Origin of the sequence: Bdellovibrio sp. GT3 (genome assembly GCF_037996765.1) — a bacterium.
GTDB lineage: Bacteria > Bdellovibrionota > Bdellovibrionia > Bdellovibrionales > Bdellovibrionaceae > Bdellovibrio.
Genome location: NZ_JBBNAD010000004.1, coordinates 1,023,651 through 1,079,910 on the forward strand (window position 1 = coordinate 1,023,651; position 56,260 = coordinate 1,079,910).

The window sequence follows — 56,260 nt, forward strand, 5'->3', positions numbered from 1 at the left end:
TTTTACGATCACATTGAATGGTGTTAATTGGTCCTCAGACACTTCAGCGCCGATTCCAGTTACTGACAATTCAGTGGGAGCCAACTCAGTTTGAGAAACCAGGATGTTTTGATTCAGCTCTTTGGTCATGCCTTTAAGTGCTGCTGCGTTCTTAGCTTGGCCGCCATTGGTAATAGTCACTGTGAATTTCACAGGGATTTTTACCAAAGTGCCTTCTTGCACCAGGCTTGGTGTCCAAGTCAGGTTATAAATGTCTTTGGCATTTGAAGGGTTTAAAGTAGCGCCTTCAGGAAGGTTTGAAGCGGTCAAAGTAACTGCCGCACCAGGAACCGGCAGGGAAGCGCGGATTTTTACTGTCTTCGCTTTGCCAGCTTCCCACATAAGGTCGTCTTCGATGTTTAACATGATCATTGATTGAGTAACGTCAGTTTCTTTGATGTAGACAGGTACTTTCTCAATGACAACGGTTTCAGTATTGATGGTAGTCGGTTTGTCCGGACCCATCTGAGTGATTACTTTCGCTTGCGCGCGCATTTCCTCTAAGTCCGAAGACGGACTTTTTTGCCAGCCATCACATGCGGTGAGGGCCATAGCTGCCGGAATTACGATCATCAAACTTTTTACCGTCTTCATATAAACCTCTTTAACACCGTAGTTCAAATTAACGAGCGGATACGCGCATCAATTCGAATGGGTAATTAACATCAACGTTTACTTTTCCTACCGGCTTAGGGAACTGCCAGTTTTTCATTTTAGCAATCATGCAATCTTCAACCAGGCGTGAGTTCAAAGATGTCTGAGAAACACGCGCTGTCGAGATACGACCATTTGGCCCGATCACGAAGTCAACTGCAACACGGCCACCGATGGCTGGCTGAGCTTGCAAGCCTTTCTCGTAGCAATAAAGAATTTGACCTTTGTTACGGTTGATCACCGCAATGATCTGATCAAGATCCAAACCACCTTCAACAGTTGCTTCTGCATCAAGTGGCAAGCTGGAAGCAGACGTTCCGCCCACCATATTCATTTTGCCATAACCTGCACGACCGCCGCCGACACCACGTGTGCCGTAGCCACCAGCAGATTGCGCACGACCACCTTCACCCGCAGAACCGGCGATCAAGCCGTTGCCAGGAAGGAAGCCTTTTACACCACCACGACCTGCAGAACCGACACCGCCACCACCATTGCCGATACCCGCAGAGCGGATGGCTTTCATGGAGTTGTTATCAAGACCCTCGTAACCACGAGTGCCTTTTGGAGTTCCGCCCAATGCAGCCAAGGCACCAACGCGTTGTACGTTGCGGGCTTTCGCTGTGTTGGTTGTGTATTTCTTAACTTTCAGAGGTTGTTTTTTAACCACTGGTTTATAGACCTTGTTGGAAGGTTTGATTTTCTTTTCAGAAACCTTCACGTGGGGTGCTTTTTGTTGAACGACTTTCTGAGTTTCTTGTTTAGGCAATACGATCGTCACCAAAGGAGCTTCGTCCTTTTTAGTGAAGTAAGTCGCCATAACCCAAGCGCCCATCATGATAAGACCCACTAAAACCAAGTGACCGACAGTTGTGCGAGTCAGGATGGTCTTAAGTTGTTCTTCGTCGTTTTCTTCCTGCAAAGTATGAACAGGGCTGTTGATGTCTTCAAAAGTTGCCAGTCTTACGCGACCCAATCCTTGCAGAATTTCACCTTGTTCATTCATTTTGCCAAGGTTGATTTTCTTAATAAGGCTGTATTCGATATCGTTGTTTTTAAGAACACTTAAATCAGCAAGTGCTTCCACGCGGCGAGTGTCCTTCAAATACACGATATTCAAGGACTCTGAATCCACGGCAAATGTGCGGACCTTTTGGCCTGCGATATTTTCCAGAATGATGAGTTTTGCTGCGTTCATGTTTACGTCCTAGTTTCTTTTTTGATCGTCTTGGATCCGGTCATTAAATTCTTTTCTGCCGGTCAGGAGATCATCTAACAATTTATCGTTTTCAACCGTGGCTTTCGTATTCAGAGAGCTTTGGTATTTCCCGCGCAGTGTGCTTCCGTTAAGTTTAAAGGAGGTACCCAGTTGCGGTTTCATGCCTTCAGCTTTCTTTGCCTTGTTTGCAGCGAAGGAGCTTTGGGCACCCAGCATACAAAGCAAGAAAGGGGCCAATAGAATTAGCTTTTTCATAGGCTTTTTCCTCTCTGTAATTGATTTAAACGGCCTTCCAGATACGAAGCCATTAGCGGATGGCCCATTTTTGTCTCCAGAGTTTTAAGTTTTACAATCTCACTGGCGTTGTTAGGCTCAGCTGCCACTGATTTGCGAGCGGAGGCCAAATCAGAAGCACTTGCCGGTGACGAATTTAGCGCACTGGCGATTTCGGACTTCATTTTGCCGCCTTCCTCAAGCTGAGTGATGAGGGTCATCTCGCGTTTAAGGATGTTTTGAACCTCAGGGCGGGCATTGCGGTAGTCAGCAGCCATTTGCGCCAGGGCTGGGGAGCTGTTTAAGAGCTCTGTCTCACGTTGTTCCGCAAAACGGGCCTTCATCAAATAAGGCTTGGATTGAGATTTAAGGATCCCAATGTACTGAGCCTGCTCTTGGGCAGTCAGACCCTTCGGCATAGGAAGATTCGACAAATCGCGAACCATTCTATCGTTTTCACGAGCCACGATCTCAAGGGACATCAATTGAGCTGTGATATCACGAGTGCGGTTGGCTTCTGCCAACAGGCTATCAGCACGGCTCAGAAGCTTAATACGCTCTTTGATGCCGGCTTGCATGCTACGGTCGTTTTTCGCATTGATGCCGTGGGAAGAGATCTGTTTATTGAAGCTGAGCGCCTTGTTGTAGAAAGGCTGTTTTTCAATAAATTGCGCCGCTGAACGGTTGCGAATCTCTTTCATCGCCAAAACGGACTTCAAGTTTCCAGTCATACCCTGGCGTGCGTAAACCAAAAGGGCTGTCTCATTCAACAAAGCTGGTTTACGGCGAAGTTCGCCGGCCTGAGCTTTTAGCTCAGCTGCGGGATTGGAGGCCAATAGCACTAGGCGAGTGCGCACCACAAGGGAGCGGTCACCTTTAAGACCCAATTTAAGGGCTGCACGGTAGTGACGTTGTGGATTGGTGTTAGCCAGGTCCGCCAAAGTACCCAAGCGGAACTCTCTGTCTCGTTCTGAGACTTTTGGCATTTTCAAGCGAACAGCCGTTTTATAAGCGCTGACGAAATCCAATTTGGTCTCGTAGTAGCCAGTCAGTTGTTCAAGCAAGGATTCTTTGCGCGGAGCCGGGATGTCAGATGCGATCAGCTTTTGTAATGCAGCCACATAGATAGCATCTTCACCCAGTTTTTGCGCCAGGATGCTTTCGTTGGTGTAAAACAAAACTTTTTCCTCTGCGGATGCTGTCGCCAGATTCGCAGATGTGATGCGCTTCAAAACAGTGCGCATGTCAGATTTGCTGGAATTTGGATTGTTTGCCAAAGCCGCTGCCTGATTCATCAAAGCTTTGCGTGCCGTCAAATCATATTCAGCTTTGTGAGCAGGGAAGAGGCTCGCGTAGTTTGCTGCCAGATCCTGAATCTGCTCGTCGTTCTTTAGTTGCGCCAAGCTGTCCAGCGCCAGGTCCGCGGATTTTTTGCGAAGCTCTGTTTTGCCGGATTTATCTTCGGCCAGGTCGTTAAACGCAACCGCGGATTCTTTCAATTGTTTTTGCTGGTAGCTCAAGTACGCCAATTGGTAGCGAACTTCAAAAGTCTTGCCTTCGTCTTTTCCTTTCTTAAGGAAGTTCACGTAAGCCGCTTTTTGAATTTCAATGTCATTGGATTTTTCACCAGCCGCAACTTCGTTAAGAAGAGCATTTTGGCGGTCTTTTTCGGAAAGATCAGAGTTGTCACTGATCGCACGGTACAACTGGGCAGCAATAGCGGGTTTACCCATATCCATTGCCACTTGCGCACCACGAGTGGTCATCTCTGTATCTTGCGGGAAAGTATTGGAATAGATCACATACGCGTTCAAAAGATCCTGGTCAGGTTTCAATTTTTTTGAACGGTGAAGCTCCGTCACATAGCGCTTCATGGTTTTTTTAAGCTCTTCGCATTTGGAAGCTTCTTTGCAATCTGTGCTTTTGAAAGCTTTAGCCGCTTTGGCGAAGTCCTGAGTGGATTTTCCTGCCTGACCACGGTCGTAATTGATTTGTGCCATACGCACAAAGGCTTCCAATGTTTCAGTTTCAGTCAGACCTTCCTGATCCATGTAGCGGCTTAGGATGTCATGAGCGGCTTGTTTTTGACCGACACGGTCTGCTTCTTTGGCAAAATCCAAAAGAAGTTCTTTGCGTTTTTCTTTAGGGGAAAGCACTTCAAAACGCGCGATCTCTTTAGTTGAAATATTACGGCGCGCATAGAAAGTGCCCAGGTCGCGTACGATATCTGCGTGGAACACAGGATCGTATGAAGTTCCTTTTTCCGTATCACGAGTGATTTGTTCTGGTTTGGAAAGAAGAGATTCCAAAGTTTTGATGGCAGAAGCCAGTTTCTCTTCGTTGAAATCACTCCATGCCATATTGTAAGTGATCAACGCACGGTTTTGCAGGTTCTTATCCTGGAGTGCGATCACGTAGTGGTTTTTCGCCTCTTTGAATTTGGCTTTTTGGAATAAAAGATCGCCCAGTTCCGCATGAGAACGGGAGACGATGTCTTTGGCGATATTTTTCTTTTTAGCGTCTTTAACTATGCTTTGGAAAAGATCGATAGCCTTGTCGATTTGACCGGCCATTTGATAAAGATGTCCCAATTGGAACAGGATGGGACCGTGTTCGTTCAATTGAACCTGGGAAAGCAGGTTCTCATAGATCTCAACCGCTTTTTGGCGGTCCGCTTTGGATCCTTTGCAACCATCACAATTGGACTCCATCTCCTGCATAAAGCGCGTGCGCGCTCTTTCAGCCAGAGTGTCAGCCAGACGTTGCTGAGTCGGGACCCACGATGGATCTTTTTTATCCATCGCCGATAAAACGCGCTCCATCTTGCCGACGACAAGATCCTGCGTGTCGGAGTTCATCTTTTCCGCGCGGGCGATCTGAGTGAACAGGGTACCCGCAAGAATTGGACTGATAATGAGGAGGCGTTTTAAGTTTTTCATTGTTTTGGTACCACCGCGAATTTAAGTTTTTCGATACCTGCCAGTGATCCAGCTTTGATGATTGGATCCAGGTCCGCGTATTTCATTTCGGTGTCAGCTTGGATCATAAGCTCGATCTCTTGTTTGGCGTCTTTCTTCAAAGATTCCAATTTGGATCCCAACTGGCTGTCTGCAACCCGTACGTCATTGATAAAGTAGTTGCCCTTTTCAATTCTTAAAATCGGCATCTCTTTTTCAACACTGGTCGCCTGATCTGCCAAAGGCAGATTGATGTTGCCGGATTTCACTTCGATACCGGTCGACTGAGTACCGATCAAAAGGTAAATCACGATAATTGAAAAAGCGTCGATCAAAGATGTCAAAGGCAGAGCCAATGCAAGATTACCTTTGCCACCAGATTTCTTGCGCGAGCCTGGTTTCAGGCTTTGCGCTTCTGCCAGCAAGGAGCGTTTTTGATTGGTGTTTAAGAATGAAGTTCTCATAATATTACCCTAGTGGGGACAAGCCCACGCCTTCGAATGAGTTTTGCTTCAATTTATCCATCACACGGATCACATCACCGTAATTGGTTTGTGCTCCAGGACGAACAACACTTGTTTTTAGCTCAGGCCATTTTGCTTTGTAAGCCTGCAATCGTGACTCGAGAGTCGCCAAATCCAAACCTTTTGATGACTTCGCAATACGCTCTTCCAAAGTTTTAGCCTTGGGGATATCGCGCAAAGAAAGTTGCACGCTGCCGTCCGCTTCCATTGTTACCCAAAGGGACGGTGGATTTGTCGCGCCAGCTGTGGAGTTGTCTCCGATGGCCTGTTTTGTATCAATTGTACCGACCTGCAACCACACTGCAGTCAAAAGCAAAAAGCAGATGAGTACAGAAAGGATATCCAGGATCGGCAGGATATTGAGCTCGAAATTTAATTTGTCGTTACCGTTACCTGATGCGCTCATAAAGCCCTCTCAGTTATGCGTTTTTATTACTACTTAAGTGCTTTTTCTTTTTTGTCAGAAACTGGAGCGTAGTGGTAACCAAGCTGGATGAACAAATTCAAAGCGCCTTTGTTCAGGTCTTCTGTCAAACGAGTCGCTCTGTTTTGAAGAACCGCATACATGATCAAAGCTGGAACCGCTACGATCAAACCGTAAGCTGTCGTATTCATCGCCAAAGAGATACCTTGTGACAAGATCGCCGCTTTTTCTGCAGGGTTTGCGTTAGAGATACCGGCAAATGAGTGGATCAAACCTGTGATCGTACCCAAAAGACCCAGCAATGTAGCTACGTTGGCAAACATCGCTAAGAAACCAATGCGTTTTTCCACGCGAGTTGATTCTTCAAGAAGAACTTCGTCCATTTTAAGTTGGATTTCCTCTTTACCACCCATATCGATAGCCGCTTGGATACCGGCAGAAGCCACAACACCCAATGGTTGAGTCATACCCAATTGCATTGAACGGCGTAGAGCCTTATCCAGGTTTCCAGCCTTGATATCTTCAGCTAGAGTTTTAGAGATATCCTTTTGATTTACTTTGCGATTCATGAAAAGCGCAACAGAGCGCTCAGCAATAATAGCCACAGAAACGATCTGAGCAGCTAGAATAGTCCACATCCAGATAGCATCTCCTGAAGTAAAACCGCGACCAAGTGACATTAAAAATTCCATGTAATTCCTCCGGGTTAAAAGTTTTCCCGCAAGACTACGAGCAAGGCCTGAGCCACATAAAAAGCGACTGTGTTGGCTTTGACAGGATTTTAGCGACTAATTTTGGCACAGGTGACGTTTTGTGGCGGCCCTTAGGGAACGCTAGACATATTCATTTTGTCGGAATGGAGTCGTTGAAAATATAAAAAAAAGGCCAGCTTAAAGCCGGCCTTTGCAATAACAATGGAATTCAGACTATTCCAAGTGAGTTCTTTGCATGATGCTGCGATCGCATTTGCCAGTGAAGGCATGATCTTTAGCGCGCTCTTTTGGAGCATTCTCAAAGAAGCGGCGAAGGCCTGGAACATTCACGGAAACCATTTGGGCCATTTGTGCTTCAGACGGGTTGTGAGTGGTGCCCATTTCAAACAACAAAGACCAGATGCCATGCTTCCAGTAAGCATAGTCTTCAAATGCACCATCAGCTGCATAAAGCATGTCTTTGGAGTTCCCAACATCATAACCGCTTTCCACAACCGCATCTTTGGAAAGTTGAATGAATGTGGCGTCATCTTTGGTCATCACGTCACGAGTTGAAAAGCCCCAAGGATACAATACTGCGGGCCAGTGAGTGTGCAAAGTTGCAGAGCTGATGATGTTTTTGGCATCGATAAAGTCCGCCAATGCCTTAGTGGCTTTGGATTTAAAAGGTTTTCCTGTGATACAAGGTCCTGGATAGTCGCGGTTTTGGTCCACTGAATTGTAACCAACGCGCTCATAGCGGGAGCGACTGTTGAAGCCTGGGATATTCAAAACCGGAATGATGTAAACGGTGTGACCTTGGATTGGGTTTTTTGCAAATGCATCTGCAGCACCCATTGCCACAGCTGTCGAACCGTATTCGTTGCCGTGATGAGTACCCACGATCAGGTTGGCTCTTTCGCCATTGCCGATTTTAATGGCGATGATGTTTTGACCGGAATCAGAAGGGCCCAGATCAATAAGTTCAGTGGTTGAAGGGTTGGCTTGTTGAATCTGCTGCAAAGTCTGAACAACGGTTGCATAGTTGGTAACAGGCGCATTGGATGGTGATACTAATAGAGAGAATAAAAGTTCTAGCATGAATATTACGATGCGGACTCGCTCCTGGCCTTGTCAAAAGACTAAGGCGGTCCCAAAGTAGAACTGGACTAAAAGCTTGCGGGTAGTTTGTGAGGCGAAACTACGAAATCGTCGCAAACTTTCTGACGTATTCAATGACTGAAGATTTAAATTCTTCCGGTAAGCCCACAAAGCGCAGACCCGCATAACCATCATTACCTATATAGACAACTTCGCAAGTGGTGGTGATCGTCTGATACAGATTCGGACTGGAGAGTGTGGCAAAGAATTTCTGACCTATTTGCAGGCCATCGGCATCGTTGATACCCAAACCACCTTCGCTGATGGAGATCACGCGGCATTTGATGGAAGCGGAAGTTTCAGAAGGTTCAAATTCCAACGTGCCCACAATCGGTACGCGAGGGTGGGATCTGCGGCTGATGCCAAGATCGTCAACGACCTGTTGAAGTGCGTATACTTCCTTCCAGGTTCTGCCGCCATCGGTGGAGATATCCACCTGCGAGAGATCGGTCATTTTTTTAAGTTGTGCGATCATGTCTGAATACACCACAGGTGTCTTGGAAGGTTTGCCTTCGATGCGTGTCAGCCAGGTTTTGCTTTGATCGCTGGCAGCAGTTACGGGTGGCAGGCTTTTGATTTTGGCGCGCCATTTGGACGGGGTTTCCCATTCACCTTGACCGCGTCCCCAAATAGAAACTTCTTTCATGGATGCGATTTGTGATTCAATTTCCTCTGGTTCAAACGGCCCTGTCACTTGTCCTTCATTGAGGATAAACCAAATTTTCGACATTCCCAAGTCACCCTTCTGAAATCTGTATTGCCTTTATTACAGCGAAAGGTATATCACTTTGTCTAGGAGATTTACGAATGAAATACATTATCGCAGGCACCGATCGCCCGGACTCTAAAACGCTGAAGTTGGCCCATTATGTTCAAGGGATTTATGAAGCTCAGGGTGAGCATGTCGAGATTATTGATCTGGTGGAGGTTAAGGAACACCTTCATACCGGACCTCATTATGGAAAAACCCATTCTGGATTGCAGCCTTATTTGGATAAATTGGTGGCTTCCGAAGGATTGATCGTTATTTGTCCTGAGTACAACGGTTCCATGCCAGGAGCTTTGAAGTACTTCATCGATCACATGAAGTTTCCTGAAACGTTTGAGTATCGCCCGGTGTGTTTCATTGGCTTGGGTTGGATGTTTGGTGGACTTCGTCCGATTGAACATCTGCAACAGGTCTTTGGCTACCGCAATGCCTTCATTTACCCAGAACGTATCTTCATCATGAATGCTCCCAAGGTTTTGAATGACGAAGGTGAGCCACAAGATGAAACCATCAAGCAGTTGTTGGTGAAGCAGGCGACAGGATTCAGAAACTTTGTTTCTGCCTTGTCAGCTTTCAAAATCGACGCAAATTCTATTATTGCGTCAAAGAAGTCGTAGTAGCTGATGCTGGGTGGCTGTTGTCAGCCAGCGTCTTATCAGTCAGACGACCTTCAAAATAGATCAGCCCGATTAAAATCAATGCTGCCAGAGCCCACTTGGAGTGGGCGATGGTCCGCAGAACCAGGTTTTTATGATCAGATCGAAACATAAGTTTACTCCCTGAACCTCTATTTTCCCTCAACGCACAAAAATAAGGCAACTGAAGAAGGCGTAATGTGAAGTGCTGCGTTACAAACATATGTCCAGCTACTGACAAGAGCTTCGTGATTCCCTACACTTAACTTTTAAAACTTAAGGGAGTTGCGCTATCGAACACCAAGACCATGGTCATAAAAACGCCAATCTCGCGATGCTTTCACTCGCGGCTTTGGGAATTGTATTCGGTGATATCGGAACCAGCCCGTTGTACGCCTTGCGCGAATGTTTCGGTGGTGAGTACGGTTTGAATGTCACTCCCGAGAACATCATCGGAATTCTCTCGTTGATTTTCTGGACACTGATTACTGTTATCTGCGTGAAGTACATGGCGTTCGTTATGCGTGCCGATAATAAAGGTGAAGGTGGAATTCTTTCCTTAATGGCTTTGGCGGTGCGCAGTCAGCACACGAAAGACATCACTCATCGTCGCTGGATTATGACCATCCTCGGTCTTTTTGGTGCGGCACTTCTTTATGGAGACGGTGTTATTACTCCGGCCATCTCTGTTTTGTCTGCGATGGAAGGTTTGAAAGTCGTCACTGATAAGTTCGATCCCTACATTATTCCAACCACGATTTTCATCATCAATGCCTTGTTTCTGATGCAAAGATACGGGACCGGAAAAATCGGTGTGATCTTTGGGCCCATCTTGATGTTGTGGTTTACGACACTGGGAACCTTGGGCACCATCGGCTTGTTTAACAACCCGCAAATCCTTGAAGCCTTGTGGCCTCATCATGCGATTGAATTTTTCTTCCGAAATGGTGTTCATGCCTTTTTGGTATTGGGCTCTGTCGTCCTGGTTGTGACTGGTGGAGAGGCACTCTATGCCGACATGGGGCACTTCGGTAAAACGCCGATTCGCATGGCGTGGTTCTTTGTGGCGTTGCCGGCTTTGGTATTGAATTATTTCGGGCAAGGTGCACTTTTACTTTCAGATCCTACAGCAATTGAAAATCCATTTTACTTGCTGGCTCCCAAGTGGGCGATCATTCCCATGGTTTGTCTAAGTACTTCCGCCGCGGTAATTGCCTCCCAGGCATTGATTTCCGGCGTGTTCTCAATTACTCGTCAGGCGATCCAGCTGGGGTTCTGTCCGCGTATTAATATCGTGCACACTTCCTCCCAGGAGATCGGTCAGATTTATATTCCGGCCATCAACTGGTCTTTGTTCATCGGCGTAGTCTGGTTGGTATTGACGTTTAAAACCTCCAGTAATCTGGCTGCGGCCTACGGTATTGCGGTGACGGGGACGATGGTTATCACCACTATCCTAGCCTATGAAGTTGCCCGCCAAAAATGGAACTGGAGCTTCTTTAAGGCATTCAGTATTTTTGGTGTGTTCTTTATTATCGATGCTGCTTTCTTTGCGGCAAATATCCATAAAATCCCGCATGGCGGTTGGGTGCCATTGGTGATTGGTGCGTTGATTTATCTTTTGATGACAACATGGCAGAAGGGCCGCCAGGTTCTTTTCCGTCGATTGAAAGAGCGCTCCATGCCGACAGAAGATTTCATGCTGAAGCTTCTGCGTGAGCCGCCGATTCGTGTTCCAGGTACGGCCATCTATATGTCGGGAGATCCATGGGGTGTGCCAGCGCCGTTGTTACATAATTTAAAACACAACAAAGTTCTGCATCAGCGAGTGGCGATTTTGACCATTCAAACGCGCGAGGTTCCGTTCGTTTCCAAAAAAGACAATATTTCCATTCAGGAGATTGTTCCGAACTTTTACCGCATTCTTGCGTATTACGGATTCATGGAAACTCCGAAGATGAAACACATCCTTGAGGCTTGCCGCAACAAGGACATCAACTTCAACGTCAACGAGACCACTTTTGTTTTGGGCCGTGAGACTATTATCGCCACCAAGGGCGGCCCACCACGACCGGATGAGCCTCATATGTCGCACTGGCGTGAGCGTCTGTTCGCAGTGATGTCCAAGAATGCGCAAAGACCCACGGCCTTCTTCCGAATTCCACCGAATCAGGTGATCGAAGTGGGGATTCAGGTCGAGATTTAAACTCGGCCTATAAGGCGGGAGCTGCTGAGGATTCAATATGTCTATTGGTGCCCAGCAGCTTTTCAATTTTATCCTGCTCAGTCATGCCATCCTGATATCCGATCTCCAGTAAAGTTTGAATGTACTGCTTTTCAAACAGAAGAAAGCTCGCCAGCTCAGCGGATTCCTCCAGACTGCCCAAGCCCTTCAGAAGATAGCGAATCATTCGGGGAAGTTCGTGCGCATGCTCTGCCGCGATTTTCGAAAAGTCCTGTGAAGGTGATACCCAGACGACGTCCACTGGTTTCACTGTCAGGTTTTTACGCGCGCTCGAGGCAATCTTGCTTAAAGCCAGATTGATGCGCTCAATTCTTTCAATATCAAACTCAAGTCCATCGCTCATGATGGCATGAAGTAAGACACTCGCGACACGTGCCACACTGGGCTCCTGAGCAGGTGCTGTTTCGTGTGTAGTATAACAGACCTCCTGCTGGCGCCGGACTCCGATCGCCAGTATGCGATCCGCACCCATGTAGATGGCGGGAGCGCAGGGGCTGAAGTTCCGAATCGACCCATCCCCGAAGTACCTGGAACCCACTGCAGTCGGTGGGAATAAAACCGGAATGGCCGATGAAGCCATCACGTGATCGACGGTGAGCAGGGATCTTACGGCCTGTCTTCGTACTCTTTCCCATAATTCTATCTCCTGGGCCCCTTGAATAAAGGTGACCGTTGATGAGGTGTGGAAATCCAAAGCGGAAATTCCCACGCCATGAATTTTTCCTGATTCGATTTTCTTTTGAATGTTTTCAAACTTGCAGTTTTTCTGAATGAGCTCCCGCAGAGGTGCCGTGCTTAGCAAGGACTTTCCCGGGGTGCGCTTCATGCCTCCGCTGGATAAGTCCATCAACCAATGAAGAGCACCGCGAGTCAGGGAGATTGGATCAGAGATAAAAACATCGTGGCTTTGTAAACTCCCCCAGACATTTTCCAGAGCCGCGCAAGCTTCCTGAAAATTCCCCGGATGTGATATGAGCCCACAAGTGTTGATCGCACCTGCACTCACTCCCGTATAGACTTTAAAAGGATTGTCGATTGAAAGTTTTTTGCAAATTTCCGCCACCGCCAATAGCACGCCGACCTGATAAGCTCCTCGTGCGCCGCCACCTGAAAGTACCAGGCCTAGGTTTGACATAGATACGGACTCCTTTTGGACTTGCGAGCGGGGGAGGATAGAGAGAAACTATGTACAAGACGAGGTTGTGATAGTGACTTCAAATTTGCTATCCCACTCTATTTGAAAGAGCGTTGACCTCGCTAAGGGAGCCTACGGCTCCCTTCTTTTTTTACTGCATGTTTCTTGAGCTTTTAAATGCCTCGCGCTCGGCTCTTCTTTCTGCCTCTAATATTTCAGACAAGTTCGTGCGCCGCTCTTTAACGGTGCGATCAATTTTATTCAGATAGGACGCCAGATGATGAAACAGCTTTTCTGTTTCTGAGTCTGTTTCCAGGCGACCTTCTTCACCTTTAATTTCCTCAATCAATCGATCGATAATAAAAAGTGCGGCATTCAGGTTGGTGCCCACTTCATGCAGAAACTCGGTCTCTTTATATAGTTCGCGATCCACCATGATTCCCCCTGAAGGAATTATGCGAACTCGTTCCCGGGCTCACAACATGTAGCATTACAGTCCCTTATGACGCCTTGCGTGGAAAATTTATAAACCAATCCTGGAGCCAAAATGAGCTTCCCTTGGGTCATTTAACTCAAATCAAATCTGCTTAGTTTTTAAGCTGAAACGCGTCTTCTTAGCGGAAATATTAGGTTATTGTTAAGAAATGGTATTGAAATGGGACCAAAGTGCTGGCACTTTCATTGCTTATATTCAAGTTGGCTCCATTTTGGGACCAGTTGATTGCTCCAGATGAAATCGTAGTGAATGTGAAACGACAACTATCTGAAAAGCAGCAGCGTTGAATAAATGAAGTTAGAAATTTAACGGTTAACAACGATTAACAAAAGAAAACGAAAAGGGGATCAACAGGTGAAAAAACAAATTCTTTCATCACTGATTTTGGCGGGAACTTTGGTAGTAGCAACTGCTCAAGCTGAAGAAAACCAAAATGCAAACACAAGCACAGTTAAAGTAACTGACGTTCAAAAAAAGGACGAGCAAAACAAAGGTGATCTGGATCAAGAGATCACAAATGCAAAAATGCGTGCGGAGTCTGGTTCTAAATCCAAACTTTCTATCGCAATGGATTTGACGTACAACGGTGGTAACTTGGAAGAACCATTTGGACCAGTTCGTCCAAACTACGCTGGTGTATCTGGCGCGGATTCCAATACTTCTCTTTCTGCTGATATCGCGGTTGCATACCGTTTGTCTGCACGTGATTCACTTCGTTTTGGTGCTGGTGCAAACATCGATACTCCACTTCAAAACAACACTTCTGAATCTACAAACCAAGATGGCTACAGAAAAGCTTCTGTTTCCACTCCGTACGTTTCATGGGGTCGTTCATTCCGTGCGATGAACTTGCAACAATCCGTATCTGTTGGTGGTTACTACTACACAACTCCGTACATGACTGAAATTTACAAAGCGAACTCTTCATTGTCTGCAAGCTGGACTGTATTGGGTGAAATCCCGAACACAAACTGGCAACCAGGTTTGAGCTTGTCTCTAAGCTATGTATTCTTTGATGACAGCGCGAATGCTGGTGACACTGCTTCCAGTGGTGGTGCGGGTCGTTCTGATTACTCTATCGGTTTGTTCCCATTCATCGAATACGCTTTCAACGACATGTTCTCTTTCAGAACTGTATTCCGTCCATCAAGCTTCGATCACTACCGTAACGATGATGCAACGACTTTTGACCACAACATGTGGACTCAATCTGTTGGTTTGGGTATCGCAATGACTCGTGACGTATACTTGTATCCGAACCTTCAGTTCGCTCCAGAATACGCTCAAGCAGACACTACAAACGTAGGTATCTCTGCAACTATCAACATGTTCTAATCATTTAGAAAATGAAGATGCAAAAAAGGCAGCCAGTAAAGAGGCTGCCTTTTTTTATTCGTGAATAAAGAAAGCCGGGGAATTCAAAGCCCGGTCGATCGCAAAAGCACAGTTGATCAATCCGACGTGACTGTATGTCTGCGGGAAGTTTCCCCACTGACTGTTCATCTCGACATCGTAGTCCTCGCTCATAAGTCCCACGTGATTCTGTGTCGTGATCACACGCTTGAGCAGCTTCTCGGCCTCACTCGCGTGCCCTAAGTTTGCCAAGGCTTCGATATACCAAAAACTGCAAACCAAAAACGCTGACTTTTGCACGCCGAAATCATCCGCGTGCTTGTAGCGCAGGAAGAAGCCTGGAGACAGCTCCAGTTCCTTGCGAATCGCTTCCAGGTGATCCATGGCCGCTTCGGGTGATTTGTTCTTAAAGTAGCCCAGCGTGATCAATTGAAGCATGCAGGCGTCCATCTCGTCAGTGCCCAGCGCCTGCGCATATGCTTTTTTGGCAGGGGAGTAAGATTTTTCAATCAATTGGGCAGCATGCTGAACAGCTTTTTCCGCACGGACTAACATATCCTGATCTTCGATGGATTTTGCGATCGACTTTGCAGCCAGCGCCCCTGCCCAATGAAACATCAGTGTATAAGTATGAACTGATTGTTTGCCGCGGAATTCCCATACTCCGTTATCGGGTGCCTCCATGTAACGTTCAATGTGTTTCAGGATCGATTTGATAATTTGCGGTGAGGATTTTTTAACATTCAGTCGTTCATCAGTGTAAAGTTTAAAGAAAGTCAGCAGGACCTGGCCATAAACATCGTGCTGAATCTGACTGCCAGCCTGATTTCCCACGCGAACTGGCTTATTACCCATATATCCATTGAGATCCTCAACGATCTCGGTCATCTCTTTGGTGCCATCAATGCGATAGCACGGTTGCAGATTTTCAAGATTGTCGATATCCAGATTTTCGATGAAGGAAGTATATTTCTTCATCTCTTCAAACTGACCCAAAGAGTTCAATGCCGATAAAGTATAATAAGTATCTCGCACCCAGCAAAAGCGATAGTCCCAGTTGCGACCTTCTTGATCAATCTCAGGCAGGCTGGTGGTTGTGGCCGCAGTAATGGCTCCAGTGTCTTCATACTGATGAAGCTTTAATGCCAGTGCAGAGCGAATCACTTCTTTTTGAAACACACTTGGTAAATGACAGTGTTCCACCCAGGTGTTCCAGTATTTTTCTGTGCGTTTTAAGAAATCTTCAAATGTTGTTTCAAGTGGAGCTTCGAAGGGAACACCCCAGCTTAAAACAAAATAGAGATCATCATTCACCACAAATGATTTTTCCTCATTGATATAGCTGATTGATGCATTTGTTGTAAGGCGAACAGGTTGTTCTAGTCCTTCGTAGCGAATGTGATTGCTGCCCATGAGACGTTGCGGAATTTTTTTTCCGTAATCTCCAACTGGGTGGCATTTCACGTTTATGCGCGGTTGTCCCGAGAGCTTTTTTACTTTGCGAAACAGCATTAAGGGTTTATGATATCTTTCATAGAGATTAAATCTCGGTGCGAAATCTATCACCTCAAATGCACCATCCTTTGTCTCAAAACGAGTGCAAAGAATATTTGTGTTCTTGATATACTCCTGTGTTGATTTGAAATCCTTTGTCGCAGGCTTGATCGAAAATTCTCCGCCTTTTTCATCATCTATCAAGGACCCAAAAATAAAACTTGAATCGAATCGCGGCCAGCATAACCAGCGGATGTTGGCGTCTTGATCTACCAGGCCTGAATAAGCGCAATTGCCTATGAGGCCCAAATTATAACGGTGTGAATTTAATGGATTGGTTTTTACAGACATGTTCAATCCTTTCTTTGTTCTCTGCCATTTATCCTAAAGGAGGAATTGATGATATCAAAGTCCAAAAGAATCTTCGTCAGTAATCGTTTGCCATTCAGTATAAATAGCAAAGGTGATTTGAAAAGAGGAAGTGGGGGACTGGTATCAGCATTGATGGGTGTTTGTCAGAATGAACCCTTTGCGTGGTTTGGATTTGAAACAGATGCTTCGCATGCCGCAAAAATTCCTGAGGCTGCTAAAAAGATTCTTCCGGATTTGGATTGCTATCCTGTGGTGCTAAGTAAAGACAAGTATGACAAGTACTACAACGGATTTGCGAATGATATTATCTGGCCACTTTTTCACTATGAAAGTCATCTCGCCAACTTCAATCGCAAAAATTGGGAGCAGTATAAAGAAGCCAATAAACTGATGGCCCAGGAGATAGCGAAAGTTGCAACTCCTGGAGTCACTGTTTGGATTCATGATTTTCATTTTATGACCTTGCCTGAGTATTTGCGCGAGCTTGTGCCCGATATTAAAATTGGATTTTTTCTACATATACCATTTCCCAGTGCCGAATTGTTCAGACAGCTTCCGGTGCGCGAGGAAATTTTGCGCGGACTTTTGAACTGTGATCTGGTGGGATTTCATGAACACTCGTATTTACGACAGTTTGTTGTAAGTCTGAAAGCCTGTCTTGGTGTGGATTCATCCTTTTTCCGCGCAGAGTACAATGGGCGCACCACTCACTTCGGTGTTTATCCCATCAGTATTGAAGGCGATGAAATTAAGGAAAAATCCTGTTCAGAAGCGGTTCTGCAGAAAGTGGAGTCTTATAAAAGCAACGGCAATGCGCCGTTTATGATTTTGGGTATTGATCGCCTTGATTACACCAAAGGATTGGAACTTAAACTCAGGGGGCTGCAAGCGGCTCTTAGAAAGTACCCGGAGTTGGTCGGTCAGGTTTCCCTTATGCAGGTGGCGATTCCTACGCGGGAAAAAGTTCCAGCCTACATGAAAATAAAAAAAGAAGTCGACCAGCTTGTGGGCAACATCAACGGAGAATTTGGTTCGCCGGACTACAATCCGGTTCACTACGTTTTTAATTCTGTTTCTGAAACCGAGCTTTTAGCGTTGTATCGCAGAGCCAGTTCCGTGCTGGTCACAAGCAAGCGTGATGGTATGAATCTGGTGGCTATGGAGTACGTGATGTCCCAGGATTTGCAGGATCCGGGTGTCTTGATATTAAGTGAGTTTGCCGGTGCGGCGTCATTGTTAAGTGATGCATTGATTGTGAATCCCTGGGATGTTGACGCAATCGCAGACGCGATTTATCAAGCCTATCAGATGGATCTGGAGGAGCGGACAAATCGCATGGAGCATCTGCAGGCGATTTTATCCCGTTACTCATCAAGCAAATGGGCCCGTGGTTTTTTAAAAGAACTGGAAAGTGTTCATCAATCTGTGGCAATCACTCCCAAGAATCTGAAACCCCAGAAAAGTGCATGGTCAGATGAATTTAATCAGAACCTGATTCAAGGCCGGTTAAAGGTTTTGATCGACTATGATGGAACTATAGTGCCGATTGCCAAAAGACCTGAACAAGTTGTGCTGATGGAGGAGACTCGGGATTTATTGCGGGAGCTTGGACAGAATGCCGATGTTTATGTGATCAGTGGTCGCACCCGGGAGTTTTTGGATGCACAGCTAAAAGGACTTGATCTGGGATTGATTGCCGAACATGGGGCTTTCTATCGTGAGCCCCATGGTCCCTGGGAAAGTCGTATCTCCACAGACGTTCAATCCTGGTATCCCCATGTGGAGAGAATCATGAACGACTACTCTGAAAGAGTCCCATTGTCGTTTGTTGAAAAAAAGAAGGCCTGTCTGGTTTGGCACTTTCGATTGTCTCCGACCGACTTTGCAGCGTTTCAGTCCAAAAAACTGGATGATGAATTGCAAGTTGGTATGGCAAATGAACCTGTTTCGATCAGCCTGGGTAATAAGATTGTTGAAGCCAAAGCGGTCGAGTGCAACAAAGGGAACTTTGTCCGTTGGTTGATGAAGGAAAAAGGAAATGCCAGCAAGATCCTATGTCTGGGGGATGATCGCACGGACGAGGATATGTTTATTGCTCTTGGTAAGGCTGGCATCTCGATCAAGGTGGGAGATGGCAAAACAGCAGCAAGATACCGCTTGAAACATCAAAACGAAGTAGCGCCCTTTTTACGGGAATTGATTCAGTTTGTAAGTGAAAACCAGGAAGCCGAAGTTAGGGCATAAAAAAGGAGGGGTGACCCTCCTTTTTGTTTTTTACAGCTGTGCTGTCGCGGTAGCTGAAGTTGTCGGTAAAAGTGGCAGTGGATCAATGGGGCCACGGTTTTTGCGAATTTCAAAGTGCAAGTGAACACCGGTTGCGCGTCCTGTGCGTCCCATCGCTCCGACGACCTCGCCTTTGCGAACCTTTTGTCCTTCGGAAACCAATATCTTGTCGAAGTGAGCATACAATGTGGCCCAGCCGTCGCCAGACTCGATCAGAACCATTTTTCCATAACCTCTGAACTCACGGCCGGCATAGATCACGGTTCCGCCCTGGGCTGCCAATATTGGCGTCCCTTTAGGGGCTGCCAAATCAATACCCAAATGAGGTCTGCGTTTGTTTGGTAAAAAGCCACGGGTCATGCGCGCGCTATCCACAGGCCAATCAAAAGAGCGTTCCTCGTTATGAATTGTCAGTGGTTGGTCTGAAGCTGTTTCGCGACCGGCAGAGTATGAACCTGTTGAGAGTTCACGTGATAATGGAGTGTGATAGGTCGAGCAAGACCCTAAAAGTCCTGTGACGAAAATGCATCCTGCAAAGTTAACTAGTTGTTTCCATCCTGGTGTCATGTCCTCAACTATAGCCCACAAGGGCTCGTATCCAAAGGATTTTTTGACTTTAAATGGTATAAAAAACGACGCAAAAGCTAGGGTGAAAAATGCCTATTTTTGAGTCATTCAGCAGGGTTGGCAAAGCTCATTCTCTGACAGGAATAGAGCTTTGCCTCGACCAAAAGACAGTATTAGTAGATCGGGAAGTGTTTGCACATCTCTTTTACTTCGCTGTGCACTTTGTTTTTTAGGTCTGCATTGTCTGCGCTGTTCAAAACCTGCGCAATCCACTTTCCAATTTGCTTCATTTCTGAAGTTCCCATTCCACGCGTTGTAAGAGCTGGCGTTCCAACTCGAATACCACTTGTGACAAACGGAGAGCGTTTTTCATTTGGCACCGTGTTTTTATTCACAGTGATACCAGCTTCATCCAAGGCGATTTCTGCAACCTTGCCCGTGATTTCACGATCGGAAAGATCAATCAACATCAAGTGATTGTCAGTTCCGCCAGTAACCAGTTTAAATCCTTGAGACAAAAGCTCCTCAGACAAAGCCTTCGCATTGTCGATGACTTTTTGGCTGTACGCTTTGAATTCAGGCTTCAAGGCTTCACCGAAGGCAACAGCTTTTCCAGCGATCACATGCTCAAGGGGGCCGCCCTGAATTCCCGGGAATATGCGTGAGTTCATGATCTTCGCTTTTTCCTCAGAGTTCGTTAGAATCATCCCGCCACGAGGACCGCGCAAAGTTTTGTGAGTCGTCGTAGTCACATAATCCGCATATTCAGCCGGAGACGGGTGGTGGCCTGTAGCCACAAGACCTGCAAAGTGAGCCATGTCGACCAAAAGGTCTGCGCCCACTTCGACGGCGATCTCTTTGAATTTAGCGAAATCCAGAACGCGCGGATACGCGGAGTAACCAGCGATGATCAATCTTGGTTTGGTTTCTTTGGCTACACTTCGAATGGTGTCGTAATTAATACGACCTGTTTCTGGATCCAGTTTGTAAGAGGCTGCTTTGAATAGCATCCCGGAGAAATTCACCGGAGAACCGTGAGTCAAATGTCCACCGTGGGACAGATCCATGCCCAAGATAGTGTCGCCAGCTTTGCAAGCGGCCAAGTAAACACCCATATTGGCCTGGGATCCAGAGTGCGGCTGAACGTTCGCGAAATTCATTCCGAAAAGTTTTTTGGCGCGTTCAATCGCCAGGGTTTCAACAGTATCCACGTTAACACAACCACCGTAGTAGCGTTTGCCTGGATAGCCTTCAGCATACTTGTTGGTCAAGATGGAGCCCTGAGCTTCCATCACGGCTTTCGACGTATAGTTTTCAGAAGCGATCATCTCAAGGCCATATTGCTGGCGCTCGGATTCCTTTTGAATCACAGCGAATACTTCAGAATCAACTTGAGATAGTGGTAAAGACGTCGAATGCATGATGAAACTCCAAATAGAAGAAAGCGCCGGTAAAATGGCCGACGCTTAAAAATTATCACTTGAATAGGGGAAATTTAAAAGCCTCAACAACCAGTGTCGGTAGCCAATTTATCCACGCGGGTCTGGTGACGTCCGCCTTGGAACTTGGTGCTTAAAAAGATCTTAATCATCTTCACGGCAAGATCTGGTGAAATAAAGCGTTCACTTAATGCAATGATGTTTGCATTATTATGTTCACGTGAAAGACGAGCAATGTCTTCATTCCAGCAAAGGGCTGCGCGAATTTGTGGAAAGCGGTTTGCTCGGATCGCCATGCCTTGTCCTGATCCGCAGATCAATACACCCATCGCAGGGCCTTCCAAGGGATCGATAGTTCCGGATTTTTGATTTAGGATTTCGACCTTTGTCAGTTCTTTGCAAACTTTGTCGGCATAGTCCGGATAATCAACAGAGTCTGCAGTTAATGTGCCCTGATCTTTCCATTCAATGTCCGGCATTGCAGACATCACTTTAAGTTTTAAATCCAACCCAGCATGGTCGCTGCCGATATAAATAATCATGATAAATTCCTTGAGGTCGTACAAAGTAAAAAGCCCCTGTTTGAAAGGGGCTTTTCGTTAGTTTTTAAATTTAGAGAAGATCATGCAAGCATTTGTTCCGCCAAAGCCGAAGCTGTTGTTCAGAACGTTGTCGATCTTCGCCTCACGTGCTTTGTGAGGAACATAGTCCAGGTCGCAGTCTTCACTTGGGTTATCCAAGTTCAAAGTTGGCGGAGCAATCTGATCGCGAATTGCCATCACACAGAAAGCGGATTCAATCGCACCAGCCGCACCCAACGCGTGCCCGGTCATGGATTTAGTACTGGAGACCATCACGTTTTTCGCGTGATCACCCAAAAGGTTTTTGATCGCCGCAGTTTCCAAACCATCGCCCACTGGAGTACTGGTTCCGTGTGCATTGATGTATTGGATATCAGTGGCTTTAAGACCGGAGTCTTTCAAAGCCATGGACATCGCCGCATAACCACCGGCACCTTCAGGCGCTGGGGAAGTCATGTGGTACGCATCCGAAGAAACGCCGTAACCTGTGATTTCGCAAAGAATCTTAGCGCCACGTTTTTCCGCATGCTCCAAAGATTCAATAACCAACATCGCAGCACCTTCGCCCAGAACAAAACCATCGCGGTCTTTATCCCAAGGTCGGCTGGCTTTTTCAGGGGCATCATTGCGAGTGGAGAGAGCTCTCATCGCAGCGAAGCCGCCAACGGCCAAACGGCAGATAGTCGCTTCTGCGCCACCAGCCAACATCACATCAGCAACACCATCACGGATGTAGCGAACTGCATCTCCGATAGAGTGAACGCCAGATGCGCAAGCGGATGTAACAGAATAATTTGGACCTTTAAGGCCCAAGGAAATTGAAACCTGACCCGCAGCCAGGTTTGTGATCACGCTTGGGATAAAGAACGGACTTACACGTCCAGGTCCTTTTTCTTTCATCTTGATGGAGGTCTCTTCAAGGTTTTGCAACCCGCCGATACCCACACCAATGATAACTCCCGTTGTCGCTTTCTCTTTTTCAGAAAGCTCCAATTTCGCCATTTCAACCGCCATTTTTGAAGCGGCGATTGAATAGTGAATGAACTCATCCATTTTCTTCTGTTCTTTTTTCTCGATGTACTGATCAGCATTAAAGCCTTTCACTTCACCGGCAAAAGTCACATCGAAGCCTGTCGTATCAAATTTGGTGATCGGGGCAATGCCAGTCACACCTTTTTTTGCATTGGACCAGCTCTCCTCAATGGTATTACCAAGGGGAGTAACGGCGCCAACACCAGTTACGACGACTCTTCTTTGTGGAATGGATGGACGTTCAAATCGGGATGTCATAAAGACTACGCTTTACCTTTTTTTTCCAGGTAAGAAGCAACGTCTTGAACAGTCTTAAGCTTTTCAGCGTCTTCGTCTGGGATTTCAAGATCGAATTCTTCTTCCATAGCCATTACTAGCTCAACGATATCCAAGCTGTCTGCACCAAGATCGTCGATGAAAGAAGCTTCAGGCTTAACTTTATCTGGATCTACGCCAAGTTGTTCTACGATGATGTCTTTTACTTTTGGATGCAATGCCATTTAATCCTCCTGGGTAACATGCAAATTTATTTTTAAACTCTAATAACTAAAATAATTTTATTAACTGGAACCCGCCTTCGCTTTTTGGCTTCGGCGTGGTCATGGGTGATTTGCCTTGGGCAAATCACTCCATGAACATCCCGCCATTCACGCTTAGTGTTTGGCCGGTGATGTACTTGGATTCATCACTTAGCAGGAATCTGACTGCTTGAGCGACGTCGGTGCCTTCTCCGATTTTGTTCAATGGCACTTTTTCCAAGATTTTATTTTTCACTTCTTCTGGCAAAACATCCGTCATTTCAGTCGCGATGTAACCAGGCGCCACGTTGTTCACGCGCACGTTTCTTGATGCCAATTCTAGTGCAACAGATTTAGCAAATGCAACTGTACCAGCTTTGGAAGCTGCATAGTTGGCTTGTCCGGCGTTGCCAGTTTGGCCAATGACAGAAGTGATGTTAACGATCGAGCCCTTGCGAGCCTTCATCATGGATTTTGTAAATGCTTTTGTTACCAGGAAAGTTCCACGAAGATTTGTGGAAACGACAGAGTCAAAATCCTCTGCTTTCATGCGCAACAACAATTGATCCTTGGTGATTCCGGCATTGTTCACAACGCCGTCAACGTCAGACCATTTTTCAAGGATGTGATCAACAGCCTCATTCACGGACTGTTCGTTTGCCACGTCCATTTTGATATAGAAGTGACCTTCGCCTTTTAGAGTGTGAGCAACTTGTTGTGCAGCTTCTTCACGAGAAGAGTATGTGAAGGCAATTTGCGCGCCTTCATCAGCAAGAAGTTTAACAATAGCGGCGCCGATACCACGGCTGCCACCGGTTACTACGATTTTCTTACCTTGAAGTGAATTTCCGCTCATTACTTTTTCCTTAAGTTCCAACGCCGACGCATCGGCGTGCCAGCTGCACGACAATAAAACTAAAGCAAAAGCTCATTGTTTTTATGCGAGTCCACTCTGGCCGAACTCCAAATAAAGCTCAAGAAATTTCAATGACTCGTAGCTTTCAAAAAATCCTCAATAGTTTTGAGGTCTTCCATGCTAGTTGTGGTCATTACTTTAAAGAAGTCGCCATCAATTTTCTTTAGCAACCCTTGGATAACTTTTCCAGCGCCACATTCGATAACTTGAGAGTGTCCAGAAGCTTTTAAAGTCTCCATGGATTGTGTCCAGCGCACCGGTGCTGAAACTTGACGGATCAAATTTTCGCGAAGGTTTGCGCCCTCAGTTTCAAATTTAGCATTGAAGTTTTGTACGATAGGGAATGCCGCTGTTTTGAATTCCATCGCGGTCAAAACCAAACGCATAGTGTCTTCTGCAGGTTTCATCATTTCACAGTGGAAAGGAGCAGACACTTGTAGGGGAATCAGCTTCGCACGCTTTGGTGCCTCGGCCCAGATAGCTTCTGGTTTAAAATTATCTTTCAACCAGTTGATTGCCTTCATAGAGCCAGAAATTACGATCTGCCCTGGGGAGTTGAAGTTTGCTGCTGACAGCGGACCAAAACCAGAATTTTTCACTGTCCATTGGCAAAGTGTTTCAACTTGATCAGGTTCAAGACCCAAAACAGCCACCATGCCACCTTGACCAACTGGTACTGCAGATTGCATCGCTTGTCCGCGAGTGCGCACCGCTTGCATCGCCTGATCAAAGCGAATCACATCGGCTGCAACCAAAGCTGCATATTCACCAATGGAGTGACCTGCTGCGGAGTGAACCTTTACGCCAAACTCAGAGCGCAAAACTTTTTGAGTCGCGGTCGAGACCAGCAACAAAGCGGGTTGAGTGTTTTCAGTCAAAGCTAGATCTGCTTCAGAACCTTCGAAGCACAGTTTTTTCATGTCTTGTTTCAGAGCTTCAGAGCCCTCTTCGAAAACATGTTGAGCGATTTTGAAGTTATCGGATAAAAAACGGCCCATGCCAGGTTGTTGGCTGCCTTGTCCGGGAAATACCAGAGTGAACATAATTTTAGTACCTCAATAGAACGGATCCAGACGTCAAGCCTGCACCAAATGCAGTAAGCAAGATCGTTTGACCACGTTTGATTTTTCCATTTTGAACGGCCCAGTCAAAGGCCAACGGGATTGAAGCTGAAGATGTATTACCTGTTTCATGAAGGTAAAGAATCACACGCTCCATTGGGAATTTAAATTGATCAGCAACAGCTTCCACGATGCGCTTGTTGGCTTGGTGAGGAACAATCCAGTCTACATCATCAGCAGACATGTTGTTCGCTTCCAACGCTTCTTTGCAGCATAGAGCCATTGTGCGAACTGCGTTCTTGAAGATCTCGCGACCTTTCATGGAAACGTAGTGCAAATTGTTGTCGAGAACGTATTGGGATTGAGGCATCAAACTGCCGCCACCTGGAAGTGTCAGAAGCTCGGCCAAATCACCATCCGCGTGAAGGTGAGAGGAGGCGATAACATTTTTATCACCCTCTTCGGCGCGTTGAAGCACCCAAGCGCCCGCACCATCACCAAACAGGATGCATGTTTCACGGTCTTTGAAATTCACAAAGCGAGAAAGAACCTCGGCCCCAAGAACCAAAACGTTTTTGTACATGCCTGTACGGATAAATTGATCAGCAATAGAAACAGAATAAAGGAAACCCGAGCAGGCCGCATTCAAATCAAAAGCCACGATATTGCGGCAACCCAGTTTACTTTGTACGTAACAGGCTGTGGAAGGCATCTGACGATCACCAGTAACAGTGCCGACGATGATCATATCAATATCTTGTGCTGTGAGATTCGCGTCTGCGATAGCTTTTTGAGCGGCACGAAGGCAAAGATCAGATGTGCCTTCACCTTCGGCTGCGATATGGCGGCGTTCGATCCCAGTGCGTTCTACGATCCATTGATTGGACGTCTCCACCATCTTCTCCAAATCGAAATTTGAAAGAATCTTTTCAGGTAGATAAGAGCCTATCCCTGCTACACGAGATCGATACATTCCTGCCATGGATGTCAACCTAACTCTAAGTTATTACTTAGCTGCGCTGATTTGTTTGCCTTTGTAGTACAAAGCGCCGTCAGCACCTTTAGTTGCGCGGTGTGGACGAACTAGTTCGCCAGTTTTTTTGTTCAAAGCTACTGCTGGAGCAGACAAACCGTCATGAGAACGGCGCATATCGCGTTTAGAACGGGATGTTTTTTTCTTAGGAGTTGGCATTTCAGACCTCTTTTAAATCTAACAATATGAATCAGAAGTACGGTAATTTATATAATGTACACTAAAAATCAAGTCTTTAATTAAGCTTTAAGTTCTTTAAAGCTGCAAAAGGACTTTCTGGCTTCTCGGCCGGCATTTCCTCGTTATAGATAAAACCCTGTTCTGGCTCAGGATTTGTGTAAATTGAGCAGTTCGGGTTATCTTGTTTAGGACATACGGGATTATACGGGGTCGCTAGCGCAATAACCTCGTGTAAATATTCCGCCATATCGAAATTTTGCCCTTCATATTCGCAGAAATCAGTCTCATCACCGGAAAGATCGCTGATGTGATTTACTTTCGAATATTTGGAATTGCGCGGCTGATCTTGCTTAGGGATCAGGATTTCACGGTATTTTTCGGTAATTGGGAACTGAATATCAGTGCCGCAGCGAGAACATTGATCTGGGATCTTCGTGCTGATTACTCCAGACATTTCAAAGTCTTTGGAGTTTAAAGGGCGAATCGTAAACTCAGCTGAATAGGTGTTTTTGCCAATTAAATCGGCTAATACAGCGTTGGCCTCGCCAGATTGTGTATCCCACAAATAGGTGCGGCCTTCTTCAGGAATTTCAGCAAGATTGATGGTTAATTTCATATAATAAACTCCGACAAGCGCTCCTTTCTAAAAGGTATGAAGCGCTTCGTCAAGTTGAGAATGGCTACCTTGGAGACCTTTTAGGGTCTGAACAGATCCTGAGCGTTCGGGGACGACTTGATCTGTTTTAGCTCTTTTAGTTGTTTTATCAGGGTTTCCCAGCGTTCAATACTCATTTTCCCCAATTCCTGGCCTTTGGCTTCGATCAGGGGCTTTTGAATCTGAGCTCCCTCATTAAAAGTCGCCAGATCCAGAGATTTGTTCAATTTTGCCATGTGCTCATTGGTCTTCGTGGGATCCTTAAGATATCCCTGCCAGCCTTGGCGTGTGGCTTCGACCACGTTTTTTACCAGCTCCGGGTTTTTCTTTAATGTCTCTTCGCGGGCGGCAAGTACAACCACATAGGGGTTGAAGCCTTCATCCGAAATCAAGAAGCTCTGAACCTTGGCGCCGCCTTTTTGTGCTGCCAACGGCTCAATAGTGATGAAACCTTGTTGTGAGAACTTCTTGTCATTCAGGAAATTTGAAACACCACCAAGATAGGGCACCACCTGCACTTTGGGTTTCCCAAATTTCTGCAGCAAATACTGATGATAGGGAAGTCCGGCCTGAACTGAAAGAGTGCCTTCACTCAGATAAACATCCCGCAAGTTTTTAAAGCCGCGCTCCGCATGGGTCATGATGATGTAGGGAGCTGTCTGGTAGACCGCGAACAAAGCGATGACTTTGTTTTTTGGATTACGGTCCTGGGAAATCACAACTTCATCAGCACTGACGATCGCGAAATCCACTTTGCCATTCGCCAGCATTTGCACTGTGGGAGTGCCAGAACCGCCCTCTTGAACTTTCGCATCGATGCCATGTTTTGCATAAATGCCGCCAATGGAAGCTTCATAAAAGCCACCGAACTCGGGCTCGGCCTTCCAGTTTAAAGCAATGGTCACAGGAGTGGGTTTGGTGTTTTTTGCTTCTACCGCAACAGCAACAGAACTTCCAAGTGTCAAAGCCAGGATCAAAAGTGATTTCATAAGTCTCCCGTAAAATAAGGACGGCGTTTTTGAATCAGGCGATGAGCCAATGTCAGGGCTCCGATTATCAAAAGACCCATCACAGAAAGTAAAATCAAGGCACCAAACACGATATCAACCCGCTGTTGTGTGCGGGCAGAGTCAATCATGGAGCCCAATCCGCCACCAGCCACAAACTCCCCGGCAATGGCGCCAATGATCGACAAACCGGCTGATATTTTCAGGCCGGAATAGATATAGGAATACGCAGCGGGGAGTTTCAGTTTCCACAAAATCTGCCAGGCATTCGCGTGATAAATCTTAAACAGGTCCAGTTGATTTGCCTGAACGCTTTCAAGACCCATCAAGGTGTTTGCGATGATCGGAAAAATCGAAACAATGAAACTTGAAGCAATCACTGTGGGCGCACCAAAGCCGAAATAGATCACCAGTAATGGAGCCACTGCAATGATAGGGACTGTTTGAAAAAACACCGCAAATGGCAAAACAGCGCGCTTTAAAAGGTCGGATAAAGAAAAGACCACAGCCAGGATCGTTCCAAACAAAATACTTAAGAACCAACCCATAAGGGTGTTCCAAAGAGTTTGCGAAAACGATGTAACATAATCAGATTTCAACTCAATCAAAGTTTTTACGACAGTTTCCGGTGCTGGAACCAAGGATTCTGCAATAATATTTTGCTTCACCAAAATCTGTAAAACACTGGTAACTAAAAGAAAAAATCCAAGGGCTGGGATGAAGCGCTTCATCGTTTTAACCCTTCTGAAAGTTCTTTGATGATGCGGTTGAATTCCGGTGATGTTCTAAGTTCTTCCTGGCGTTCTTTGGGTAAGGTCAGATTTTGATCCAAAACAATGCCTCCGCCGGATTTAGCCATCAAAACCACACGTTCAGAAATAAAGACCGCTTCTGATAATGAGTGAGTCACAAATAAAACAGTCAGACCTTCACTTTGCCACAGATCACGCATTTGTAATTGCATTTGATAGCGCGTGAATTCATCCAAGGCAGCGAATGGTTCATCCATTAGCAGCAGTTTTGGCTTTGTTACCAGGGCACGGGCAATGGAGACACGCATCTTCATGCCGCCTGAAAGTTGGTGGGGAAACAGGTCCGCGCTGTCTTGCAGGTTTACTTTATTAAGAGCGTCCAAAGCTCTGGATTTGATTTCATTTTTGGAAGTTCCTTTAAGTTCTGGACTGATTTCAAAGGGCAACAGCACATTTTCCAAAACTGTTTTCCAAGGCAGTAAATTTGCATCTTGAAATACAAAGCCGAAATGATTCTTCTGGGAGTTTTTAAGTTCTCCCGCTGTGGCGCTTTCCAATCCGGCGATCAATCTTAAAACCGTGGATTTTCCACAGCCCGAGGGCCCGACTAAAGATGTAAATGAACCTTCAGGAATCTGCAGGGAAAAATCCTTTAGAACTGTTTTTGTTCCAAAGTCTTTCTTAAGATTTTTAATCTGAATACCTGAAAGGTCCGACATTTTTAAACCCAGTCGTAGTTAAAGCTGATGCTGATACGCTCTTTATCAGAACTGTTTGCTGGGACTTCGTGACGCAGCCAGCTTTCAAACAACACAACATGGCCTTCTTGCGGTTCAATGGAGTGGTAGCGCTGATTGTGCACCTTTGCATTGTGTTTGCGTGGTGGCGAAGCCATGAATGAATCCATGCGCGGATCTTCAAATTTGATGGCCGAGCAATTCTTGGGTGTTTGCAAATAGTAAGTCCCGCTAATAACTGAAAGCGGGTGCAGATGCATGGTGTGAATCACATCGGATGGCATGATGTTCACCCAACAAGAGCTCATGCGAAGTTCTTTGGGATTGATGTCCATTTCCAGGTGCTTTACGAATTTGCGCACGTGTTTATCGATCTGTTTTTCCAAATCGTTAAAGGTGCTGGAAAACTGATGAAGTTGGGCCATGGAGCCATAGGAAGTAAAACCACCCTTATAGTTCTTCTTGGACCAAGCCTGCCCCTCCTCATCGATTTCGGCAATTTTAAGTGATTCCATTTTCAGATCCTTGTTTAGAACCTTGGTTTTTGCCGCCTCCTGAAGAGGGCTATAATAAACGAATGTTGGAAAGAGGGTTTTGATCATCAATTACCTGTCCGAACTGTGCTCTTTTGAGACGAAATTCCTGTCTAATATTGAGACTTTAGGCTGAAATAACCTTCAACGCAAGTGGCGATGTTCATTTCCTTTACAGGAGCGGAGCGTGGAAAGTCACAGCCCTGTGCCAGCTCAAATATATGCATGCCAGCCTTGGCACCACCGATGCAATAGGTAGTGGTATAACCAAGGAGTGAATTATGAAGAAGCAAGTTTTGATCGCAATGATGACTTTGATCCCAATGACCTCTTTCGCTAAAGTTGCTGATTTCGGCTCCATGATTTCTGAAAACGCAGCAGCTCAAAAAGAACTTCACCACGCAGTTCGTGAAAACCTGCACGACTCTCGCGAAGTTGCTAAAAAAGAGAAGATCGTTATCGTTGAAGCATCTGGTTCTTCTTATAGTTCACCAACTAACAAAGACTTCTTGCGCTTTGCTAAAGAAAAAACAGCAGCTCAGCCTGATAAAGATATGCAATTTGACCGTCTTGCGAACGAAATTCGCAACATGGATCAATAACATTTAAATAATTCCCCAACCCCCAAATGTGCACTCCTTAAAGACGCTGGTTTCCCCCGACCGGCGTCTTTTTTTTGTTTTTGGGGTATCTATAGAATGAGCTTGCGCAGCTCAGTTTGAGAGTAAACGTAGTCGGCATAAACCATCGTATTGGCGATATTTCTGTGCCCCAAAGCGACCTGCACTAGGCGCAAATCCTTGGTTTTTCGGTAGAGTTCAATCGCAAAAGTATGCCTTAAAGAATGGAATTTCTTAGGGACGGGGCGATACATCTCCCAGATTTGATAAAGTCGGGGATAGCTGATCGGAAAAACCAGGTTGCCTGTTTGTTCTTTGGCCTGCTGTTCTGCAAAGCGATGAAGTCGGGCAAAGATATCTGAGTGAATAGGAATTTCCCGGTCATTTGAGTTCTTTAAACCCCGGATAAAGATGCTTTCATCGTAGGGATTAAGATCCGACCTTTGAATGTTAAGGACCTCTTGGGCTCGGGCTCCAGTCTTTAAAGCCACCCAAAACATCAAACAATTGCGCGGATCTTTGAGTTCAAAATCTGTGAGGATTTTTCGCAAACGGTCAACCTCGGGTTCGAGGAGATATTTGTTCTTATTAAGCTGATACCGGGATGCCGTGGACATGATTCATCATTGAAACTTAAAAGAGGTCTGGCAATCAGTATCTCATAACGCATTGCATCCAAAGTGGTGATAGGTAAATAATTTTTGTTTATATTACCTAGACTAGACGCGTTAGCATTAAAACCCCAAAAGAACCTTCAAATTAAACCCTGTATTTACATATACATAGCACTATAGCTTATGGCTATAAGCTATAGTTAAATTTGAAAAAGGGGTCTATAGGGGTACCCAGGACGGATTCTTTTGTGGTTTCAAAGACTTAGCTTGACTCCCTGTCGGGACCTTTTAAAGTATACATGTATTTCACAACGCTTTTCAATGCGCATAACAACACTAATATTGTGAAGTACAACAGTCTGGGAGGCTTTGAATGGATATGGAGACCCAGGGTCTAGGTGTGGACCCCCATGAAAAGGACGTTTCAAACGAGGGGTATATTGAGGGTTCTTTAAGCCCTTCATCTGAAATGGAGGCAGGGGAGGGCTCAGCTGACTCTCCCCGCTCAAAGACCTCTTTAAGGATGCATTATGAGGCTCAGATCTCGGTTCTTCGTCGTCAGATGGGGGATTTGGAATCGATTCGATTGGGTCTTGGGCTTTCACAACGCAAAATGAGTCAGCTTTTGATGGTCGATCCAAGCAGTTGGACTCGATGGACAAAGCAAGGCGATGAAGCTCCTCCGCATATTTGGAGAGCCCTTCAGTGGTATTCAATTTTGAACGAGAAAATTCCCGGTTTAACTCCGCAATATTTCATGAATCAAAGCCCGCAGGTCTTGCATCAGAAGGCTTTGCAGGAATTGGAATCAGAAAAAGCCGAAAGACAGGCAGAAATGTCGGTTTTATCGCGCAAATTGGATGGTTTTTCGGCTGAAAAGCACGCTTTGAACGCAGAAGTCGCAAAGCTTAAAAAAGACCTTAAATTTCACCGAAAAATCAGTATATTCATTCTTTCTATGTCGCTCGTTTGGGCTGCCGTCTTCTTAGTTTGGAAATTTATATGATTAAACACGATTCAATCCGCCTTTTAGCCACTGAAAAAATCGCAGCCGCGATTCAAAAGATGGGTCACGACCTTTCTGCAGATGAGATCTATAAAGCCCTGGTTGAGCCACCAAATTCCGAATTGGGTGATTTGGCATACGGTTGTTTCATTTTGGCGAAATCTTTGAAAAAAGGACCTCCGCAAATTTCTGGGGAATTGGCTGCGAATATGGAACTTGATTCCAACCTGATCAAAGCTCAGGCGGCTGGACCCTATTTGAATCTGACTTTTGCTCCGCAAGCTTTCGGTGAAAAAGTTTTGAATCCTATTTTGACAGGCGAGCATTTCAAAAAAGCCCTGGTCGAAAAAGCACCGAAAACAATGATCGAATACTCTCAGCCAAATACGCATAAAGAACTTCACGTGGGTCACATGCGTAACTTGTGCTTGGGTGACTCTATCGTTCGTATGTTGAGATATGCCGGTCGCGAGATCGTATCTGCCACTTTCCCAGGCGACATGGGAACTCACGTGGCGAAATGTCTTTGGTACATGAAAAAGCACAACCAAGAACCTGTTCCTGCAACTGGAAAAGGTGAATGGCTGGGCAGCATGTATTCAAAAGCCAATCTGCTTTTGGAAGATCAAAACGGCACGCCTCAAGAAGATTTGAATCGTCAGGAGCTAACAGCGATCCTTAAGCAATTGGAAGCTGAAAGCGGTCCTTATTATGATCTTTGGAAAGAAACTCGCGAGTGGTCTATCGAGTTGATGAAGTCTGTCTATAAGTGGGCAGATGTGACTTTCGACGAGTGGTATTTTGAATCCGAAATGGATGCTCCGTCGGCTGCATGGGTTAAAGAGCTTTATGCTGAAGGCAAACTTGAAAAATCCGAAGGCGCGATCGGTATGAATCTGGAAGCCGAGAAATTGGGCTTCTGCATGCTTTTGAAATCCGATGGCACAGGACTTTACGCCACTAAAGATCTATTGTTGGCTCGCCATAAATTCCAGGACGTGCATATCGAAAAATCGGTATACATCGTTGATATGCGCCAGGCTTTGCATTTCAAACAAGTCTTCCGTGTTCTTGAAGTCCTGGGTTTTGAACAAGCTAAGAATTGCTTCCATCTTCAATACAACTATGTGGAACTTCCAGATGGTGCGATGAGCTCGCGCAAGGGCAACATCGTGCCGTTGAATGATCTGGTTCGCAACATGGAAGAGCACGTTAAAACTCAATACTTGGCTCGTTATAAAGATGAGTGGTCTCAGGAGGATGTGAACTTGATCGCTGCGCAAGTGGCGAAAGGTGCGATCTTCTATGGAATGCTTCGTATGGATACGAACAAGAAGATCGTCTTTGATATGAACGAGTGGCTGAAGCTTGATGGTGAGTCTGGTCCTTTTATTCAGTACTCTCATGCACGTATTCAAAGCTTATTGCGCAAATTCCCGCGTACGCAAAAATCTGTGAACTGGGCGTTGCTGACTCATCCAGCAGAAAAACAAATGATGCAGGCTTTGTCTGGATTTAATACTGCTGTGGCGCAAGCTGCTGAGAACTACAAACCAGCCGCGATCTGCACTTATTTGTATGAGACAGCGAAAAAATTTAATGTCTTCTATCATGAGTGCCCGATTGGAACAGAAAAAGAAGAATCTGTTCGTGAAGCTCGTCTGGCATTGAGCTCCGCTGTGGGTGCGACTTTGAAGCAAGGTATGGCAGTTCTTGGAATGCCGGCGCCGGAGAAAATGTAAGTATATTGAGAGCATTTAGCTCAGCGCATCTAGCACTGAGCATAAGTGCTAGTCTTTTTACTCAAATGGAACAATGATCCCATGGCAATTCTAATTTAAGGAGAATTTTCCATGGGAACGTTTGAGGTAATCTCTAAACATGGTGATCACGAGCAAGTTGTATTCTGTAACGATCCTGCTGTTGGTCTAAAAGCAATCATCGCAATTCATAACACAGCATTGGGTCCTGCTTTGGGCGGTACTCGTATGTGGAACTATAAAAACGAAGATGAAGCGTTGGTTGACGTTCTACGTCTTTCCAAAGGTATGACTTATAAGGCTGCAGCATCCGGTTTGAACTTGGGTGGCGGTAAAGCTGTTATCATTGGTGATGCTAAAACTCAAAAATCTGAAGGTCTTTTCCGTGCTTTCGGTCAATTCGTGAACTCTTTGAATGGTAAATACATCACGGCTGAAGACGTGGGTACTTCTGTTCAAGACATGGAACACATCTACATGGAGACTCCATGGGTGACTGGTATTCCTAAGGACTTCGGTGGTTCTGGCGATCCATCTCCATACACTGCACACGGTGTTTTGATGGGTATCAAAGCTTCTGCAAAAGAAAAATTCGGTACAGATTCTTTGAAGGGTATGCGCATTGCGGTTCAAGGTCTTGGAAACGTAGGCTCCAACCTTGTGAAGTACCTAAAAGAAGAAGGCGCTGAAACTATCGTTGCGGACATCGATATGGCACGCACGAAAAAAATCGCTGAAACTTATGGATCCAAAGCCGTTAGCTCTGACGAAATTCTTTTCGCAGAATGCGACATCTTGGCTCCATGTGCATTGGGTGCGATCGTTAACGATCAATCCATCACGAAGTTTAAAACTAAAGTTATCGCTGGTGGCGCTAATAACGTGTTGGCAGAAGCTCGTCACGGTGACCAATTGAAAGAATTGGGCATCTTGTATGCTCCAGATTACGTTATTAATGCTGGTGGCTTGATGAACGTATTTGTTGAGCTTGAGGGTTACTCCCCAGAGCGTGCGTTTGAAAAAACAAAACGCGTGTACGATAACATCCTTAAAGTTTACGAAATCGCAAAACGTGACAATATCGGTACGCACACTGCTGCAGACCGTATGGCTGAAGAGCGTATCAAAACAATTGGTCGCTTGAAACAACGTCACCCAGGTAAATCTTCTCGTTCATTCACAACTTTGAAAGAAGTTTACAATAGATAGTCGGCTGGGCCGGCAGTGCCGAAGCACCGGTCGGTGCGTAGGCTGAAGCAACTTAATTAAAGGCTCGTTACCATACGGTAACGGGCCTTTTTATTTGTTATCGACGCAGCGAACTACGGGGCGCTCGGGGTTGACTCCGCAGGGGTCCAGTTTAACAATTATTGCGTCTAAGTATTTATTAACAGCGAGGAATTATCTTGAGCACTAAGTTTACTAAAGAAGAGTTGAAAAGCCCTGACCAAGTTACAAAAACGTTGAGAGAAGGTTTTGTGTGGACCACAACTCACTCCAAAATCGTTATCACGGCGGTTTTTGCTTTCATCGTTATCGGTGGTGGTATGGCTTTGATGAACTACCTTTCTCATAAAAAGGACGCTGAGACTCAAGGTAAATACTTTGCTTTGGAAAAGGCTTACACCGAGAAAAAGCGTGGCTTTGACGAGGCTTTGCGCGCAGAAGTGACTGCGGCAGCGGCTAAAGACAAAAAGAATGCTCCCGTCGTGGATCCAAGCAAAAAGCCAACTGGCGACATTCAAAAAGATTACGGCACAGTGATCACTGGCTTTGAAGCTCTTTTGAATGAGTCTCCAAAAACAACTGCTGGTCAAATGGCGGCTTTGAATTTGAGCGACATCTATGTGTCTTATAAAATGTACGACGAAGCGATGGCTTCCTTGAACAAAGTGGAAGCGGGTTTGAACAAATCGGACCTGACTTCTGGTCTGGTATGGATGCAGATGGGCAATATCCTGGCGGATAAAGGTGACTGCAAAGGTGCAGTTTCCAAATGGGATGCAATCGTGGCTTCCAAATCTTTCTCATACGCTCATAACGAAGCAAAATTGCGCCAGGGTCTTTGTTATGAATCCATGAATGATACTGCGAAAGCTGAGCAATTGTACACTGAAGTTGCAAAAAACACGGATGCACAAAATGCAGATGCAGCGGCTACACGTGAAGCTGCCAAATACCTTCGTCTATTGAAGGCAAAACAGAATCTTTAGGATTCACAGGATCGAAACATGAAGTTTTTGTATCTGGGGGCTTTGGCTCTTTTTATGATGGGTTGTACGACACTGGATCAGTCAGTTGAGAAGACTGTTGATCAATGGCGCGCCCTTAACAGCAGCAAAAGAACCTTCGAGGTCAAAACCGCATGGGTTCGCCAAACTACTTATAAAGACAACCTGGGGTTCAGAAAAATCAACCGCATGACACCGATCATGGCGGGCGATCTGATTATCCAGGGGAACGGTATGGACTCCCTTTCAGCTTATGGTCGTGGTGACGGTCAGTTGAAATGGAAGCTGCCGATCAAAAATGGCGTTGAGCCCAGCGCCACTTTGATTCGTGATCGTCTGTTTGTGGGTGCCAGCGATGGTAACTTTTATTCCGTAGAGGCCTCTACCGGCCGCGTTCAATGGACTTTCCCAACGAAATCAGAAAACCTTTCAGAGCCATTGCTTGATGAAGGCACTGTGTATTTCCTGGCTGGTAACAATGTGCTTTACGCATTGGATGCCGCTACAGGGAAGCAGGTCTGGTTGTACTCCCGTCAGGACACTTCGGTGTTCTCGATTCGTGGAGGCAGTAAGCCGGCAATTCGCAATGGAACTTTGTACATTGGATTCTCGGACGGATCCCTGGTGGCGTTTAACGCAAAAACAGGAGCTGTTTCCTGGGAACTTCAATTGAATCGCAACAAACGCTTCCGTGATATCGATGCCAGCCCAATTTTGGATGGCGAGCAGATTTATATCGCTGGTTACGATGACAAACTTTACGCTGTTTCAGCGGCCAAAGGTGAGGTTCTGTGGAGAGTGGATCAGGGTGGGTATAGCTCTGTGACAGTTGCTGCAGATCGCATTTATTATCCAACCACCACGGGCGAAGTACTGGCTCTAAACAAAGCAACAGGTCAAACGATCTGGAGCTTTAAGGTTAAGGACGGAATCGCAACGCAAGTGAAACTATTCAAAGGCATTTTGACCTTTGGTGAGTCGCAAGGACATTTGCAATTCCTGGATGCAGGAACTGGACAACCATTGGGTTCCATGGAGCCTGGTCGCGGAATTCTGGCGGCACCTCAGGTGGATGAAAAATCAAACCGTGTGTATTTTATCTCTGGAGAAGCCAATCTTTACGCGATTGATGCACAATGGGTTCGCAGTAACTACTAGCTGATTAAAAGTCGGGGAGCATGAGATGAAAAAATTAATTACGGCACTTATTCCAGTACTAATTTTGGCTGCTTGTTCTCACGGTGATTGCCGTGGGGAGAAAAAGAAAACATCTCAAGCTGAGGCAACAGGAGCTGCAGTGGCATCCAGTAATACAACAGACCGTGTGAAAGTCTTTAAACCAGATGGTTCTTTGCAATGCGGTCAGGGGCAAAAAATCGCGATCGCTGAAATGCAAAAAGACCTGGGAACTATCCAGGTCTATTCAAGTAAAAATCAAAATGATGGGATGATGCGAATTCAGGTTTGCGGCAGCCCTACCGGCAACTGCAATGTCTACGAAATCGATCGTAAGGACCTTGCAGCTGCACAGAAAGCAGGTTTTAAGGAGTGGCTGGCTGAATAGTCAGGCGCTCTTTGATTCGCTCTTTTGGAAGCGGACCTTCTCCAGGTACGTAGCGACCTTCAATAACCATCACTTCAAATGGCTTGTCGGTATTTCTTAGAAGTGTCTCAGTCACATTACCTTTGGCGTCCAGGCGTTGGATCAACATGACAGCATCTGGATCGGTACCACCGATGCCCATAACTTCGGCCTGACGTCCGTACGTGTATGAGAATTTCGGATCGAAAGCTTTCAATCTGCCTAAATCCACATCTTTGATGGCGCGGTAAGAGGCCACATTGATACGGGATTTTAGCATCGCCTGAAGTTTTGGATCCGTGTGTTCGCCGTACTTGCCAACAACCATGGCACCCATGGCGAAGGCTTTACCGACCACTTCACGTTTGGATGTGGAGTAGCCGTAAGAGACTCCATATTTAGGACCGCTTCTGTGGTGATCAATCGCCATTTCAACCATATCACCAGTGATGGTCTCTTTGTTGAACAGTACAAAGTCATCTTTAATAGCTTCAACCAAAGGCTTTCCTGCGTGGATAGCTCTAAGAACACTGTTTGAAACCAGGTGCGATGTTGGAGTTCTGAAGTATTCCAACAGGTCTTGACGAGTCAGCTCTCGACTTCTGTTAGAAAGGCCGCGCCAAACCAACATTTCTTTGTCGTACCAGCGATCGATTTTAGCATCCCACAAGTACTTCGAGTTCGATTTGTTTTTACCAAAGGCTGCAACAAAATCAGGGTCAACCAGGCGTAAACCAATCTCGCGTTCACCATCTTTATCATGGATGTATCGGATGGTTTTTGATCTATAGTATTCCACAAACATATCTGCGATACGGGACATTGTGCGCAGGCGATCATTCAGGATTTCCTGTTTCAATTCCGGATGCGCTTGATACAAAGTTTTCAGGAAAGCATTGAACTGCTCAGCATCAACCTTGGTTTGGGCGTAGTTTTTTACTTCTTTGGTCTTGCCCTGTTGTTTCAGGGAAATATTGACCATCTCTGGCAAGCCCGGATACAGAAGCTCCGGAGAATGCTCGATCGTCATTCCATTTTCCAGGCGGTACATGATGTCCGCCTGTAGTTTTGCGTTGTTTACGACACCTTTATGAACGTATTCACGCCATTCTTTTTGTGATACCTGTACATCCAGGAATGGATCCACCAGACGAACTGGAGGCAAGCCCTCTTTAGTCAGAAGGTAATTCATGAATAAGCGGGTTGTACGACCGTTACCGTTCAGAACAGGATGGATCGCAACCAGGTCACGTTGGAAATCCGCTACGATATCAATGTATTGTTGCTCGTTAACTCCGATTTTGATGGTACCCAATGCTGCGCGCTCGGAATTGAATTTCGCAAAACGATTTTCCACCAGGGCTTTTGTGAAGGCTTGCTCTAACTCTGGAGTGCCTTGGCCGCCGTAAGATGTGCCTTTTTCTTTGCGATATTCCAGGATTTTTGCATATACCTCAGGATGTGTATCTTTGATTAGATCCACCGTCTCCTGTTTCGGCGTTGTTACAAAAGGGTAGTGAATACGACCGCTGATCAGCGTGATTGTACCACCGCCAATAGCCATGTCCTTTTGTGAGCCCCAGACTCTGATTTTCTCCCAAAGTCCGATGTTCAAGTCCTTGTTCATTGTGCCGCTTTGTTGCCAGCCAAGATAAGGATTGGATTCAACAACCGTCACTTCTTTAGGGACCATCATGAAGTCACCGGCAACGTTACCCATCCAGTGACCATTGCGCCAAACACCCAGTTGGGCAGGAGCAATACCTTCAACACCATTTTCCATGATGCGCTTGTGGATTTCAGGCAAAAGGTCGGCTGTGATTTCTGGTTTTTCTTTTCTTAAATAGTTATCGCGAGCGTTTAAGAAGCCTTTGTATGGAGCGGCCTCTGTGGATTCACCAAAACGATCGTAAATCTTGGAAAAATCCAAAACCTTATTGGTACCATCCAGGAAGTTCGGCAAAATCTCTTTGGCTGTATGCGTGTAATCAAAGAACTCGACAGCAGCTAATAGATGCTCTACCTGAGCTCTGCGTTCTGCAGGAATCTTTTTAAGTGTGGCCCAAAGTTTGGCCTTGGTTCCGGCAAACTCCAAAAGCTCGCGAGGAGTTTCAACTTGTTTGGTATCAGAGCGCAGACCGAATTCAGTGCCGCGGGCTTTGACCAAATGATCCGTAAAGACCTGTTCACACATGAGTGCGGCTTGGGCCGGGCTCATGAAGCTGATAGCAAGTACCAGTGACAGGACAAATTTAAACAGATTATGCATAGGCATACATAGACTCCTCGTTGTCTTATGGAATCTAAAAGCAAGCCCTGTGCTAGGCATTAAGCACTATAAAAGACCTGAACGGGGAGTGTGAGTCGTCTCCCCGTCTCATTATGAGAAAGAGGCAATTTACGTCTGCAGATGTGCAGTTTATATACAAGCGACAAGCCCCCAGCTTTTCTCAAATGTTCGCCTGTAATTTGGAACATATTGCGTTATGCCTAGAGCTTATGTTTGAAGTCCCATACAATCTTACTCAAGAATGAAACTCTCTTTTTGGGTCTATTTTTTTCTTTTCTCTGTAAATCAAGCTGCGTTCGGCGCAAGCCTGAGTGACTTGCGCGTGGCAATTCCAGCCGGACTAGCGCCGCCTTTATTGATGGAAAAAAATGGCAAAATGGAAGGTTTGATTGTCGATTATACCAATGCGATCGCGGAAAAACTGGGCCGAAAGGCGAGTTATAGTGTTGTCACCAGGTATCGTCTGGATGGTTATCTTTTAAGCGGGAAAGTGGATCTACTTTGCTACACCAGCAAGATCTGGGATGCCAATAGAGACTTTCTTGAATTCTCGAAAACCTTGTTTGTTAAGCGGGAGATTATTGTCGGGCCAGCACCACTTCCCAAAAAGCTGAACGGCTTTGAAGGACAGACCATCGGTACAATTCTTCAGTATGTGTATCCTTTGCTGGATCCGTATTTTGAATCCGGAAAAATGAAACGTGAAGATAATGTCAGTGAAGAGGCGAATTTAAAAAAACTTTTAAATGGTCGCATCCAATACCTGGTCACGGATCAGATTTTTCTGGATTACTTCCGTATGTTACATCCGAATATCAGTAAAAATCGCGAAGCTTTCTCTTTGCAGGAATATCCAATTCTCTGTTCTATCGGTCGCCAAAGCAGCGTTAAAAAGAAAGATCTGGATAAAGCCGTTGTCGAGCTTAAAGCATCTGGAAAAATGAAGTCCTTCTTTGATAAATACGGCGGAACTTATATCGAATGATCTTAAAAAGATTTTGCCAGGGTTTGAATGCCTGAATCCAGTTCTGTCTGGCTGTTGTGAATATGCGGCGTCAGTCTCATAACCGGTAAGCCAGGGACTTTGGGCAGGCCGACTTGCACTGAAGGATTCGATCCTTTCACCATAAGCCCATCAAACTCCAGGCCTTTAAAATCAGAAATCTTATAACAAAGCAGTCGGGCTGGTACTTCAGAATTGGTTGATTTTAGAGGTTTGAATCCTTTGTTAGAAAGACCTTCCTCAAGATATTTCATACGCATTGAAATCTGGGAGAATAGACTTTCTTTCCCATGCTTTTTCCAAAAATTGAAACAAGCTTCCAATCCATAGTAAGACGAAAAACTCTGTGAATGAGACCAAAGCATGCGCTCAGCAAAGGGATTTTGTGCAAACTTTTGCATGACTGGAGGTGTATTGGAATCCGTCGTCCAGGAACCATATAAGGGATAAGTTTTATCCTGATGAATTGGGTTCACCCAGCCGAAGGCAGTCCCTTTGGGGCCCATAAACCATTTATGTAGATTACCAGCATAGTAATCGACATCCTGAAGATCGGATTTAAAATCCAAATTCAAAATACCTGGTGCGTGAGCTCCATCAACCACCAATAAAACACCTTTTTTACGGCATTCTATCGCCAGCTCTTTAAGTGGAATTTCAATGCCATTGCCTGTGAATATATGGCTGATGGCAAAGACTTTGGTTTTATCAGTAAACTCTTTTGTAAGAACCCTTACAGCCTCTCTAACTGAGATATCCTGATATAATTCATCTGGCTGGATAAAACGCAGCGAAAGGTCGTCTTGCTGAGCCTTATACTTCAAGATATTCACGACGGCACCGTACTCAAAGGTCGTCGTCAGAATTTCAGATCCGACGGGGAGTCTAAGCCCCATGATAATTTCATTTAAAGCGAGGGTGACATTGGGTCTTAGAAAAATATCTGAAGCATCCGCATTTAAGAACGCTCCCAAATGCTCCTGAATAGCCCATAAACGCGCCCATGAATCACCAAGGCTAAGTGATGTGTTCATTTCAAAACGTTCTAATTCGGCCTTTTGGTGATCAATAACGCTGGAAGGACAAAGCCCCAGGGTTCCGTTGTTTAAATTGATAAAGCGGGTGTCTTTGTATTTCTCAAACTCACCTGCAAAACTATGAAACATAATTACTTATTCAAACCTTTGCAGGTTTTCAAAGAAAGATCTTCATTGGTTTCAAGGTTTAGCTGGTTTTCTTGAATCAGCTTACGAACATCCATCCATAGCAAATTATAATGCCATTCACGAGGTGCTTTGTCGGATATACCATGGTCTGGGATCAGTTTTAGATCCTTGGTGGCCAATAGAGTTTTTAAAACCTCTGGGTTTTGACGGATTTTTTCAATCAATACATCCCAGATCAATTGATAATGTTCCTGGGGTTCTTTTGTAGCAAATGGAATTACTTTGCCTTCAAAGGTCACCCAATTCGCATCATTTTTATCCATCAGAAAGTTTGCATAATTTCCTGCGGATTTTGCGGCATATCCATTGAATTGAGATACTTGCTCACGCGTATATTTCCAGTTTTTAGCCCAAGCCCAGCGCGGATCATCTTGGCCTTCAGGATATTTCATCATCTGCCAGAAAGCTTCCACCGTGGGATAACAAACCCCACGGAATACAAACGAAGCTTCAGCGAAATTCGACAAAATACCCAGCTCATTTCGTTTGCTTAAAACAACCTCCATAAAGCCTGCATCTTGAGGCAATATTTCCCAGGTTTTTCCATCCTTTTTAGGTACTGGTTTCCACCAGTGCGCCGGATAGCCGGATTGCCATGAATTATCAGGTTTTTGAGCCTCATTTAGGGGGGTATTTTCGGGGTTCTTTGGGGTTTCATTTTTAGGTGTGCAGGCAGCTAAGATAAACCCAGCAAAAAGAGCAAGAATCAGCGAAAAGGCAGCCTTAACCATAGAAACTCCCAATAAAGGACCCACAAAGCAGGTCTAGAACATTGGGGGAAAGCCTAACAGAGCCTTGATTCAGAAGACAAATCTGAAAGAATCAATGAAGCGGGCTATTAAATCAAAGATATGCCAGATCAAATATATAGCTTTTAAACGACTAAATCAGCCTCAATTCAAATACACACTATAACTCTATGTTACATAATATAACTTATCAGAAATCTTTATAAGACCTTACCGCCATGAAGTTTCAGGTATTCTTCCGAATTCTTCCTTAGCAAATCCCCCAAGGTTAATTTTGAAATCGTTAGTTTAAGCTGCTGTTCAATGCGTGCTTTGTCTTTCACAAGTGGACTTTTCCTAGAGATCGCAAAGTAAAAATCAGATGAATAAACTTCTGGTTGAAGCATTTCAATTTCGTCTGATAGTCCTGATTCTTTGATAACAATGTCGCCAACAAAATTACTATAAATAACCGTATCAATGCGGCCTTTTGCCAGCATCAGAAACAATTGATTGATCGCTTTCACCCGTTCGATTTTGATATCTTTTTTATTGGAGTTTAAAAACTGTTCAAAGCTTTCCTGATATCTATCACCAATCAGAATTCCCAGGGATCTGCCTTTTAATGAGCTCCATGATTCAAATTTAAAAGCATTGCCTTTTTTAACGTAGACAACGGCTTTGTTTTCAATCAAAGGCAACATGATGAAATCCAGATATTTCGCACGAACTTCGTTTTTATAGATGCCGGCAATCGCATCAATATCGCCTTTTTCAGCGCTTTTCTGAACTCGTGCCCATGGACCGACATACTCCAAGGTGGCTGTAATATTTAAACTTTTGAATGTTTCCATGATGATATCCGGAAACACACCAGCAATCGTGTCGCCTTTTTTAAACATCAATGGCGGAAATTCGGGATGTCCTGATATTTTGAAATTATCTTTGCCCTGAACAGGCAACTGAAACAGAACTATGAGGCAAACCAACCATACATACTGCATTTAGGAAGTATTGGTTAGATTTGCGTTCTTAGCAACTTTTTATAAAGGATCCAAATCCAATTGGCTTTTTGATTCGCAACCAAGACGGGCTTTTGTGGACTCACCTTTTAATAAAAGTTGAACGCGTTTCATCGAGTTGAACATCGGAACAGTTTCCGGGATCTCTGAAATCGCGCTGAATTTGCTCTGCATATCTTTAATCTGCAAACGCACCGGACTGCCATCAATGGTGTTAATATCCACAAAGAACTTAAATCCGTGAATCACCATGTAGAACTCAGGAACTTCCAAATCCGGAGTCCAGCTATAAGTGTATTCATCGTTAATGCTCAGGGTGCAAGTCACCTGAACGTTGAACAATGCCGGTCCATTGTTAAAACCAAAGATTCCTTGTTGCTTTCGAGCTGTGTTGTTCAACACCTCATCAACTTGGCGATTCAATTCAAAGTCAGACAGACCTGAATACATCAAACCAATGATTTGGCGGGTTCTATAGGAGCTGCCATCACCAAAGGTTTTACGAAGTGCAAAATACATCTGCTCGTGCAGCATAATTGCCGCTTTTTGATAGGATGAAAATACCGGCAGATTCCAGACTCTATTTGAATACGTCACATCCCCGTCTGTCGCATCGGCCAACTGGACGTAGGACACCAAGCCACCTGGGCAACTTGAAACCGGTGGTTTATAACGAAGCTCGGCATCTGGAATGTAGCTCAGTGGGTAATCCACGCCGCGCATTTTAAACTTCAAATCCAGAGGATTACTTTTCATAATGGCAGAAAGAGCTGGCAGGACTCTGTGGATGTAATCATGCTGTTCCTGAAGCAGGTCCCAGACATTACCCGTTTTTTCGACAAGTTTTCCCGGGTTGTAGAATTCAACCTTCGTCAAATCAGCGGCTTTAATCCAACGGACTTCGCCGGTTTTGGAATTTCGGCAAGCCCATCCGCCACCGCCGTTATTTACTCTAGGTGCAGACCACGCAGCGGAAGTGAAAAGTGTTGCGATTAGAATCAAAACTAATTTCATAGAAGATCCCTTTTTGCATTCTTGGTCAAAGAGAAGAACTGCAGATTGATCTGATAAACTTCTTCGCCTGGGTTTTTCTCGATATCACGAATGAACTGATCCATAAATAGACGCAGACGTTTTTTCGCTTTCGGAATATCCGCTTTTAATATTGGAATGGAGGCATTCTGAAATTCGATTTCCTCGGTTGCCTGCGATGACAGGGCCAGGCCCGCAAGATAATTTTGCTGGCGATGGTTCTCACGAACAGCCTGGGAAGGGATATCATGGGGAGTCTGGATATCTCCATCATTCATAACGACGTACTTGCCGTTTTCTTTGACGATAAAACCCAGCTTGATCAGGCGATGGAAAGATTCTTTGGCAATTTCATGGGGGATCCCCAATCGCTCCCCGATCCATTTCCCGGTCCCTTTAAAGTCTTTGGTATTTAATAGAGCCAAGATGGCAAAGTGATGCCACTCAGCCACGGCTTTAAAGCTGTCCTGGGAAATGACGGATTTGGTATTGCGCTGAACCTTTAGAATACGTGCGCGCAATTGCTGACCACTGCGGGAGCTTTCATGCAATTGATCCCGGGCCACCAAACGCATCAAATGAGCTTCTTCTTCGGGGGACATATCCAGAATCTGACTGATCTTGCTTGCCGCACCGATTGAAAGAGTCTTTTGTGAGTTCATCACACGGGACAGATAAGAATGGCTGATACCCGCAATACGCGCAAAGCTGCGCAAGCTAAGGTTTCGATGCGCGACCTTGCTGGCAAACAAGTCTTTAAGGAAAGTTTGATAGTCCTGGTATTCTAATGGTGAAATCATGTGGACTATATAGCGAAGCCTGACTTCAATGTCCACCGGGGTGTTGTCCACAGATAACCATTACTTGAGATGTCTTGAATTTACTGAATCTTTCCCTGTGTTTACTATTAGAAAACCTATAAAATCTACCTGAAATCCTCCTGAATCGGGGAATTTTACCTGATAGTGGTGTCCAGTGGTCACCATGACATCCTTTTAAGAGGATCTTGTGGAAAACCTGCTTTATACGATTCAAGTCTGTTTGAAATTTTAATAAAGAACCTAAATATAAAGGAGACTTCAATGTTTACGAAAATTTTGACTACTGCCGCAACTCTGGTTGGTTTTTCTTCCGTATCTTACGCTGGTGCCGCAAATGCTCTTCTAGAGTGCGTGTCTGACTCCGGCAAAACAAAACTTGTTGCGGATATCCCAGGGGACTATAGTTCTGCAGCCGTTTCCATCAATGTCGAAGGCAAAGAACTGCACTGGATCAACTCTGCGCGTGAAGGTGAAATCATCTACTCCAAACCTCAGGAACAATATCCAAACTACGAACTGGCGACCATTTCAAGTGTTGTTTCCATCTCTCGTAAAGTGGCGACATTGCAGGTTGTGGACAAGAAATACGAATTCAATAAAATCACTTTGATCGCTTACCCTGAAACAATTAAAGGGAAAACAGCGGATGCTACTTTCCGTGCAACTCTATCAACAAAAGATCCACGCGCTGAGAACAAATATCTTTATGATGTTCCAGTGACTTGCAAATACGGCTATTCTATTTAGTGTTTGCCGCCAGCTTCCTTCATTTTTCTGACTACGATCTGGATCGTTTCAGAGTCAATCCGGGCTTTTTTCATTAAGGAAACGGCCCGGCCAAAATCATCAGAATCCAGTGCCTCAAAGAAATCATCCAGTTTACCGATAGCTGCGATTTGCTCTAAAACTTCAGTACCTTCAAAGTCGGCTTCATCCATGATTCACCCCGCATGGAGATTTTAGCGAACAGTGATATAGACTGCAATCAGTTTACAGAAAGAAGAATGTGGTTGTTTGCGATCACAATCTGCGTGATAGGATTTACCAATTCAAGATGAACATGGGGTTTCCCCGGGGCATGGTTGCCAAGCACGGAATTGTTATCAATGCGAAAACGACGTTTGCCATCGGCACTGACAAAAACGCCGCTGCCGGCTTTGCCAATTTGCTTATAGCCATCCCCCATCCATCGCTCCCCCATAGCCAAGGCTTCGGTCTGATTGACAGTGTAGCGACTGGTGATGTTTCCCTGACCTTCAATAGTCTCAATGATCACGGAATCGATCAGCTGGTGGTCGATCTTTTCATTCAGGAACAGGGATGAGATTGGGGCGGTCTTTTGCTCAAATACACTCGTACAGGCAAGGTGCGGGGATGCCGCCGCATCCACAACGGCAAGGACAGTCAGGACAAAGGCGGCAATAAGTGAATTTTTAAACAGTTTACGTGCGAAATCCATCAGGGCAGGTCTTGCGAAATCCAGACCGCCTTGAGATCAAATATGAAGGTCCTCAAGGGCTTTCAGGGCTCAAAACTATCGACAGGGGCCGTTTTTCGCGGGCCTACAGGGAAGTTATTGGTAGTGATAAAGCCGTGCCTTGATCTCGGAGATGCGCTCTTCAACAAAGGCCGTGGGATCTGGTTGGGGCACTGGAGCCCCTGAAGTCAATTCCGCCAGGGCTTGCTCATAGTAAGGTTGCGCTTCAGCGTATTTTCGCAAGTCATAGTAGGTATTGGCGATATTCAGTGCAGGGGCTTTTTTTAAACCAGGATTATGTTTCGATTTCTCTTCAAGGTCCAAATACAAATCCAGAGATTTATTTAAATCCCCCAGATAATTGTAATATGCGGCCTCTTGAAACTTCTGTTCCTCCTGAGGATAGAAGTCCGCGATCATATTTAGAACAACATCTTTGTATTTATCTTTAAGTTCCGGATTTCTAAGTTTGGATCTTAAAAAGGAAATAAGGTTGTCGTTGGCGCGCGTGTTTCCGGCCGACTTAAAGTCCTGATACATTTTCACAGGGTCATCCGCTAATACACAAGCTTCGCCCTGAAAACATCTTGAAACCAGGCTTTCAAAGTTACCGGCATTCAACTCCAGCACTTTGTCTTCCGGCTTGGGAGCATCCAAAAGCTTTACCTGATCCGTTCCTGTGGATAGTTGCACGCGATTGAGCATGTTTTCCGGAATAACCGGAGGCTTCATCTCCCCGACCTCACCTCCAGCCTCAATATCAGTGTCTGTCTTCTTGGGATAGAAAATAACAAACACAACGATAAGGATGACTAATACAATCAGGATCGCCAGGGCTTTTTTATTTTTGAATATTTCCATACAAACCTTACTGAAGTTTCTCTAACTGATTTTGTTTTTCCTGCAACAGTTCACGTATAGATCGAATCACGTCTTCCTGGCCTTGTAAATTTCTTTCAGCCTGTTGCACCTGAGATTGCGCCGACATTTGGGTAAGACGATTTTGCCGATAGGAGTACTCCAAACGTTGGATATCCTCGCGCAGGGAGCCAATCTCTTCCTGAATCTCCTCTCGCGCCGCTGAATTATCACTGGCTGCCTGTCGGGCCTGTTGCTGCATTTGCTGTGACTGCTCCAGGGCTTGCGCTGCCAATTGAAGTTTTTGAACTTTCATGTCCTGCAGAGCCTGTAGCTGTTGCTCAAGTACCGACTGGATCTCCTGGACTTTTTGATCCCGCAGATTCAGGTAATTGTAATTCGACTTCCAATATTCCAGATCCTCCTGGGTTTTCTTAACCAGGCCTTCCTGTTGTAAAATGTTTTGATCCATTTGCTCGGAGTAATAGCGCAGGGACACACTCTGTGCACTGAGGGCCTGTTGGATCTCCTGCTGAAGCCCGCCTTGAGTCATCTGGTCGTTATCAAGGGTTTCATTTAAAGATTGAATTTCCTGGTAGGCCTGACTGACCTGATTTCTATAATTGAGCTCAATGCGATCGGGATTACTTCGCTGTCGCAATTGATCAAGGTATTGCTTTTGGGTATCGAGCTTTTGATTCTCCTGCAGGAGCTGCTCAGAAAGGGCCTGCATCTCTTGTTGCAGCTGAGTCTTTTTAAGTGCATTTTCCGGTGCATTGGCTAGAGACGGATCTGCGACTGCCGCTGTCCGCCTCTTGATTAGTTTTTCGGTATCATCCTTGGATTCAGTTACGAGCGCCTGTGTTTTCTTTAGTTCCTTGCCGAACTTGGTAAACCAAATACCAAATCCGACAACAATCAGGACCACCAAAATAAACAACGAGTTTTTCGTCATCAATCCCGCCTATACCGGAATCTCCACAATCGAGCGAATTCCGTTTCGAGCTGTCATCGCATGCACCACGGCACGAAGGCCCATGATCGTTTTACCTTGGGCTCCAATAACCTGTCCCAGGTTGTCCTTGGCGCAATTCACCCGGTACACCGTGGTCTTTGGACCTACATAGGTTGTGACGGTGACGGTGTCTGGCTGATCCACCAGAAAACGCACCATTTTTTCAATTAAAACGCGAATCTCCTCGCGATATTCATCCGCATTGACGTCATCGCCCTTGATGCGATTTTCATCCTTGAAACCTTTGTAAGGCTCAAAATCATTCATGGTGAAACTCCTCTAATGAAATCAGAAACCCCGTGGCGGTCAAAACTGCAGTGAAAGCCATGGACCGGAGCTGAGTGCGCCTGGAATCCCAATTTTTGTGCTGTGTTTACGAAAAGCTGTGATCCTTCTTGAAATCCGAAATTATCTCCCCGACCCGTTGATACATAATAAGAAGGTTTCAACATTCCCATCGGGTATCGCTCCGGAAGTTTCAAAGCACTATGAACATCCCAGTCGTTGGCATCGCTGATGTACTGTCTGGAAATTCCAATCAAAGAATCCACCAGCAGAGTTTCCGCCCGGGTGCGCTTGATATAATCACGGATTTCCTGAGGGGCGGAATAAGGGCCTACAACTGTGACGGCAGGACAAAGTAAAACGACCCGCTCAAAATAACCCGGAAGTCGCAGGCTGGCCTGGACCGCATTAAAGCCACCCATGGATTGACCGATCAACATTCTCCGGCCTTGGCGAAGTCCGCCCAGCTGATCCTCTAAATAGGGTAAAATCTGATCGCGAAATAGTGATAAATACTGGTGCTTTTGATTTTCAACCATCATCCACACGCGACCAAAGGATATCGTAACCACCGTGGGTTCGTAACCATCGCTCATCCATTTGCGCGCAATGGATCTGGTGTCATTCTTATTGAACCAGGATTTTTCTGTCGCAGAAATGCCGTGAAAGAAATAGACGATGTCCTGATTGCGACTGCGATCAACATTGTTAACACAAAATTTCACATTGGTGCCGCTGAATACTTTAGAAGAGCAATGGGCTTCCAGGACACCCGCAAATGATGTCCTTAGGGAAAATAGCGAAAACAACGCCACAATTAGCGCAAGTCCTCTCACGGTTGCCTCCATTTCGGATAGGCTCCTCTATGAGAATCTTGAAATCAATTTGCAATGTCGAAATCTTCACGAACTCTGTGTTTAGACACGAGAGTTTGCTCACCCGTATTCAGGCAACGCAGATAAAAATGATTGTACCCAGTGTTGGTGATCACAAAACGACTTGGGTTCTTTGGTGAAATCTTTTTCGCAAGGACAGACCCCACATCCAGAGTCTCGTACTTCTTCAGCAGCTTTTGCGAAACATGCGAGCGATAGATATGTAACGCCACCGCTGAAGCTAAAAACGCAAATGCTGTTGATCCACATACGGCCCAATGAAATTTTCTTTCCAGCAATAAAGTAAAAGAAACCGGAGCCAGAACCGAGACCAAAACGATAGCTCCAGTCAGGCGGCGTTCCTGTTTTTGATACTTTTTAAATTCGTCGGAAAATGAAGACATCGGCAAACCCTCTCGATGGGAGACTCCTATAAAACCACGAAAGGTTAATGAACATCGAGTCCAGAATTGGTTAAAGTTTTGTTGAAGAAATGTTTTGCCGCTGCGTTTCCGTTACTGACAGCTTCTTTGCGCTGATGTTTGCTTAAGGAACTCAGTGAGGTTTTTATGCAACTTTTGCTTTCGCTCCTATTTGCGACCCCGGTTTTTGCTTCCAACCATATTCAGGATAGTCAAACCTGCCCGGATCTGGTTGAGCGCGGTGGATCCATCCAAGTCCAGGTTCGTCCTACAGATAAAGGCAATTGTTTCCTTTCTGTTGGCAACTACAAACTAAACACAATGTTTTATCGTAATTACCTTTTTGCAGCCGATGGCAACCTAATGGTTTTCAATTCCTTCGGATCCGGTCCCATTTCTGAAACGACAGGGGCTCGTGAGTTTTATTTCTTCCCACGTCGTTCCAAGTACCCGACATTCACATGGAATGAGGAGCAACGTCAGCTTGTGGTGACCTCCACAACGGGTGATGAATATTACTTCGACTATGAAACAGCTGAATTGAAGGGATCAAATAAGGCCGTCACTCAAGTCGCAGCCGAAATTTCAAAAACCAATGGCGGTGGCGTTGAAATCAAAAAATACAAAGGTCTGGTCTTCGATGCCGGTTTTAAAATGGGTGCAGCACCTACCAGCAACCCAAAAGCAAAGGGCACCTTCACTGATGAAACTGGCAGAACCTGCTCAATCAATATTGGCGATATCTTTAGTTATACTGAAGATATGGATCCTTACGTGAAGTACACCGATAAGAATCTGGCAAAGTTTTTAAAGAGCAAATGCTCGAAATTAAAATTCCCGACACTTTAAAAAATCAGAATCAGAAGGGGAGTCTAACCACTCCCCTTCTGATTTTTCTGGACTCCCCTGCATAAATTAGGACCAAATCTTCATGTGGTTTCTTAAGACCCAGACCACACCTCAAGTAACTTCGAAGGTTCTTTTGACAGTAAAAACCTATAGGTTTGAAATTGCAGGAGGTTTTGTGCGCGCATTTCATTGGATTACCAGCATGTTGTTATTAAGTTCATGTACGACGATGACGAATCAAATTCCTGAGATGACCTACACGGATCAGATCTACACCCCAGCCTCTTTCATTCCACATACGGGCGATGGGCCATTTAAAAACTATCTGGCATTCAACCTAAGCCATGACGGCTACAAGCCGATCCTGGAACAACTGGAAGGCCTGTTAAAAACAACCCTAAAAAGTCGCGGCGAATCCCACATCACGGTTGTAACGCCGGTTGAATTCGACAAAGTTCTTAGTCGCCGTCTGAAAATGCAGGATATCCATGCCCTTGCTGAAAGCATGCAGCTGCAAAAAAGCCCTTACCATCCCCTGTGTCTGGGGCAAGGTCGCATGAATCTGAATGGAAAAGAGGAAAGCACGTATTTCGTGGTGGTGGAGTCTGAAGCCCTTTTCAAGATCCGCAAAGCGATTGAGGAGCTTTATATCCGTAAAGGTGGGAAATCTGGTGAATTTAAAGCGGAATTGTTTTTCCCGCACGTGACCTTGGGGTATACTGAGCGCGACTTACACTATGAAGATGGCGTTATTAAAGATGCTGCCAGCTGCGTATACAAAATGGAGCCCGGTCCCCGTTCTAAATGATTTCAACTGACCCACAAACTCTAATCCCATGCCCCTATGAAAAGACCTGCTCTGGTTGCCAGTTGCTGGATATTCCCTATGGTGATCAGATAAAGAAAAAAACCAGTGAACTGAGTCAGCTTTTAAAAGAGCACGGCATCCATACACCTTCCCAGATCGACTTTCTGTCGGCCGGTGCCGCTTACTTACGGGACCGCCTGGATTTCAGCCTTCAAGAGGGCCGCCTGGGTCTTTATGGCAAAAACTCCCGGGAGATCGTGGATATTGAAGTGTGCGCACAGCTTTCGCCAGAACTTCAAAAATGGTACACAGAGTTTCGCAAAATCAAATGGCCCTTTACCAAGGGATCCATCCGCCTGCGCGTCGGCCCTGATGGCAAACGAGGTGCGTGGCTGGATTTTGCCAATATCGACATCAAAGCTCTTTTGGACGAGCAGTCGATTCTTAAATCATTACTAGAACAGGCCTTTGTTGAAATCGGTCAGCGTCGCAAAGTTCCCGTGTGGACCGGCAATGAGTTTAAACTTAAAGATCCCGAGCTAAATACTTGGTTTACGACGTGGATTCAGGATGCTCCAGTGCCTCTTTACTGCCACATCGCAAGTTTCACCCAGCCAAGCCTTAAAGCAAACACGCTGATTGCTGATAAGATCTCCACATGGGTGGGGCAATATCCCGATGCCAGAATCATTGAATTCGGCTCCGGCATTGGCAATCTGACGATACCAGCACTTGCAACGGCGAAATCTGTTTTGGCTTGTGAAATCGATGCACTTTCTTTGGAGGGGCTTGAGAAAACAGTTCTTATGTTACCTTCCAATTTGAAAGATCAAGCTGCGAAATTAACAATCTATCGTGGTGATTTTCAAAAGAAGATCCTGCAGGATTTCTCTCAGTTCGATGGAGTCTTGGCAAATCCACCCCGTTCGGGCTTGATGGGATTTTTAAACCCTTTGGAATCATTGCAGCCGCAGCAAAGGCCGCCGTTTTTTATCTACATGTCATGCTTTCCAGAGTCGATGGCGAAGGACATGCAACGCCTGCAGTCTTATGGATATGAATTAACGGAAATAGCGATCCTGGATCAATTCCCACAGACCAACCACTACGAGGTCTTAGGTTTACTTCAAAGAAAATAGGCGAAGCCCGCAAAGCTTACCCGGCAGATCGCCACCCAGAATCAATGACAAGGCCGGCAAGACTACAACACCCGTAAGCACAATTAAAGACGTGCGCACAAAGACCCGCAGAATGTAGCGGGATTCCAAGCGTTCATGGGGCTGACCCAATCGGATATTACAAGCCCATTCCCCAATGCTGGAACCCATGAAGGCCCGCATGGAGATCAGATAAAGTCCGCTACTTAAGGCGAAGATTTCAGCGATAAGTAAAAATTGAGAATCAGAATGAAAGAGCAGCTTTAACACCGATCCCGCAGAGGTTTTCATCAACAATGAAAACACAATCAGGAAAGCGCAGCTGATAGCAATTAAAACCAGGAAATCCACAAATGAAGCCAGCAGTGACCACAAAGCCAGGCGATACCCTTTGCGCTTGCGTGAGGGCCCACCTTGAAATCCCGTGCCGACAAAACCCAAATCCTTGGAGGACTTAAAAACGTCTTTCGACGGACCCCTTAAAGGCACAGGGGCTTCTCGTTTCCGAGGAGCCCGCTGTGGATTTTCTTGTTTGTCGATTTCGTGATTAAAAGTCATGTGACTTCTAGCGAACGCCGCCGTTGATCACAGTTCCTTCGGTCGTTCCACCTTCAGAAGGAGGAGGCTCCGGAAGTACGATCGTTGGCGGAGTACAGACTCCGTTGACCAGAGTATTCGGAGAATCACACGTTGGATCCACCGGATTCGGCTCTGGAACTTCAATCACAGTGCCCGGAGTCGTCGCAGTTGCCGTCGGAGAAGGCGTCGGTACTGGAGTCTCTACCGGAGTTTCGTAGACTGGATCTTTGTGTTTTTTCTTCTTATCTTTTTTCAACAACAGAAGACCCGCAAGAAGAAGTGTTAAACCAACACCCAGACCGATATAAAGGCCTTTCTTCTTACACCAGCTCCACTCAGAGCATTCTTCTTCTTTCGCTACTTTTTCACCTGCACCAGCAGCTCCGACCGCAGCCGCACACACTTTAGGGTGATCACTGTCGCCTGAATCAGTTGGAGGAGCATTCGTGGATTCACAAACACACTCGCCACCAGCATTCATTTTAGTGCCAGCAACCTGCTTCGCACAGTTGTCTTCTTTGATAGGCGGAGGAGCGATTGTGATTGGAGGACCTTGATCAACCAATGCTGCCAAACCGAAGTAACGATCTCTTAGAGCGTCACAAGCTTGCGCCTGGTCTCCCTTAATGTCTGAACGAGTCACCCATGAAGCTTTGTCTTCAGGCGTTTTCACTGAACCACTTGTACAGAAGTCAGCTGCATTCGAGTAATGCTGTCTTAAGCCATCAGTGTAATTATCAAGAGCATCCAAGCACGATTGTGAAACCGTGGATTCGCCATTCAGCTTACAAAGAGAGCCGTCTTTGCCTTTAGCCGCGACGATAGATTGGATGATTTTTTCTTTACCAGCAGTCGACAACGGAGCTCTCTCGTTACATTGACGAGTAGCCGTTTTAACTGATTTCGTAATACAATGAGGAGTACCATTGTTGTCTTCGAAACCGAAGATCATCGGATTACATGGCAAGCCACCAGAGTTTGCACAGCTCTCAACTTTAGCTTTGATCGTGTCATTAAATGGAAGCTTACCTGCCTCCGCGATCAACGTATCACGTCCCAAGCTGGCACGAGCACATGAGTTTTGGTGATAAGATGCAATCCAGCCTGAAGCCACACATGGGCCCGTCGCTGCGTTTGCCTCCGGGATCATCAAGCCCCATACATACTGCGTTGGATCCTCAAAATTCAGGATCTCATTCATCGCGCCTTTTTTACCACCGGATGTGAAAACTTTGTCTGCAGCCTCGGAAGCCGCTCTCATACGAAGCATGTAGTCCACTTGCGCACGCAGAGTTGGAAGTTTCGCGATCTCGCGGCCCTTCAAGAATCTTTTTTGTGTTGTGAATTTTGAAGTCTTCACAGACTTTTCAACTGGAACCTGCAATGACTTTTTGATCATTGGATCTTTTGAAAGCTTAGCTACCAGATGATCCAAGTTCTTATATTTGCGAACGTCTTTTTCAGACAGGTACACAGAATTGATTTTAACAAAGCGATCTTCATCACCTGTGAAAGTCAAAGTCATGGTCTTGCCATCATTCATCAACAAGTTCAGACGAATCTGTTCCTGACCATCAGGACCTTTGAAGCTGGTCGCATCAACCTTTGGCATTGGTTCGTTACCATTAAGGCGAACCCATTGATCCAATTGGCTTTGCGATTGTTTCGGGAATACGTGACGAACACGTTGCCAGAATTGACCGACAGTTTGTTTTTGAGTGGAGATTTTCGTCTCTTTCAAAAACTGGTTAACCAATTGCTTTTGATTGGCCGCTGCTGCACCTTGTGCGACGGGAGCTATACAAAATGTAAATACAGACAAGCTCGCTGCAAATGTTTTGATGGCTGACATCGGCTTCAATTTCAATCTCATAACGACCTCATAGTTGTGGTTCTTTTCGGTACATCACGGTAAATACTTAACAAGAACCTAGGCTTACCGACCAAAGTCCTCGATTTTATGCTAAACACGCTTTGTATTATGTTATGGGATTTCCTCAAATTCTCGAAGGATTCCTTCAAGGACTAGACTATTTTTGACATAAAAAAAGCCCCCTTAAGAGGGAGCTTCTTCGGTTCTTTTACTGTTCCACTTCATCCGGTGGCTGTGGAGTCTCTGGTGGAGGGGTTGGGTTTTGTGGAGGGGCGCTCATTTTACAGATCTCCACCGTCGTCCCCTTACCCGTCATCATATACAACTGTTCAATTTCGAGATTCGTCACGGCGATGCAGCCCTGGGTCCAATTGTAGAACGGATGAACTGC

The 56,260-nt window shown here is 45.6% G+C and carries 60 protein-coding genes (2 of these 60 only partly in view); 16 read left to right on the forward strand and 44 right to left on the reverse strand.

Annotation, left to right across the window (positions count from 1 at the left end):
• The 9 genes from AAAA73_RS06555 to AAAA73_RS06595 all read right to left on the reverse strand — a co-directional run.
• Positions 1–633, reverse strand: the 5' end (the start) of a protein-coding gene (locus AAAA73_RS06555; protein WP_340597393.1) for a putative Ig domain-containing protein. It extends 747 nt beyond the left edge of the window; only the first 633 of its 1,380 coding nucleotides appear in the window; its start codon is at positions 631–633; the stop codon falls past the left edge of the window.
• A gap of 28 nt (positions 634–661) precedes the next feature.
• A complete protein-coding gene (locus AAAA73_RS06560) occupies positions 662–1,891 on the reverse strand; it encodes an AgmX/PglI C-terminal domain-containing protein (RefSeq protein WP_340597394.1) in 1,230 nt (409 codons plus the stop codon).
• Positions 1,892–1,900: 9 nt separating this feature from the next.
• Positions 1,901–2,167: a hypothetical protein gene (locus AAAA73_RS06565; protein WP_340597395.1), complete on the reverse strand. Its 267-nt coding sequence runs from the start codon at positions 2,165–2,167 to the stop codon at positions 1,901–1,903.
• A complete protein-coding gene (locus AAAA73_RS06570; protein ID WP_340597396.1) occupies positions 2,164–5,124 on the reverse strand; it encodes a tetratricopeptide repeat protein in 2,961 nt (986 codons plus the stop codon). Before AAAA73_RS06570 ends, AAAA73_RS06565 begins: the two co-directional genes overlap by 4 nt.
• Positions 5,121–5,606, reverse strand: a complete 486-nt coding sequence (locus tag AAAA73_RS06575) for an ExbD/TolR family protein (protein ID WP_340597397.1) — start codon at positions 5,604–5,606, stop codon at positions 5,121–5,123. Before AAAA73_RS06575 ends, AAAA73_RS06570 begins: the two co-directional genes overlap by 4 nt.
• Before the next feature lie 4 nt (positions 5,607–5,610).
• Complete coding sequence (locus tag AAAA73_RS06580; protein ID WP_340597398.1) at positions 5,611–6,072, reverse strand: ExbD/TolR family protein; 462 nt, start codon at positions 6,070–6,072, stop codon at positions 5,611–5,613.
• Between the two features lie 29 nt (positions 6,073–6,101).
• A complete protein-coding gene (locus AAAA73_RS06585) occupies positions 6,102–6,782 on the reverse strand; it encodes a MotA/TolQ/ExbB proton channel family protein (protein WP_340597399.1) in 681 nt (226 codons plus the stop codon).
• A 234-nt stretch (positions 6,783–7,016) separates the two neighbouring features.
• Positions 7,017–7,883: a M14 family zinc carboxypeptidase gene (locus AAAA73_RS06590; protein WP_340597400.1), complete on the reverse strand. Its 867-nt coding sequence runs from the start codon at positions 7,881–7,883 to the stop codon at positions 7,017–7,019.
• 100 nt (positions 7,884–7,983) lie between these two features.
• Positions 7,984–8,673: a PilZ domain-containing protein gene (locus tag AAAA73_RS06595; protein WP_340597401.1), complete on the reverse strand. Its 690-nt coding sequence runs from the start codon at positions 8,671–8,673 to the stop codon at positions 7,984–7,986.
• 77 nt (positions 8,674–8,750) lie between these two features.
• On the opposite strand from AAAA73_RS06595, the gene AAAA73_RS06600 reads away from it, so the two are divergent.
• A complete protein-coding gene (locus AAAA73_RS06600; RefSeq protein ID WP_340597402.1) occupies positions 8,751–9,329 on the forward strand; it encodes an NADPH-dependent FMN reductase in 579 nt (192 codons plus the stop codon).
• On the opposite strand, the gene AAAA73_RS06605 is transcribed toward AAAA73_RS06600, so the two are convergent.
• Positions 9,307–9,480, reverse strand: coding sequence for a hypothetical protein (locus AAAA73_RS06605; RefSeq protein WP_340597403.1), 174 nt, complete (start codon positions 9,478–9,480; stop codon positions 9,307–9,309). The genes AAAA73_RS06600 and AAAA73_RS06605 overlap by 23 nt on opposite strands.
• Before the next feature lie 201 nt (positions 9,481–9,681).
• Between AAAA73_RS06605 and AAAA73_RS06610 the strand changes: the two genes are divergently transcribed.
• The gene (locus AAAA73_RS06610) at positions 9,682–11,553 is read left to right on the forward strand and encodes a potassium transporter Kup (protein WP_340597404.1); all 1,872 of its coding nucleotides are present in this window, start codon (positions 9,682–9,684) and stop codon (positions 11,551–11,553) included.
• A gap of 7 nt (positions 11,554–11,560) precedes the next feature.
• On the opposite strand, the gene AAAA73_RS06615 is transcribed toward AAAA73_RS06610, so the two are convergent.
• On the reverse strand, positions 11,561–12,727 hold the full coding sequence (locus AAAA73_RS06615; RefSeq protein WP_340597405.1) for a patatin-like phospholipase family protein: 1,167 nt from the start codon (positions 12,725–12,727) through the stop codon (positions 11,561–11,563).
• 151 nt (positions 12,728–12,878) lie between these two features.
• A complete protein-coding gene (locus tag AAAA73_RS06620; protein ID WP_340597406.1) occupies positions 12,879–13,163 on the reverse strand; it encodes a hypothetical protein in 285 nt (94 codons plus the stop codon).
• A 414-nt stretch (positions 13,164–13,577) separates the two neighbouring features.
• On the opposite strand from AAAA73_RS06620, the gene AAAA73_RS06625 reads away from it, so the two are divergent.
• Positions 13,578–14,558, forward strand: coding sequence for a hypothetical protein (locus AAAA73_RS06625; RefSeq protein WP_340597407.1), 981 nt, complete (start codon positions 13,578–13,580; stop codon positions 14,556–14,558).
• A gap of 54 nt (positions 14,559–14,612) precedes the next feature.
• On the opposite strand, the gene AAAA73_RS06630 is transcribed toward AAAA73_RS06625, so the two are convergent.
• Positions 14,613–16,421 (reverse strand): glycoside hydrolase family 15 protein, encoded by a 1,809-nt coding sequence (locus AAAA73_RS06630; RefSeq protein ID WP_340597408.1) that lies wholly within the window; start codon positions 16,419–16,421, stop codon positions 14,613–14,615.
• Between the two features lie 48 nt (positions 16,422–16,469).
• On the opposite strand from AAAA73_RS06630, the gene AAAA73_RS06635 reads away from it, so the two are divergent.
• Positions 16,470–18,686: a bifunctional alpha,alpha-trehalose-phosphate synthase (UDP-forming)/trehalose-phosphatase gene (locus AAAA73_RS06635; RefSeq protein ID WP_340597409.1), complete on the forward strand. Its 2,217-nt coding sequence runs from the start codon at positions 16,470–16,472 to the stop codon at positions 18,684–18,686.
• 30 nt (positions 18,687–18,716) lie between these two features.
• On the opposite strand, the gene AAAA73_RS06640 is transcribed toward AAAA73_RS06635, so the two are convergent.
• From AAAA73_RS06640 to AAAA73_RS06705, 14 genes are all read right to left on the reverse strand, one after another.
• Positions 18,717–19,292, reverse strand: coding sequence for a M23 family metallopeptidase (locus tag AAAA73_RS06640; protein ID WP_340597410.1), 576 nt, complete (start codon positions 19,290–19,292; stop codon positions 18,717–18,719).
• Positions 19,293–19,465: 173 nt separating this feature from the next.
• Positions 19,466–20,713, reverse strand: coding sequence for a serine hydroxymethyltransferase (gene glyA / locus AAAA73_RS06645; RefSeq protein WP_340597411.1), 1,248 nt, complete (start codon positions 20,711–20,713; stop codon positions 19,466–19,468).
• Positions 20,714–20,796: 83 nt separating this feature from the next.
• Entirely contained in the window at positions 20,797–21,273 is a 477-nt protein-coding gene (locus AAAA73_RS06650) for an RpiB/LacA/LacB family sugar-phosphate isomerase (RefSeq protein ID WP_340597412.1), read from the reverse strand.
• A 57-nt stretch (positions 21,274–21,330) separates the two neighbouring features.
• Entirely contained in the window at positions 21,331–22,602 is a 1,272-nt protein-coding gene (gene fabF / locus AAAA73_RS06655) for a beta-ketoacyl-ACP synthase II (RefSeq protein ID WP_340597413.1), read from the reverse strand.
• A gap of 5 nt (positions 22,603–22,607) precedes the next feature.
• A complete protein-coding gene (gene acpP, locus AAAA73_RS06660; protein WP_142700235.1) occupies positions 22,608–22,844 on the reverse strand; it encodes an acyl carrier protein in 237 nt (78 codons plus the stop codon).
• Positions 22,845–22,968: 124 nt separating this feature from the next.
• On the reverse strand, positions 22,969–23,718 hold the full coding sequence (gene fabG, locus AAAA73_RS06665) for a 3-oxoacyl-[acyl-carrier-protein] reductase (protein ID WP_340597414.1): 750 nt from the start codon (positions 23,716–23,718) through the stop codon (positions 22,969–22,971).
• 128 nt (positions 23,719–23,846) lie between these two features.
• Positions 23,847–24,821 (reverse strand): ACP S-malonyltransferase, encoded by a 975-nt coding sequence (fabD, locus tag AAAA73_RS06670; protein ID WP_340597415.1) that lies wholly within the window; start codon positions 24,819–24,821, stop codon positions 23,847–23,849.
• Positions 24,822–24,825: 4 nt separating this feature from the next.
• Positions 24,826–25,821: a beta-ketoacyl-ACP synthase III gene (locus AAAA73_RS06675; RefSeq protein ID WP_340597416.1), complete on the reverse strand. Its 996-nt coding sequence runs from the start codon at positions 25,819–25,821 to the stop codon at positions 24,826–24,828.
• A gap of 24 nt (positions 25,822–25,845) precedes the next feature.
• A complete protein-coding gene (rpmF, locus tag AAAA73_RS06680) occupies positions 25,846–26,031 on the reverse strand; it encodes a 50S ribosomal protein L32 (RefSeq protein ID WP_088614632.1) in 186 nt (61 codons plus the stop codon).
• 76 nt (positions 26,032–26,107) lie between these two features.
• Positions 26,108–26,668 (reverse strand): YceD family protein, encoded by a 561-nt coding sequence (locus AAAA73_RS06685; protein ID WP_340597417.1) that lies wholly within the window; start codon positions 26,666–26,668, stop codon positions 26,108–26,110.
• An 80-nt stretch (positions 26,669–26,748) separates the two neighbouring features.
• Positions 26,749–27,696: an ABC transporter substrate-binding protein gene (locus AAAA73_RS06690; RefSeq protein WP_340597418.1), complete on the reverse strand. Its 948-nt coding sequence runs from the start codon at positions 27,694–27,696 to the stop codon at positions 26,749–26,751.
• Positions 27,693–28,445, reverse strand: coding sequence for an ABC transporter permease (locus AAAA73_RS06695; protein WP_340597419.1), 753 nt, complete (start codon positions 28,443–28,445; stop codon positions 27,693–27,695). The genes AAAA73_RS06690 and AAAA73_RS06695 overlap by 4 nt, the downstream gene beginning before the upstream one ends.
• Positions 28,442–29,185: an ABC transporter ATP-binding protein gene (locus AAAA73_RS06700; RefSeq protein ID WP_340597420.1), complete on the reverse strand. Its 744-nt coding sequence runs from the start codon at positions 29,183–29,185 to the stop codon at positions 28,442–28,444. The genes AAAA73_RS06695 and AAAA73_RS06700 overlap by 4 nt, the downstream gene beginning before the upstream one ends.
• Before the next feature lie 2 nt (positions 29,186–29,187).
• Complete coding sequence (locus tag AAAA73_RS06705) at positions 29,188–29,805, reverse strand: 2OG-Fe(II) oxygenase family protein (RefSeq protein WP_340597421.1); 618 nt, start codon at positions 29,803–29,805, stop codon at positions 29,188–29,190.
• A gap of 212 nt (positions 29,806–30,017) precedes the next feature.
• Between AAAA73_RS06705 and AAAA73_RS06710 the strand changes: the two genes are divergently transcribed.
• Positions 30,018–30,338, forward strand: coding sequence for a hypothetical protein (locus AAAA73_RS06710; RefSeq protein ID WP_340597422.1), 321 nt, complete (start codon positions 30,018–30,020; stop codon positions 30,336–30,338).
• A gap of 89 nt (positions 30,339–30,427) precedes the next feature.
• Here AAAA73_RS06710 and AAAA73_RS06715 read toward each other — a convergent pair whose 3' ends face one another.
• On the reverse strand, positions 30,428–30,973 hold the full coding sequence (locus tag AAAA73_RS06715) for a tyrosine-type recombinase/integrase (protein WP_340597423.1): 546 nt from the start codon (positions 30,971–30,973) through the stop codon (positions 30,428–30,430).
• Between the two features lie 370 nt (positions 30,974–31,343).
• On the opposite strand from AAAA73_RS06715, the gene AAAA73_RS06720 reads away from it, so the two are divergent.
• The 6 genes from AAAA73_RS06720 to AAAA73_RS06745 all read left to right on the forward strand — a co-directional run bounded on the left by AAAA73_RS06720 (position 31,344) and on the right by AAAA73_RS06745 (position 37,531).
• Positions 31,344–31,976 carry a hypothetical protein gene (locus tag AAAA73_RS06720; RefSeq protein WP_340597424.1) on the forward strand — a complete coding sequence of 211 codons (633 nt, stop codon included), beginning with the start codon at positions 31,344–31,346 and terminating at the stop codon, positions 31,974–31,976.
• Positions 31,973–33,718 (forward strand): arginine--tRNA ligase, encoded by a 1,746-nt coding sequence (gene argS, locus AAAA73_RS06725; protein WP_340597425.1) that lies wholly within the window; start codon positions 31,973–31,975, stop codon positions 33,716–33,718. Before AAAA73_RS06720 ends, argS begins: the two co-directional genes overlap by 4 nt.
• 111 nt (positions 33,719–33,829) lie before the next feature.
• The gene (locus AAAA73_RS06730; RefSeq protein WP_340597426.1) at positions 33,830–34,945 is read left to right on the forward strand and encodes a Glu/Leu/Phe/Val family dehydrogenase; all 1,116 of its coding nucleotides are present in this window, start codon (positions 33,830–33,832) and stop codon (positions 34,943–34,945) included.
• 197 nt (positions 34,946–35,142) lie between these two features.
• Positions 35,143–35,949, forward strand: a complete 807-nt coding sequence (locus tag AAAA73_RS06735) for a tetratricopeptide repeat protein (protein ID WP_340597427.1) — start codon at positions 35,143–35,145, stop codon at positions 35,947–35,949.
• 18 nt (positions 35,950–35,967) lie between these two features.
• The gene (locus AAAA73_RS06740; protein ID WP_340597428.1) at positions 35,968–37,125 is read left to right on the forward strand and encodes an outer membrane protein assembly factor BamB family protein; all 1,158 of its coding nucleotides are present in this window, start codon (positions 35,968–35,970) and stop codon (positions 37,123–37,125) included.
• 25 nt (positions 37,126–37,150) lie between these two features.
• Positions 37,151–37,531 (forward strand): hypothetical protein, encoded by a 381-nt coding sequence (locus AAAA73_RS06745; RefSeq protein WP_340597429.1) that lies wholly within the window; start codon positions 37,151–37,153, stop codon positions 37,529–37,531.
• On the opposite strand, the gene AAAA73_RS06750 is transcribed toward AAAA73_RS06745, so the two are convergent.
• Complete coding sequence (locus tag AAAA73_RS06750; RefSeq protein ID WP_340597430.1) at positions 37,509–39,824, reverse strand: Fic family protein; 2,316 nt, start codon at positions 39,822–39,824, stop codon at positions 37,509–37,511. The genes AAAA73_RS06745 and AAAA73_RS06750 overlap by 23 nt on opposite strands.
• A 256-nt stretch (positions 39,825–40,080) precedes the next feature.
• Here AAAA73_RS06750 and AAAA73_RS06755 point away from each other — a divergent pair, with 256 nt between their 5' ends.
• Positions 40,081–40,824 carry a substrate-binding periplasmic protein gene (locus AAAA73_RS06755; RefSeq protein ID WP_340597431.1) on the forward strand — a complete coding sequence of 248 codons (744 nt, stop codon included), beginning with the start codon at positions 40,081–40,083 and terminating at the stop codon, positions 40,822–40,824.
• Positions 40,825–40,826: 2 nt separating this feature from the next.
• Here the strand turns inward: AAAA73_RS06755 and AAAA73_RS06760 are convergent, their stop codons facing one another.
• The 5 genes from AAAA73_RS06760 to AAAA73_RS06780 all read right to left on the reverse strand — a co-directional run bounded on the left by AAAA73_RS06760 (position 40,827) and on the right by AAAA73_RS06780 (position 45,650).
• Complete coding sequence (locus AAAA73_RS06760; RefSeq protein WP_340597432.1) at positions 40,827–42,008, reverse strand: aminotransferase class V-fold PLP-dependent enzyme; 1,182 nt, start codon at positions 42,006–42,008, stop codon at positions 40,827–40,829.
• A gap of 2 nt (positions 42,009–42,010) precedes the next feature.
• A complete protein-coding gene (locus tag AAAA73_RS06765; RefSeq protein ID WP_340597433.1) occupies positions 42,011–42,799 on the reverse strand; it encodes an NADAR family protein in 789 nt (262 codons plus the stop codon).
• Positions 42,800–43,017: 218 nt separating this feature from the next.
• Positions 43,018–43,800 (reverse strand): substrate-binding periplasmic protein, encoded by a 783-nt coding sequence (locus AAAA73_RS06770; protein ID WP_340597434.1) that lies wholly within the window; start codon positions 43,798–43,800, stop codon positions 43,018–43,020.
• A 39-nt stretch (positions 43,801–43,839) separates the two neighbouring features.
• Complete coding sequence (locus AAAA73_RS06775; protein ID WP_340597435.1) at positions 43,840–44,832, reverse strand: hypothetical protein; 993 nt, start codon at positions 44,830–44,832, stop codon at positions 43,840–43,842.
• Positions 44,829–45,650: a TIGR02147 family protein gene (locus tag AAAA73_RS06780; protein ID WP_340597436.1), complete on the reverse strand. Its 822-nt coding sequence runs from the start codon at positions 45,648–45,650 to the stop codon at positions 44,829–44,831. Before AAAA73_RS06780 ends, AAAA73_RS06775 begins: the two co-directional genes overlap by 4 nt.
• A 282-nt stretch (positions 45,651–45,932) precedes the next feature.
• On the opposite strand from AAAA73_RS06780, the gene AAAA73_RS06785 reads away from it, so the two are divergent.
• Complete coding sequence (locus tag AAAA73_RS06785; RefSeq protein WP_340597437.1) at positions 45,933–46,418, forward strand: hypothetical protein; 486 nt, start codon at positions 45,933–45,935, stop codon at positions 46,416–46,418.
• Here the strand turns inward: AAAA73_RS06785 and AAAA73_RS06790 are convergent.
• The 7 genes from AAAA73_RS06790 to AAAA73_RS06820 form a co-directional block, all read right to left on the reverse strand.
• Entirely contained in the window at positions 46,415–46,609 is a 195-nt protein-coding gene (locus AAAA73_RS06790; RefSeq protein ID WP_340597438.1) for a hypothetical protein, read from the reverse strand. The two genes, AAAA73_RS06785 and AAAA73_RS06790, sit on opposite strands and share 4 nt — an antisense overlap.
• A 47-nt stretch (positions 46,610–46,656) precedes the next feature.
• A complete protein-coding gene (locus AAAA73_RS06795; protein ID WP_340597439.1) occupies positions 46,657–47,130 on the reverse strand; it encodes a hypothetical protein in 474 nt (157 codons plus the stop codon).
• Between the two features lie 114 nt (positions 47,131–47,244).
• Positions 47,245–48,009 (reverse strand): tetratricopeptide repeat protein, encoded by a 765-nt coding sequence (locus tag AAAA73_RS06800; RefSeq protein WP_340597440.1) that lies wholly within the window; start codon positions 48,007–48,009, stop codon positions 47,245–47,247.
• 7 nt (positions 48,010–48,016) lie between these two features.
• Positions 48,017–48,961, reverse strand: a complete 945-nt coding sequence (locus AAAA73_RS06805; RefSeq protein ID WP_340597441.1) for a hypothetical protein — start codon at positions 48,959–48,961, stop codon at positions 48,017–48,019.
• Positions 48,962–48,970: 9 nt separating this feature from the next.
• Positions 48,971–49,288 carry a KH domain-containing protein gene (locus AAAA73_RS06810; protein ID WP_340597442.1) on the reverse strand — a complete coding sequence of 106 codons (318 nt, stop codon included), beginning with the start codon at positions 49,286–49,288 and terminating at the stop codon, positions 48,971–48,973.
• A complete protein-coding gene (locus tag AAAA73_RS06815; protein WP_340597444.1) occupies positions 49,285–50,142 on the reverse strand; it encodes an alpha/beta hydrolase-fold protein in 858 nt (285 codons plus the stop codon). Before AAAA73_RS06815 ends, AAAA73_RS06810 begins: the two co-directional genes overlap by 4 nt.
• 44 nt (positions 50,143–50,186) lie before the next feature.
• On the reverse strand, positions 50,187–50,585 hold the full coding sequence (locus AAAA73_RS06820) for a hypothetical protein (protein WP_340597445.1): 399 nt from the start codon (positions 50,583–50,585) through the stop codon (positions 50,187–50,189).
• A gap of 165 nt (positions 50,586–50,750) precedes the next feature.
• Between AAAA73_RS06820 and AAAA73_RS06825 the strand changes: the two genes are divergently transcribed.
• The 3 genes from AAAA73_RS06825 (at position 50,751) to AAAA73_RS06835 (ending at position 53,399) form a co-directional block, all read left to right on the forward strand.
• On the forward strand, positions 50,751–51,452 hold the full coding sequence (locus AAAA73_RS06825; protein WP_340597446.1) for a hypothetical protein: 702 nt from the start codon (positions 50,751–50,753) through the stop codon (positions 51,450–51,452).
• Positions 51,453–51,627: 175 nt separating this feature from the next.
• Complete coding sequence (locus tag AAAA73_RS06830) at positions 51,628–52,260, forward strand: hypothetical protein (RefSeq protein ID WP_340597447.1); 633 nt, start codon at positions 51,628–51,630, stop codon at positions 52,258–52,260.
• Positions 52,257–53,399, forward strand: coding sequence for an RNA methyltransferase (locus AAAA73_RS06835; RefSeq protein ID WP_340597448.1), 1,143 nt, complete (start codon positions 52,257–52,259; stop codon positions 53,397–53,399). Before AAAA73_RS06830 ends, AAAA73_RS06835 begins: the two co-directional genes overlap by 4 nt.
• Here the strand turns inward: AAAA73_RS06835 and AAAA73_RS06840 are convergent.
• The 3 genes from AAAA73_RS06840 to AAAA73_RS06850 form a co-directional block, all read right to left on the reverse strand.
• The gene (locus tag AAAA73_RS06840) at positions 53,382–53,975 is read right to left on the reverse strand and encodes an RDD family protein (RefSeq protein ID WP_340597449.1); all 594 of its coding nucleotides are present in this window, start codon (positions 53,973–53,975) and stop codon (positions 53,382–53,384) included. The genes AAAA73_RS06835 and AAAA73_RS06840 overlap by 18 nt on opposite strands.
• Before the next feature lie 7 nt (positions 53,976–53,982).
• Positions 53,983–55,869 (reverse strand): hypothetical protein, encoded by a 1,887-nt coding sequence (locus AAAA73_RS06845; protein ID WP_340597450.1) that lies wholly within the window; start codon positions 55,867–55,869, stop codon positions 53,983–53,985.
• Positions 55,870–56,077: 208 nt separating this feature from the next.
• A protein-coding gene (locus AAAA73_RS06850) for a L,D-transpeptidase family protein (protein ID WP_340597451.1) crosses the window boundary here: on the reverse strand, positions 56,078–56,260 show its end. The gene runs 474 nt beyond the window's last position; the window shows 183 of its 657 coding nt (coding positions 475–657); its start codon lies off the right edge, out of view; its stop codon occupies positions 56,078–56,080.

Bases quoted from the DNA above. Each gene is read 5' to 3' on its own strand.
- AAAA73_RS06775 (WP_340597435.1), bottom strand. From the start codon at position 44,832: ATGAAATTAGTTTTGATTCTAATCGCAACACTTTTCACTTCCGCTGCG.
- AAAA73_RS06675 (WP_340597416.1), bottom strand. From the start codon at position 25,821: ATGGCAGGAATGTATCGATCTCGTGTAGCAGGGATAGGCTCTTATCTA.
- AAAA73_RS06845 (WP_340597450.1), bottom strand. From the start codon at position 55,869: ATGAGATTGAAATTGAAGCCGATGTCAGCCATCAAAACATTTGCAGCG.
- argS (WP_340597425.1), top strand. From the start codon at position 31,973: ATGATTAAACACGATTCAATCCGCCTTTTAGCCACTGAAAAAATCGCA.
- AAAA73_RS06650 (WP_340597412.1), bottom strand. From the start codon at position 21,273: ATGATTATTTATATCGGCAGCGACCATGCTGGGTTGGATTTAAAACTT.
- AAAA73_RS06600 (WP_340597402.1), top strand. From the start codon at position 8,751: ATGAAATACATTATCGCAGGCACCGATCGCCCGGACTCTAAAACGCTG.
- AAAA73_RS06720 (WP_340597424.1), top strand. From the start codon at position 31,344: ATGGATATGGAGACCCAGGGTCTAGGTGTGGACCCCCATGAAAAGGAC.
- AAAA73_RS06615 (WP_340597405.1), bottom strand. From the start codon at position 12,727: ATGTCAAACCTAGGCCTGGTACTTTCAGGTGGCGGCGCACGAGGAGCT.
- AAAA73_RS06630 (WP_340597408.1), bottom strand. From the start codon at position 16,421: ATGTCTGTAAAAACCAATCCATTAAATTCACACCGTTATAATTTGGGC.
- AAAA73_RS06755 (WP_340597431.1), top strand. From the start codon at position 40,081: ATGAAACTCTCTTTTTGGGTCTATTTTTTTCTTTTCTCTGTAAATCAA.
- fabD (WP_340597415.1), bottom strand. From the start codon at position 24,821: ATGTTCACTCTGGTATTTCCCGGACAAGGCAGCCAACAACCTGGCATG.
- AAAA73_RS06705 (WP_340597421.1), bottom strand. From the start codon at position 29,805: ATGATCAAAACCCTCTTTCCAACATTCGTTTATTATAGCCCTCTTCAG.
- AAAA73_RS06635 (WP_340597409.1), top strand. From the start codon at position 16,470: ATGATATCAAAGTCCAAAAGAATCTTCGTCAGTAATCGTTTGCCATTC.
- AAAA73_RS06605 (WP_340597403.1), bottom strand. From the start codon at position 9,480: ATGTTTCGATCTGATCATAAAAACCTGGTTCTGCGGACCATCGCCCAC.
- AAAA73_RS06790 (WP_340597438.1), bottom strand. From the start codon at position 46,609: ATGGATGAAGCCGACTTTGAAGGTACTGAAGTTTTAGAGCAAATCGCA.
- AAAA73_RS06765 (WP_340597433.1), bottom strand. From the start codon at position 42,799: ATGGTTAAGGCTGCCTTTTCGCTGATTCTTGCTCTTTTTGCTGGGTTT.
- AAAA73_RS06560 (WP_340597394.1), bottom strand. From the start codon at position 1,891: ATGAACGCAGCAAAACTCATCATTCTGGAAAATATCGCAGGCCAAAAG.
- AAAA73_RS06685 (WP_340597417.1), bottom strand. From the start codon at position 26,668: ATGAAATTAACCATCAATCTTGCTGAAATTCCTGAAGAAGGCCGCACC.
- AAAA73_RS06825 (WP_340597446.1), top strand. From the start codon at position 50,751: ATGCAACTTTTGCTTTCGCTCCTATTTGCGACCCCGGTTTTTGCTTCC.
- AAAA73_RS06805 (WP_340597441.1), bottom strand. From the start codon at position 48,961: ATGACGAAAAACTCGTTGTTTATTTTGGTGGTCCTGATTGTTGTCGGA.
- AAAA73_RS06795 (WP_340597439.1), bottom strand. From the start codon at position 47,130: ATGGATTTCGCACGTAAACTGTTTAAAAATTCACTTATTGCCGCCTTT.
- AAAA73_RS06785 (WP_340597437.1), top strand. From the start codon at position 45,933: ATGTTTACGAAAATTTTGACTACTGCCGCAACTCTGGTTGGTTTTTCT.
- AAAA73_RS06710 (WP_340597422.1), top strand. From the start codon at position 30,018: ATGAAGAAGCAAGTTTTGATCGCAATGATGACTTTGATCCCAATGACC.
- AAAA73_RS06620 (WP_340597406.1), bottom strand. From the start codon at position 13,163: ATGGTGGATCGCGAACTATATAAAGAGACCGAGTTTCTGCATGAAGTG.
- AAAA73_RS06610 (WP_340597404.1), top strand. From the start codon at position 9,682: ATGCTTTCACTCGCGGCTTTGGGAATTGTATTCGGTGATATCGGAACC.
- AAAA73_RS06590 (WP_340597400.1), bottom strand. From the start codon at position 7,883: ATGCTAGAACTTTTATTCTCTCTATTAGTATCACCATCCAATGCGCCT.
- AAAA73_RS06700 (WP_340597420.1), bottom strand. From the start codon at position 29,185: ATGTCGGACCTTTCAGGTATTCAGATTAAAAATCTTAAGAAAGACTTT.
- AAAA73_RS06595 (WP_340597401.1), bottom strand. From the start codon at position 8,673: ATGTCGAAAATTTGGTTTATCCTCAATGAAGGACAAGTGACAGGGCCG.
- AAAA73_RS06740 (WP_340597428.1), top strand. From the start codon at position 35,968: ATGAAGTTTTTGTATCTGGGGGCTTTGGCTCTTTTTATGATGGGTTGT.
- AAAA73_RS06585 (WP_340597399.1), bottom strand. From the start codon at position 6,782: ATGGAATTTTTAATGTCACTTGGTCGCGGTTTTACTTCAGGAGATGCT.
- AAAA73_RS06840 (WP_340597449.1), bottom strand. From the start codon at position 53,975: ATGACTTTTAATCACGAAATCGACAAACAAGAAAATCCACAGCGGGCT.
- AAAA73_RS06820 (WP_340597445.1), bottom strand. From the start codon at position 50,585: ATGTCTTCATTTTCCGACGAATTTAAAAAGTATCAAAAACAGGAACGC.
- AAAA73_RS06575 (WP_340597397.1), bottom strand. From the start codon at position 5,606: ATGAGAACTTCATTCTTAAACACCAATCAAAAACGCTCCTTGCTGGCA.
- AAAA73_RS06715 (WP_340597423.1), bottom strand. From the start codon at position 30,973: ATGTCCACGGCATCCCGGTATCAGCTTAATAAGAACAAATATCTCCTC.
- AAAA73_RS06770 (WP_340597434.1), bottom strand. From the start codon at position 43,800: ATGCAGTATGTATGGTTGGTTTGCCTCATAGTTCTGTTTCAGTTGCCT.
- glyA (WP_340597411.1), bottom strand. From the start codon at position 20,713: ATGCATTCGACGTCTTTACCACTATCTCAAGTTGATTCTGAAGTATTC.
- AAAA73_RS06780 (WP_340597436.1), bottom strand. From the start codon at position 45,650: ATGATTTCACCATTAGAATACCAGGACTATCAAACTTTCCTTAAAGAC.
- AAAA73_RS06580 (WP_340597398.1), bottom strand. From the start codon at position 6,072: ATGAGCGCATCAGGTAACGGTAACGACAAATTAAATTTCGAGCTCAAT.
- AAAA73_RS06695 (WP_340597419.1), bottom strand. From the start codon at position 28,445: ATGAAGCGCTTCATCCCAGCCCTTGGATTTTTTCTTTTAGTTACCAGT.
- AAAA73_RS06690 (WP_340597418.1), bottom strand. From the start codon at position 27,696: ATGAAATCACTTTTGATCCTGGCTTTGACACTTGGAAGTTCTGTTGCT.
- AAAA73_RS06750 (WP_340597430.1), bottom strand. From the start codon at position 39,824: ATGCCTATGCATAATCTGTTTAAATTTGTCCTGTCACTGGTACTTGCT.
- rpmF (WP_088614632.1), bottom strand. From the start codon at position 26,031: ATGCCAACTCCTAAGAAAAAAACATCCCGTTCTAAACGCGATATGCGC.
- AAAA73_RS06570 (WP_340597396.1), bottom strand. From the start codon at position 5,124: ATGAAAAACTTAAAACGCCTCCTCATTATCAGTCCAATTCTTGCGGGT.
- AAAA73_RS06760 (WP_340597432.1), bottom strand. From the start codon at position 42,008: ATGTTTCATAGTTTTGCAGGTGAGTTTGAGAAATACAAAGACACCCGC.
- AAAA73_RS06835 (WP_340597448.1), top strand. From the start codon at position 52,257: ATGATTTCAACTGACCCACAAACTCTAATCCCATGCCCCTATGAAAAG.
- AAAA73_RS06810 (WP_340597442.1), bottom strand. From the start codon at position 49,288: ATGAATGATTTTGAGCCTTACAAAGGTTTCAAGGATGAAAATCGCATC.
- AAAA73_RS06640 (WP_340597410.1), bottom strand. From the start codon at position 19,292: ATGACACCAGGATGGAAACAACTAGTTAACTTTGCAGGATGCATTTTC.
- AAAA73_RS06745 (WP_340597429.1), top strand. From the start codon at position 37,151: ATGAAAAAATTAATTACGGCACTTATTCCAGTACTAATTTTGGCTGCT.
- AAAA73_RS06730 (WP_340597426.1), top strand. From the start codon at position 33,830: ATGGGAACGTTTGAGGTAATCTCTAAACATGGTGATCACGAGCAAGTT.
- AAAA73_RS06800 (WP_340597440.1), bottom strand. From the start codon at position 48,009: ATGGAAATATTCAAAAATAAAAAAGCCCTGGCGATCCTGATTGTATTA.
- fabF (WP_340597413.1), bottom strand. From the start codon at position 22,602: ATGACATCCCGATTTGAACGTCCATCCATTCCACAAAGAAGAGTCGTC.
- fabG (WP_340597414.1), bottom strand. From the start codon at position 23,718: ATGAGCGGAAATTCACTTCAAGGTAAGAAAATCGTAGTAACCGGTGGC.
- AAAA73_RS06565 (WP_340597395.1), bottom strand. From the start codon at position 2,167: ATGAAAAAGCTAATTCTATTGGCCCCTTTCTTGCTTTGTATGCTGGGT.
- acpP (WP_142700235.1), bottom strand. From the start codon at position 22,844: ATGGCATTGCATCCAAAAGTAAAAGACATCATCGTAGAACAACTTGGC.